Origin of the sequence: Peptoniphilus mikwangii (genome assembly GCF_000468535.1) — a bacterium.
In the GTDB taxonomy this organism is placed as follows: domain Bacteria; phylum Bacillota; class Clostridia; order Tissierellales; family Peptoniphilaceae; genus Anaerosphaera; species Anaerosphaera mikwangii.
This window is the reverse complement of the sequence record NZ_AUQY01000002.1, coordinates 57,672-115,342: the sequence shown is the minus strand read 5'-3', so window position 1 is coordinate 115,342 and position 57,671 is coordinate 57,672. Positions and strand designations below refer to the sequence as shown.

61 protein-coding genes and 1 other annotated feature (2 of these 62 cut by a window edge) are annotated in these 57,671 nt (G+C 31.2%); of the genes, 6 read left to right on the top strand and 55 right to left on the bottom strand.

Annotated features, from left to right (window positions below):
• On the top strand, window positions 1-1,141 hold the 3' portion of the coding sequence (locus M915_RS00945; RefSeq protein WP_036728511.1) for a bifunctional dihydroorotate dehydrogenase B NAD binding subunit/NADPH-dependent glutamate synthase. Its footprint begins 1,142 nt before the window's first position; the window shows 1,141 of its 2,283 coding nt (coding positions 1,143-2,283); its start codon lies off the left edge, out of view; its stop codon occupies window positions 1,139-1,141.
• A gap of 8 nt (window positions 1,142-1,149) precedes the next feature.
• Here the strand turns inward: M915_RS00945 and M915_RS00940 are convergent, their stop codons facing one another.
• Window positions 1,150-1,986, bottom strand: coding sequence for a DsbA family protein (locus tag M915_RS00940; RefSeq protein ID WP_009222360.1), 837 nt, complete (start codon window positions 1,984-1,986; stop codon window positions 1,150-1,152).
• A 171-nt stretch (window positions 1,987-2,157) separates the two neighbouring features.
• Between M915_RS00940 and nrdD the strand changes: the two genes are divergently transcribed.
• Both nrdD and nrdG read left to right on the top strand, forming a co-directional pair.
• Window positions 2,158-4,281, top strand: coding sequence for an anaerobic ribonucleoside-triphosphate reductase (nrdD, locus tag M915_RS00935; protein WP_036728508.1), 2,124 nt, complete (start codon window positions 2,158-2,160; stop codon window positions 4,279-4,281).
• On the top strand, window positions 4,281-4,775 hold the full coding sequence (gene nrdG / locus M915_RS00930) for an anaerobic ribonucleoside-triphosphate reductase activating protein (RefSeq protein ID WP_036728506.1): 495 nt from the start codon (window positions 4,281-4,283) through the stop codon (window positions 4,773-4,775). The genes nrdD and nrdG overlap by 1 nt, the downstream gene beginning before the upstream one ends.
• A gap of 234 nt (window positions 4,776-5,009) precedes the next feature.
• Here the strand turns inward: nrdG and M915_RS00925 are convergent, their stop codons facing one another.
• The 28 genes from M915_RS00925 to sufC form a co-directional block, all read right to left on the bottom strand.
• Window positions 5,010-5,390, bottom strand: coding sequence for a RidA family protein (locus tag M915_RS00925; protein ID WP_036728503.1), 381 nt, complete (start codon window positions 5,388-5,390; stop codon window positions 5,010-5,012).
• A complete protein-coding gene (gene rsfS / locus M915_RS00920) occupies window positions 5,390-5,740 on the bottom strand; it encodes a ribosome silencing factor (protein ID WP_009222364.1) in 351 nt (116 codons plus the stop codon). The genes M915_RS00925 and rsfS overlap by 1 nt, the downstream gene beginning before the upstream one ends.
• Window positions 5,741-5,749: 9 nt before the next feature.
• The gene (locus M915_RS00915; protein WP_036728500.1) at window positions 5,750-6,640 is read right to left on the bottom strand and encodes an LCP family protein; all 891 of its coding nucleotides are present in this window, start codon (window positions 6,638-6,640) and stop codon (window positions 5,750-5,752) included.
• Window positions 6,624-7,196: a bis(5'-nucleosyl)-tetraphosphatase (symmetrical) YqeK gene (gene yqeK, locus M915_RS00910; RefSeq protein ID WP_036728497.1), complete on the bottom strand. Its 573-nt coding sequence runs from the start codon at window positions 7,194-7,196 to the stop codon at window positions 6,624-6,626. The genes M915_RS00915 and yqeK overlap by 17 nt, the downstream gene beginning before the upstream one ends.
• Before the next feature lies 1 nt (window position 7,197).
• Entirely contained in the window at window positions 7,198-7,791 is a 594-nt protein-coding gene (gene nadD / locus M915_RS00905) for a nicotinate-nucleotide adenylyltransferase (RefSeq protein ID WP_036728494.1), read from the bottom strand.
• Entirely contained in the window at window positions 7,791-8,078 is a 288-nt protein-coding gene (yhbY, locus tag M915_RS00900; protein ID WP_009222367.1) for a ribosome assembly RNA-binding protein YhbY, read from the bottom strand. The genes nadD and yhbY overlap by 1 nt, the downstream gene beginning before the upstream one ends.
• An 8-nt stretch (window positions 8,079-8,086) precedes the next feature.
• Window positions 8,087-9,352: a GTPase ObgE gene (gene obgE, locus M915_RS00895; RefSeq protein WP_036728492.1), complete on the bottom strand. Its 1,266-nt coding sequence runs from the start codon at window positions 9,350-9,352 to the stop codon at window positions 8,087-8,089.
• 126 nt (window positions 9,353-9,478) lie between these two features.
• A complete protein-coding gene (rpmA, locus tag M915_RS00890; protein WP_009222370.1) occupies window positions 9,479-9,769 on the bottom strand; it encodes a 50S ribosomal protein L27 in 291 nt (96 codons plus the stop codon).
• Window positions 9,769-10,098: a ribosomal-processing cysteine protease Prp gene (locus M915_RS00885; RefSeq protein ID WP_009222371.1), complete on the bottom strand. Its 330-nt coding sequence runs from the start codon at window positions 10,096-10,098 to the stop codon at window positions 9,769-9,771. Before M915_RS00885 ends, rpmA begins: the two co-directional genes overlap by 1 nt.
• Window positions 10,098-10,403, bottom strand: coding sequence for a 50S ribosomal protein L21 (gene rplU, locus M915_RS00880; protein ID WP_009222372.1), 306 nt, complete (start codon window positions 10,401-10,403; stop codon window positions 10,098-10,100). Before rplU ends, M915_RS00885 begins: the two co-directional genes overlap by 1 nt.
• A 14-nt stretch (window positions 10,404-10,417) precedes the next feature.
• Window positions 10,418-10,484: a sequence feature (ribosomal protein L21 leader region), on the bottom strand.
• Between the two features lie 50 nt (window positions 10,485-10,534).
• Complete coding sequence (locus M915_RS00875) at window positions 10,535-11,785, bottom strand: uracil-xanthine permease family protein (protein ID WP_036728488.1); 1,251 nt, start codon at window positions 11,783-11,785, stop codon at window positions 10,535-10,537.
• Between the two features lie 140 nt (window positions 11,786-11,925).
• Window positions 11,926-12,549: a uridine kinase gene (gene udk, locus M915_RS00870; protein WP_009222374.1), complete on the bottom strand. Its 624-nt coding sequence runs from the start codon at window positions 12,547-12,549 to the stop codon at window positions 11,926-11,928.
• The gene (locus M915_RS00865) at window positions 12,546-13,775 is read right to left on the bottom strand and encodes a peptidase U32 family protein (RefSeq protein WP_036728485.1); all 1,230 of its coding nucleotides are present in this window, start codon (window positions 13,773-13,775) and stop codon (window positions 12,546-12,548) included. The genes udk and M915_RS00865 overlap by 4 nt, the downstream gene beginning before the upstream one ends.
• 1 nt (window position 13,776) lies before the next feature.
• Window positions 13,777-14,421, bottom strand: a complete 645-nt coding sequence (locus M915_RS00860; RefSeq protein WP_036728483.1) for an O-methyltransferase — start codon at window positions 14,419-14,421, stop codon at window positions 13,777-13,779.
• A gap of 36 nt (window positions 14,422-14,457) precedes the next feature.
• A complete protein-coding gene (locus M915_RS00855; protein WP_036728480.1) occupies window positions 14,458-16,122 on the bottom strand; it encodes a ribonuclease J in 1,665 nt (554 codons plus the stop codon).
• Complete coding sequence (locus tag M915_RS00850; RefSeq protein ID WP_036728477.1) at window positions 16,112-16,573, bottom strand: Fur family transcriptional regulator; 462 nt, start codon at window positions 16,571-16,573, stop codon at window positions 16,112-16,114. The genes M915_RS00855 and M915_RS00850 overlap by 11 nt, the downstream gene beginning before the upstream one ends.
• Window positions 16,574-16,581: 8 nt before the next feature.
• On the bottom strand, window positions 16,582-16,827 hold the full coding sequence (locus M915_RS00845) for a DUF1292 domain-containing protein (protein ID WP_009222379.1): 246 nt from the start codon (window positions 16,825-16,827) through the stop codon (window positions 16,582-16,584).
• A gap of 10 nt (window positions 16,828-16,837) precedes the next feature.
• Window positions 16,838-17,248 (bottom strand): Holliday junction resolvase RuvX, encoded by a 411-nt coding sequence (ruvX, locus tag M915_RS00840; RefSeq protein ID WP_036728475.1) that lies wholly within the window; start codon window positions 17,246-17,248, stop codon window positions 16,838-16,840.
• 90 nt (window positions 17,249-17,338) lie between these two features.
• Window positions 17,339-17,593 (bottom strand): IreB family regulatory phosphoprotein, encoded by a 255-nt coding sequence (locus tag M915_RS00835; protein ID WP_009222381.1) that lies wholly within the window; start codon window positions 17,591-17,593, stop codon window positions 17,339-17,341.
• 52 nt (window positions 17,594-17,645) lie between these two features.
• On the bottom strand, window positions 17,646-20,270 hold the full coding sequence (alaS, locus tag M915_RS00830) for an alanine--tRNA ligase (protein WP_036728472.1): 2,625 nt from the start codon (window positions 20,268-20,270) through the stop codon (window positions 17,646-17,648).
• A gap of 88 nt (window positions 20,271-20,358) precedes the next feature.
• Window positions 20,359-21,585 carry an AI-2E family transporter gene (locus tag M915_RS00825; RefSeq protein ID WP_036728469.1) on the bottom strand — a complete coding sequence of 409 codons (1,227 nt, stop codon included), beginning with the start codon at window positions 21,583-21,585 and terminating at the stop codon, window positions 20,359-20,361.
• Window positions 21,586-21,594: 9 nt separating this feature from the next.
• Window positions 21,595-22,722, bottom strand: a complete 1,128-nt coding sequence (locus tag M915_RS00820; RefSeq protein WP_036728467.1) for a cysteine desulfurase family protein — start codon at window positions 22,720-22,722, stop codon at window positions 21,595-21,597.
• A gap of 2 nt (window positions 22,723-22,724) precedes the next feature.
• A complete protein-coding gene (locus M915_RS00815; RefSeq protein WP_009222385.1) occupies window positions 22,725-23,123 on the bottom strand; it encodes an RrF2 family transcriptional regulator in 399 nt (132 codons plus the stop codon).
• Window positions 23,124-23,134: 11 nt separating this feature from the next.
• Window positions 23,135-23,584 carry a Fe-S cluster assembly sulfur transfer protein SufU gene (gene sufU / locus M915_RS00810; RefSeq protein WP_036728464.1) on the bottom strand — a complete coding sequence of 150 codons (450 nt, stop codon included), beginning with the start codon at window positions 23,582-23,584 and terminating at the stop codon, window positions 23,135-23,137.
• The gene (locus M915_RS00805; RefSeq protein WP_036728461.1) at window positions 23,574-24,809 is read right to left on the bottom strand and encodes an aminotransferase class V-fold PLP-dependent enzyme; all 1,236 of its coding nucleotides are present in this window, start codon (window positions 24,807-24,809) and stop codon (window positions 23,574-23,576) included. Before M915_RS00805 ends, sufU begins: the two co-directional genes overlap by 11 nt.
• Window positions 24,810-25,856 (bottom strand): SufD family Fe-S cluster assembly protein, encoded by a 1,047-nt coding sequence (locus M915_RS00800; RefSeq protein ID WP_036728459.1) that lies wholly within the window; start codon window positions 25,854-25,856, stop codon window positions 24,810-24,812.
• 9 nt (window positions 25,857-25,865) lie between these two features.
• Window positions 25,866-27,245 (bottom strand): Fe-S cluster assembly protein SufB, encoded by a 1,380-nt coding sequence (gene sufB / locus M915_RS00795; protein ID WP_036729710.1) that lies wholly within the window; start codon window positions 27,243-27,245, stop codon window positions 25,866-25,868.
• A gap of 40 nt (window positions 27,246-27,285) precedes the next feature.
• Complete coding sequence (gene sufC, locus M915_RS00790; protein WP_036728456.1) at window positions 27,286-28,035, bottom strand: Fe-S cluster assembly ATPase SufC; 750 nt, start codon at window positions 28,033-28,035, stop codon at window positions 27,286-27,288.
• A 213-nt stretch (window positions 28,036-28,248) separates the two neighbouring features.
• On the opposite strand from sufC, the gene M915_RS00785 reads away from it, so the two are divergent.
• The gene (locus M915_RS00785) at window positions 28,249-29,493 is read left to right on the top strand and encodes a CNNM domain-containing protein (RefSeq protein WP_036728453.1); all 1,245 of its coding nucleotides are present in this window, start codon (window positions 28,249-28,251) and stop codon (window positions 29,491-29,493) included.
• Window positions 29,494-29,513: 20 nt separating this feature from the next.
• Here M915_RS00785 and M915_RS00780 read toward each other — a convergent pair whose 3' ends face one another.
• From M915_RS00780 to M915_RS00730, 11 genes are all read right to left on the bottom strand, one after another.
• Window positions 29,514-29,879 carry a hypothetical protein gene (locus M915_RS00780; RefSeq protein ID WP_009222393.1) on the bottom strand — a complete coding sequence of 122 codons (366 nt, stop codon included), beginning with the start codon at window positions 29,877-29,879 and terminating at the stop codon, window positions 29,514-29,516.
• Between the two features lie 175 nt (window positions 29,880-30,054).
• Window positions 30,055-31,143, bottom strand: a complete 1,089-nt coding sequence (gene dprA, locus M915_RS00775) for a DNA-processing protein DprA (RefSeq protein ID WP_036728449.1) — start codon at window positions 31,141-31,143, stop codon at window positions 30,055-30,057.
• A gap of 2 nt (window positions 31,144-31,145) precedes the next feature.
• Window positions 31,146-32,663 (bottom strand): YifB family Mg chelatase-like AAA ATPase, encoded by a 1,518-nt coding sequence (locus M915_RS00770; RefSeq protein WP_036728447.1) that lies wholly within the window; start codon window positions 32,661-32,663, stop codon window positions 31,146-31,148.
• Window positions 32,664-32,674: 11 nt separating this feature from the next.
• The gene (locus tag M915_RS00765) at window positions 32,675-33,028 is read right to left on the bottom strand and encodes a YraN family protein (protein WP_115737007.1); all 354 of its coding nucleotides are present in this window, start codon (window positions 33,026-33,028) and stop codon (window positions 32,675-32,677) included.
• Window positions 33,028-33,642: a ribonuclease HII gene (locus tag M915_RS00760; protein ID WP_036728441.1), complete on the bottom strand. Its 615-nt coding sequence runs from the start codon at window positions 33,640-33,642 to the stop codon at window positions 33,028-33,030. The genes M915_RS00765 and M915_RS00760 overlap by 1 nt, the downstream gene beginning before the upstream one ends.
• 1 nt (window position 33,643) lies before the next feature.
• Window positions 33,644-34,483: a ribosome biogenesis GTPase YlqF gene (gene ylqF / locus M915_RS00755; protein WP_036728438.1), complete on the bottom strand. Its 840-nt coding sequence runs from the start codon at window positions 34,481-34,483 to the stop codon at window positions 33,644-33,646.
• A 96-nt stretch (window positions 34,484-34,579) separates the two neighbouring features.
• Window positions 34,580-35,530 carry an ABC transporter permease gene (locus M915_RS00750; protein WP_009222397.1) on the bottom strand — a complete coding sequence of 317 codons (951 nt, stop codon included), beginning with the start codon at window positions 35,528-35,530 and terminating at the stop codon, window positions 34,580-34,582.
• Entirely contained in the window at window positions 35,523-36,629 is a 1,107-nt protein-coding gene (locus M915_RS00745; protein ID WP_009222398.1) for an ABC transporter permease, read from the bottom strand. The genes M915_RS00750 and M915_RS00745 overlap by 8 nt, the downstream gene beginning before the upstream one ends.
• Window positions 36,619-38,145, bottom strand: a complete 1,527-nt coding sequence (locus M915_RS00740; protein WP_036729706.1) for an ABC transporter ATP-binding protein — start codon at window positions 38,143-38,145, stop codon at window positions 36,619-36,621. The genes M915_RS00745 and M915_RS00740 overlap by 11 nt, the downstream gene beginning before the upstream one ends.
• Window positions 38,146-38,259: 114 nt before the next feature.
• The gene (locus M915_RS00735; protein WP_036728434.1) at window positions 38,260-39,381 is read right to left on the bottom strand and encodes a BMP family lipoprotein; all 1,122 of its coding nucleotides are present in this window, start codon (window positions 39,379-39,381) and stop codon (window positions 38,260-38,262) included.
• Window positions 39,382-39,493: 112 nt separating this feature from the next.
• Window positions 39,494-40,153: a Crp/Fnr family transcriptional regulator gene (locus M915_RS00730; RefSeq protein ID WP_036728432.1), complete on the bottom strand. Its 660-nt coding sequence runs from the start codon at window positions 40,151-40,153 to the stop codon at window positions 39,494-39,496.
• 116 nt (window positions 40,154-40,269) lie between these two features.
• Between M915_RS00730 and M915_RS00725 the strand changes: the two genes are divergently transcribed.
• On the top strand, window positions 40,270-42,735 hold the full coding sequence (locus M915_RS00725) for a transglycosylase domain-containing protein (protein ID WP_036728429.1): 2,466 nt from the start codon (window positions 40,270-40,272) through the stop codon (window positions 42,733-42,735).
• A 62-nt stretch (window positions 42,736-42,797) separates the two neighbouring features.
• Here M915_RS00725 and fusA read toward each other — a convergent pair whose 3' ends face one another.
• From fusA to ftsH, 14 genes are all read right to left on the bottom strand, one after another.
• A complete protein-coding gene (gene fusA / locus M915_RS00720; protein WP_036728426.1) occupies window positions 42,798-44,855 on the bottom strand; it encodes an elongation factor G in 2,058 nt (685 codons plus the stop codon).
• A gap of 119 nt (window positions 44,856-44,974) precedes the next feature.
• On the bottom strand, window positions 44,975-45,433 hold the full coding sequence (locus M915_RS00715; RefSeq protein ID WP_009222404.1) for a MarR family transcriptional regulator: 459 nt from the start codon (window positions 45,431-45,433) through the stop codon (window positions 44,975-44,977).
• 49 nt (window positions 45,434-45,482) lie between these two features.
• Window positions 45,483-45,908: a 3-hydroxyacyl-ACP dehydratase FabZ gene (gene fabZ / locus M915_RS00710; protein ID WP_009222405.1), complete on the bottom strand. Its 426-nt coding sequence runs from the start codon at window positions 45,906-45,908 to the stop codon at window positions 45,483-45,485.
• Window positions 45,909-47,144: a beta-ketoacyl-ACP synthase II gene (gene fabF, locus M915_RS00705; RefSeq protein WP_036728423.1), complete on the bottom strand. Its 1,236-nt coding sequence runs from the start codon at window positions 47,142-47,144 to the stop codon at window positions 45,909-45,911.
• Window positions 47,141-47,872 (bottom strand): 3-oxoacyl-[acyl-carrier-protein] reductase, encoded by a 732-nt coding sequence (gene fabG, locus M915_RS00700; RefSeq protein WP_036728421.1) that lies wholly within the window; start codon window positions 47,870-47,872, stop codon window positions 47,141-47,143. Before fabG ends, fabF begins: the two co-directional genes overlap by 4 nt.
• Window positions 47,862-48,845 carry an ACP S-malonyltransferase gene (locus M915_RS00695; RefSeq protein ID WP_051259762.1) on the bottom strand — a complete coding sequence of 328 codons (984 nt, stop codon included), beginning with the start codon at window positions 48,843-48,845 and terminating at the stop codon, window positions 47,862-47,864. The genes fabG and M915_RS00695 overlap by 11 nt, the downstream gene beginning before the upstream one ends.
• A complete protein-coding gene (locus M915_RS00690; protein WP_036728418.1) occupies window positions 48,833-49,762 on the bottom strand; it encodes a nitronate monooxygenase in 930 nt (309 codons plus the stop codon). Before M915_RS00690 ends, M915_RS00695 begins: the two co-directional genes overlap by 13 nt.
• Window positions 49,759-50,667 carry a ketoacyl-ACP synthase III gene (locus M915_RS00685; RefSeq protein WP_036728416.1) on the bottom strand — a complete coding sequence of 303 codons (909 nt, stop codon included), beginning with the start codon at window positions 50,665-50,667 and terminating at the stop codon, window positions 49,759-49,761. The genes M915_RS00690 and M915_RS00685 overlap by 4 nt, the downstream gene beginning before the upstream one ends.
• Window positions 50,652-51,563 carry a carboxyltransferase subunit alpha gene (accA, locus tag M915_RS00680; RefSeq protein WP_081689715.1) on the bottom strand — a complete coding sequence of 304 codons (912 nt, stop codon included), beginning with the start codon at window positions 51,561-51,563 and terminating at the stop codon, window positions 50,652-50,654. The genes M915_RS00685 and accA overlap by 16 nt, the downstream gene beginning before the upstream one ends.
• On the bottom strand, window positions 51,541-52,422 hold the full coding sequence (locus tag M915_RS00675) for an acetyl-CoA carboxylase carboxyltransferase subunit beta (protein ID WP_036728413.1): 882 nt from the start codon (window positions 52,420-52,422) through the stop codon (window positions 51,541-51,543). Before M915_RS00675 ends, accA begins: the two co-directional genes overlap by 23 nt.
• Window positions 52,422-53,792: an acetyl-CoA carboxylase biotin carboxylase subunit gene (locus M915_RS00670; protein WP_036728411.1), complete on the bottom strand. Its 1,371-nt coding sequence runs from the start codon at window positions 53,790-53,792 to the stop codon at window positions 52,422-52,424. Before M915_RS00670 ends, M915_RS00675 begins: the two co-directional genes overlap by 1 nt.
• On the bottom strand, window positions 53,786-54,247 hold the full coding sequence (locus tag M915_RS00665) for an acetyl-CoA carboxylase biotin carboxyl carrier protein (RefSeq protein ID WP_036728409.1): 462 nt from the start codon (window positions 54,245-54,247) through the stop codon (window positions 53,786-53,788). Before M915_RS00665 ends, M915_RS00670 begins: the two co-directional genes overlap by 7 nt.
• The gene (gene acpP, locus M915_RS00660) at window positions 54,244-54,468 is read right to left on the bottom strand and encodes an acyl carrier protein (protein WP_036728408.1); all 225 of its coding nucleotides are present in this window, start codon (window positions 54,466-54,468) and stop codon (window positions 54,244-54,246) included. Before acpP ends, M915_RS00665 begins: the two co-directional genes overlap by 4 nt.
• A 155-nt stretch (window positions 54,469-54,623) precedes the next feature.
• Complete coding sequence (gene ftsH / locus M915_RS00655; RefSeq protein WP_115737014.1) at window positions 54,624-56,429, bottom strand: ATP-dependent zinc metalloprotease FtsH; 1,806 nt, start codon at window positions 56,427-56,429, stop codon at window positions 54,624-54,626.
• 181 nt (window positions 56,430-56,610) lie between these two features.
• Between ftsH and M915_RS00650 the strand changes: the two genes are divergently transcribed.
• The gene (locus M915_RS00650; protein WP_036728403.1) at window positions 56,611-57,165 is read left to right on the top strand and encodes a GerMN domain-containing protein; all 555 of its coding nucleotides are present in this window, start codon (window positions 56,611-56,613) and stop codon (window positions 57,163-57,165) included.
• Window positions 57,166-57,201: 36 nt separating this feature from the next.
• Here the strand turns inward: M915_RS00650 and M915_RS00645 are convergent, their stop codons facing one another.
• Window positions 57,202-57,671: the end of an ABC transporter ATP-binding protein gene (locus M915_RS00645; RefSeq protein ID WP_009222416.1), read on the bottom strand. The gene runs 1,261 nt beyond the window's last position; 470 of the gene's 1,731 nt are visible here — the last part of the coding sequence; its start codon lies off the right edge, out of view; its stop codon occupies window positions 57,202-57,204.

The following is a 57,671-nucleotide window of genomic DNA, read 5'->3' as shown; positions in this document are numbered from 1 at the left end:
TACTGCTCTGCCTGCAGTTTGCGGAAGAGTTTGTCCACAAGAAACTCAATGTGAGCAAAGATGTATTCTCACAAAAAGAGGCGACGCCGTTGCAATTGGAAAATTAGAAAGATTTGCAGCGGATTATGCAAGAAAAAATAACATAAAACTAAATGAAAAACCTGAACCGAACGGACATAAAGTAGCTATAGTCGGAGCAGGACCGGCCGGTCTTACATGTGCGGGAGAACTTGCAAAATTAGGATATGATGTAACTGTCTTTGAAGCTCTACATCAAGCAGGCGGTGTTTTAGTATATGGAATACCGGAATTCCGTCTACCGGATGAAGTTGTAAATCACGAGGTTAAAAATCTATTAAACCTTGGTGTTAAAATTGAAAATGATATAATTATAGGAAGAACAATAACTATAGATCAAATTCTAGACCAAGGTTTTGAAGCGGTATTTATAGGCTCAGGTGCAGGATTACCAAGTTTTATGAATATACCGGGTGAAAACTTAAATGGCGTATATTCTGCAAATGAATTTTTAACAAGAAATAATCTTATGAGATCATTTGAAAAAGAATATGACACCCCAATAAATGTAGGTAATAAGGTTGCGGTTATTGGTGGCGGAAATGTTGCAATGGATGCTGCAAGAGTTGCAAAAAGACTTGGAGCCGATGTATCAATCTTATACCGTAGAACGGAAGCAGAACTTCCTGCAAGAGTTGAGGAAGTTCATCACGCAAAAGAAGAAGGAATCAAATTTGAAATGCTCACTGCTCCTATAGAAATTATAGGCAGCGATGATGGTTGGGTAAAATCACTTAAATGTGTTAAAAATGAACTTGGAGAACCTGATGATTCAGGAAGAAGGCGTCCTATTCAAATACCGGACTCAGAATACGAAGAAGAATTCCAAACAATTATAATGGCACTTGGAACTTCCCCTAATCCGTTAATTTCTCAAACTACAAAAAATTTGGACACAAACAGGAAAGGATGTATAGTAGCAGATGATTTCGGACAAACATCAAGACCTGAAATTTTTGCAGGTGGAGATGCTGTAACAGGAGCTGCAACAGTAATTTTAGCAATGGGTGCCGGAAAGACGGCAGCTGAAAAAATTGATGAATATATAAAAAATAAGCAGTAATAAACTGCTTATTTTTCTTTATATTCAATTCCATTTCCCACTTCACTTTTAATTATAGCTTCTTGTCTTTCAAGCTTTTCCAAAATTTCATCTAAATCAATATCGGATATATCAAAAGTTTCCTTCAATTCAACCCTAAAAACCCGTTTATATTGCTTTATGAAATCCAAAATATGTTTTTCATCAGCTATAATGTCTCTCTTTTTTAAATTTGAAAACTTATCTATAAATTCAATCAACTGATTTTTAGTTTTATATCCTCTGATTACATGCTCTCTCTTCTTTTCATCCACATACATAAAATTTGGAAATGTAACCATTCTTCTGTCAAATGTTGCAATTCTGTCATTTAAAAATTCTTCCTTTGAAAAATCTCTAAAATTTTCTATAAATTTTACCCTATCAATACCAATCTCTTGTGCAATATCTGCACATATATTTTCATCCATAGTATTTAGTCCATCTAACATGGTTGCTTCTCTTAATTTCCTAAGAAATTTATTTGAAAGCGAAAATTCCGTTATTCTTGCAGCAATAAAAGCACAATCTATTATATTTGTACTTGGATTTTTTCTTGATAAAAGATTCGGTGCTTTTATCATTATAGGCATACCATGAATATTAGAGCCTGTTTGCCAGATTTGAAGTAAAATTTTATTAGCCATTTCATCAGAATCATTATCTTTCATATTCATAGGAAGTATATCGTGATAATCGGAGATCATTCCCGCCATTATATTATCCATTTCAATTTTTCCGCAATATATATAATCTATCGCCCTAAGTACTTTTTCTTCACCATATGACCAAGTACATACTGCATCTGAAAATATTGTAAGTTTCATAAAATACCTCCTTTTTATTTCTACCCTTTTATTTTATTTTAAATAATTTATTTTATTAAACTTATTTAAGTAATTATTTTTTCAATATATTGTATATATCTTCAATATTCGCTTGAAATAAAACACTACATATTGTATAATATTTTCATAAAATAATTAGGGGTGTTTAAAATGACAGAAGTAATTAAAAGAAATGGTGTAAAAGTACCTTTCGATGCTAATAAAATTGAAATAGCAATAGAAAAAGCAATGCATTCAAGCAATGGAATTTTTATTGAAGATCAAGCAAAAACTATTGCTAAAGAAATCGAAAATTATGCAAATACGTTAGAAGATGCAATATCAATTTATGACATAGAAGAACAAGTATATTATAAGCTAATACAATACAATAATCCTGCAACGGCAAGGTCATACGAATCATATAAATCAGTTCAATCATTTAAAAGAGAACAAAATACCACTGACAAAGAAATTTTAGGTCTTCTTAACCAAACAAACTTTAATGTAATGGATGAAAACTCAAATAAGAATGCAATCATTGCATCTACACAAAGAGATTTGATTGCAGGAGAAGTTTCAAAAGACATAGCTAAAAGAAAAATGATTCCTGCTGATTTAGTTGAGGCACATGACAGCGGAGCTATTCATATACATGATATGGATTATATTATTCAACCTATTTTTAATTGTTGTCTTGTAAACATGAAAGATATGCTCGATAAAGGCACAGTTGTAAATGGAAAAATGATTGAAACTCCCAAATCATTTCAAGTTGCCTGCAATGTAATGACTCAAATCATAGCTCAAATAGCATCAAACCAATATGGCGGTCAATCTATAAACATCTCTTGTTTAGGTAAATACTTAAGAAAATCTTATGAGAAAAATCTAAATCTTGCAATTGAAACTCTCGGTGATGTAGAACTTGCTGAAAAAATGGCAAATAAAATGACCCAAAAAGATTTAGAAAGTGGAATTCAAACAATTCAATACCAAATAAATACTCTAATGACTTCAAATGGTCAAGCACCTTTTGTAACGCTATTCATGCACTTGGAAGATAATGATCCTTATATTGACGAAGTTGCACAAATAATTGAAGAAATATTAAAACAAAGAATTAAAGGAATTAAAAATGATGCAGGAGTATATGTAACTCCGGCTTTCCCAAAATTAATATATGTACTTGATGAAAACAATATAAGACGAGATTCTAAGTACTACTATCTAACAAGTCTATCAATAAGATGTACTGCAAAGAGAATGTATCCTGATTATATAAGTGCAAAAAAAATGAAAAATAATTACGAAGGTAATGTATTTAGCCCGATGGGTTGTAGAGCTTTTTTACCTGCGTGGAAAAATGAAAAGGGTCAATATCAATTTGAAGGCAGATTTAATATGGGTGCTTGCTCTATAAATCTTCCCCAGGTTGCAATACTTGCAAATGGAGATGAAAAAAAATTCTTCGAAATCTTAGAAAAAAGATTAGAACTTGTAAAAAGAATAGGCGTTATAAGATATGAACATCTTAAAAATGTAACAAGTGATTCTTCTCCAATACACTGGCAACACGGTGCAATAGCAAGACTTGGAAAACATGAATCAATAGCACCTCTGCTATTAAATGGATATTCAACTGTTTCTCTTGGTTATATCGGCATATATGAAGCTACAATATTAACCAAAGGTGTTTCTCATACAGATCCTGTTGGATATGAATTTGCAATGAAAATAATGGATCATTTAAATGATGCCGTTAAGAGATGGACGGAAGAAATAGGAATAAAATTTACATTATACGCTACCCCGGCAGAAAGTCTAACTCACAGATTCTGCTCCATTGATAAAAATAGATTCGGGGTAATTGAAAATGTAACAGATAAGGGATATTACACCAACTCCTTCCATGTTGATGTAAGAGAAGATATTTCCGCATTTGAAAAATTTACCTTTGAATCAAAATTCCAAGACAGATCAACCGGAGGATGTATATCCTATGTAGAAATCCCTAATATGGGACATAACCTTGAGGCTCTTGAAACGTTAGTTAAATTTATATATGACAACATTCAATATGCAGAATTTAATACAAAGAGTGATTATTGTGCCGAGTGTGGTTTTGATGGAGAAATCAAGCTAAATGATGAAAATAAATGGGAATGCCCTCAATGTGGCAATAAAGATAAGGCCACACTTACAGTTGTAAGAAGAACTTGCGGATATCTTGGAGAAAACTTCTGGAATGAGGGAAGGACAAAAGAAATTAACAGTAGGGTGCTTCACATATAATGAAATATGGACAAATAAGACAATTCGATATAGCTAATGGTCCCGGAATCAGAACAACCTTTTTCGTAACGGGTTGTACTCATAATTGCCCCGATTGTTTTAACAAAAAATACCAGGATTTTTCTTTTGGAAATGTTTGGACGGAAAAAGAAACTCAAATAGTAATAGATTATTTAAAAAACGAATCTGTAAGCGGACTTACAATTCTCGGCGGTGAACCGTTCCAAAATACTAAAGATTTAATACCGATTGTAAAAAAAATTAAAGCCAATTCAGAAAAAAGTATTTGGATATATTCGGGATATACCTATGAACAATTGATATCCGATAAATTAAAAAAGGAACTTTTGTCCCTATGTGATGTATTGATTGACGGATTGTTTATAAAAGAATTAAAAGACTTAAACCTACATTTTCGCGGTTCTTCAAATCAAAGAATAATAGATATACAAAAATCACTTGAACTGAATCAAGTAAACTTAATAAACATATAAGGAGCGTTAAGCTCCTTATTTTTATATTGCGATATAATCGGTATATGCTCAAAATAATTTGTTACTATCCTACTTATAAGAATGTATACTTTCTCATCTCTTTTGGAAATTTCTAATTTAACTTAAATTCTTTTTACAAATATATTATAAGATATTGATATTTAAATAAAGCCTTTAATTTTTTCTTACATAAACAAAAAATCCTCCTAAATTAGGAGGACTTCTATAAACTTATTATAATTCTACTGTCGCTTCTATTTCTATTAGAGCATCTTTTGGTAATCTTGCTACCTCTACACAGCTTCTTGCCGGTTTATGGTCTGTAAAATATTCTGAATATACTTCATTTACAGCAGCAAAATTATTCATATCAGATAAAAATATATTTACTTTTATAGCCTTGTTAAAATTTGAACCTTCATTTTCAACTATAGCTTTAACATTTTCAAGACTTTGTCTTGCAGCTTTTTGAATATCATCTGATACCAATTCTCCAGTTTCAGGAATTAGTGGAATTTGACCTGAAGTAAAAAGTAAATTTCCAACTACTGCTCCTTGTGAATATGGACCTACTGCTGCCGGTGCTTTTTCTGTGTGTGTTAATCTAACGCTCATTAGTCTTCCTCCTCTTTAACTCTAAAATTTTCTTCATCTGACCACAATCTTTCAATATTATAATATTCTCTCTCATCTTTGTGGAATACATGTACTATTATATCATCATAATCAAGCAAAATCCATCTCATAGAATTTTTTCCCGACTTATTTGAAAGTTCATATCCTTCTTCACTCATCTTATCTTCTATTTCATCTGCAAGAGCATTAACCTGATTAGAAGAATTACCGCTAACTATTACAAAATAATCGGCTATTGAACTAAGACCTTTGATATCAAGAACCTTTATATCTGTTCCCTTCTTATCTTCACACGATTTTACAATTATATCCAACTTCTTATTTTCCATAACTCCTCCTTATTTTAATCCTAAATTTACCAAAATAGCATCCATTTCATTTTTATCTACAAAGAAATAAGAGATTTTATTCTTATATCCCGCATTTCCGGGTACTGTCATGGTCTCTATATTTTCTGCCGAATACTTTCTAACATTAAGTCCAATCTTAACTATTTTAGAAAAAGGAATATTACTCTTTGTATACTTATCATAACTTCTTAAAAATATAGGAAATTTTACAAATGTTGCAGGCGACTTTGCTTTTTGTATAAATGAAGAAACAAACTGTTGCTGCGCCTGTACTCTTCCTAAATCTTGATTTTTATATCCTTTCCTAAATCTCAAAAATTGAATTGCTTCATCACCTTTAAGCTTTTGCATTCCCTGTTTTAGATGTATTTTCAACGGAGGATCTGCCCACAAATCTTCATAATCCATATCCATCGGAACATCAACATTTACTCCACCTATTATATTTACAATATCTTTTACAAATTTATAATCAACTGCTATATAATTTTCTATATTAGTTCCAAGAAGATTATTTACCGTACTAAGTGTAAGATCAGCACCGCCATAATTATAAGAGTGATTAATTTTTTGCTTTCCATGTCCTTCTATATTCGCATAAGTATCCCTAGGTATAGAAATTAAATTTACTTTTCCGCTTTCCAAATTTACATTTACAAGCATAATTGTATCTGAACGTGTATTTTGAGCCTTATCAATATTTAAACTATCTACTCCTAACAGCAAAAATGTTATGTTATCATTAGAACTTATAATTTCTTTAAAAAAATCACCCGGCTTTTCTACATGATTCTTTAATATAAAGTATAATGTAGAACCTAAAAATAAAAATACTATTAAAATTAAAGTAAGTAAAAATGATTTAAAAAATCGTTTCATTTTCAATCTCCAATATATAATTTCTTGCAAGTAATGTATCTGTCGCTATATAACTATTAGAATTACAAAGATGTATTATAGTATTATTTAAACTGAAATATACAGCTTTATTAATATTTGTTCGTGCAAGAGTTCTTGCCAATTCAACTTCAGGAAAATTCCTTCCCGGTTCAATATAATCTGCAATAAACACTATCTTTTCTAAAAGACTCATCCCTATTCTTCCTGTTGTATGCCATCTTATCGAATTTAAAATATCTTCATCTTCAATACCGTAATCCGCTTTAGCAATTAATGCCCCAAGGTGCCCATGTATTATCTGAGGATTCATCTTCATATCATGTGTAAGTTTAAGACCATATTCTATGCATTTACTGTGCAATAAATCTACATTTTTAATCTTTGCACAGTCATGATAATATCCCGCAATGGCAGCTTTTCTTTTATCTTCTCCGTAAATTTTTGAAAGTTCTATAGCAACATCCATAACTCTTAGAGAATGTTCATATCTTTTTTGCCCTATAAGAGCTATTATCTTATCTTTATTTTCTTGCATATCAGCCTCTATAAAGTTTATTATCATTAATATATATTATAACATTATCAGGAACTAAATACTTAACACTTTTATTTAATTTAAATCTATTTCGCAAATCAGTAGATGAGATTTCATAAAGTGGAGTTTCTACAACATGAACTGTTGCATTATATTTTTCTAATTCTTTAAGTTCTTTTCTCAAATCTTCAGAAGCTGTATAATTCGGTCTTACAGCACATATAAACTCAACTTCTTCTGAAAGTTCATCAAATTTTTTCCATGTTCTTAATTGAAACAATGTATCTGAGCCTATTATAAAGTAAAATTTACCGTCAAGTTTATTTTTAAGCTGCTTAACAGTATCTATACTATAACTGTTACCAATTTTATTTGTTTCTATATCCGAAATCATAAAATTTTCATTATCTTCTATTGCTATAGAAGTCATCTCAAATCTAAATTTTGCATCAATAGTTTTTTTGTGTGGAGGATTGCCTGTAGGAATAAAAATTATTTTATCAAGCTCCATCTCAATTCTGATATATTCACTAATCATTAAATGACCAAAATGAATAGGATTAAATGTTCCTCCCATTATTCCATATTTTTTCATTATAATTCTATTTTTTTATTTTCCTTTGATTCCCTATAAATTGTAAGTTTGTTTCCTATTTGCTGAACAAACTCCGCTCCCGTTTGCTCAAGTATCTCTTCAACAATTTCTCTTGCATACACAGGAGAATTTTTTAGAACTGTTATTTTAACCAGTTCATGATACTCCAATAATTCATCTATTTGTTTAATTAAATTTTCAGTAACACCATTTTTACCAACTTGCAAAAGTGGATTTAATGTGTTAGCTAAAGATTTTAAATAAGATCTTTGTCTACCTGTAATCATCAATACCTCTATTCAAAAAATTCAAATTCATAACCTAAAATAAATACACTGTCTCCTTCAGATATTCCAAGAGATTTTAATTTATCAACAACATTATTCTTTCTCAAATTTTCTTGGAAATACTTCAAAGAATAAATATCCTCAAAATTAGTAGAGTGAAGAAGCTTTTCAATATAAGGTCCATCAACTATATACTTATTATCTTCAATATATACATTAATTCCCTCTTCTCTTTTTTCTTCCTCAACATACTGTATATCATAAGTTTCATATTCATCTTCACATTTTTGAAGTTCTGTAAAAGTATATTTCATAAGCTCGTCCACATTTTCCGTCGTAGCGGCACTACCGGAAAATATCATATACTTATCTCCAAACTCTTTTTTTATTTTTTCCAAGTTTTCTTCTGCAGGAAAAACATCCATTTTATTTGCAAATATTATTTGCATTTTATCTGAAAGCTTTTCATTGTAATTTTTTAACTCTTCATTTATTTTATAAAAATCCTCTATCGGATCTCTATCTTCAGAACCTGAAGCATCAAGAACATGAATTAATATTTTAGTTCTCTCTACATGTTTTAAAAATTCATCTCCAAGTCCAAGTCCCTCACTTGCTCCTTCTATTAATCCCGGAATATCCGCTATTACAAAACTCATTTCAGGGCCTAAGCTCACTACTCCAAGATTAGGTTTTATTGTAGTAAAATGGTAGTTTGCTATTTTAGGCTTTGCAGATGAAACTACTGAAAGTAATGTAGATTTACCAACATTTGGAAATCCGACCAATCCAACATCTGCAAGTAATTTAAGTTCAAGAGTTATTGCTTTTTCTTCTCCTTTAGAACCTGCTTGAGCAAATGCAGGAGCTTGTCTTGTAGAAGTAGTAAACTTTGCATTTCCTCTTCCTCCACGTCCTCCTTTTGCAATAACATACTCTTGATTTACCTCTTTTAAATCTACTATTACTCCACCCGTCTTTTTATCTTTTACAAGAGTACCTACAGGAACTTTTAAAATGATATCTTCTCCATTTTTCCCAAACTTCTTTTTACTCATTCCGTTTTCCCCATTAGGCGCCTTATATTCTCTCTTGTATCTAAAATCCATTAATGTATGCAATCCGGAGTCAGTTTTTAATATAATATTTCCACCGTTTCCGCCATCGCCACCTGCAGGTCCTCCTGCCGGTTCATATTTTTCTCTACGCCAAGCAACTGCTCCATCACCGCCATTGCCAGCTTTCAATTTTATATCTGCTATATCTATAAACATATCTATTCAACTCATTTTTCTTTTATTATATCATTAAATCTAAATATAAACCTTTAAATTATATTTAAAATTTCAAAAAATTGTCTAAAATATAAATAAAGCCGTAGCAAGAAGCTACGACTTTCCTTATGCTAATTCTTCTGTATAAACACTAACTATCTTCTTATTGCCTCTACCTTTTGTCTCAAACTTAACACGTCCATCAGCAGTTGCAAAAAGCGTATCATCTCCACCGCGCATTACATTTTCGCCCGGATGAATTCTAGTTCCTCTTTGTCTTACAAGAATATTTCCGGCAATTACATATTGTCCATCACTTCTCTTAACTCCAAGTCTTTTAGCTTGAGAATCACGACCATTCTTTGAAGAACCTGCTCCCTTTTTAGAAGAAAATAACTGTAAATTAAATCTAATCATCATTGCACCTCCATCATCTCTAATTTTATATGTTTAGAGTATTGTGCCTCTAAAATTTCAAGTCCTTTAATCATATACATAAAAGATACTTGAATATTTGTGTCTTTATCATTATTCTTTAAAATAAGCTTTAAATATCCATCTCTCTGCTCTACATCAAAAAACTTTTCATCTAAGTTCAAATTTTCAACTAAATGAAAATACATTGTCTGAGTTAGAGTGGAAACTCCTGCACAAACTATATCATCACCATCAGAATATTCAGCATGTCCGAATGATTCAAATCCGATATAATTTGCATTTCTTTTAAAAATTTTTATATTTATCATTAGATAATATTTTCGATTTCAACTAATGTATAAGGTTGTCTGTGTCCTCTTTTTTTTCTTTCATTCTTCTTAGATTTGTATTTATATACAATAATCTTCTTATCTTTTGCTTGTACAAGAACTTTTGCCTCAACCTTAGAACCTTCTACATAAGGCTTTCCAACTTTAAGATCTTCTCCACCAACTAAAAGAACTTTATCAAAAGTTACTTTATCTCCTTCGTTAGCATTCAACTTTTCAATCTTAACCTTGTCTCCTGCCTTAACAGTGTATTGTTTTCCACCTGTTTCAATTACTGCGTACATTTTGTAGCACCTCCTTAATTATTAAGACTCGCCATTGTAGGTAATATTTTTCGACCTTACTCTGTGCGGTTACAGTTAATTATAATACCATAATAACAGCATTTTTGCAATACTTTATTAATTTTTTATTACTATTTATCTCTATTTATCTTGTCTTCAAACCTACTTAAAATAATATTTAAAATTACTCCTACAAGTGCTGCCAATGATAATCCTGAAAGAGATACTTCTTCCGTTATTTTTATAGCTATATTTATACCTACATGACTTCCAAGTCCGATAATAATTATGCTTAACATTATTATTATATTCTTTAAATTAAAATTAATCTTTGAATTTTTTATTGTCTTGATACCAATTAATGCTATCATAGAAAATAATACAACCGAAATTCCTCCCATAACTGCTTGAGGAATAGTTTGAAGTAATCCCCCAACCTTCCCTACACATCCAAGCATTATTGCAAAAATTGCCGTAATTCTCAATATTGACGGATCGTAGTTTTTTGTTATTGCAAGTACACCTGTATTTTCTCCATAAGTTGTATTTGCAGGACCTCCTAAAAATCCGGCAACCATTGTTGCAAGTCCATCTCCAAGTAAAGTTCTATTCAGTCCGGGATCTTCAAGAAAATTCTCTCCTACAACAGCCGAATTTGTAGTTATATCTCCTATATGCTCCATAAATACCGCAAGTACAACAGGAGCTATTACTATTATTGCCGGAATATCAAATTTCGGAGCGGAAAATTGTGGCAATGACAATATCGCAGCATCTCTAACCGCACTCATATCAACCAAACCGATGTTTAGCGACAAAATATATCCTATTATTACAGAAATTATTATAGATAGCTGTTTTAAAAATCCTTCTGTAAAAAATGAAAGAGTCAAACAAAATACAAGCGTTACTCCTGATACAAGATAATTACTGCTTGCCATTGATATTGCAGTAGGAATTAAATTAAATCCTATTACAATTATCATAGGTCCTACTACTTGCGCCGGAAAATATTTTATTATTTTATTAGCTCCAACTTTTCCAATTACAAATGATAAAATTACATATAAAAAGCCTGCAACCGCTATACCACCTTGAGCATATGACAGACTTCCATAATTATTATATACACTTTGAATTACTGGAATAAAAGCAAATGATGAGCCTAAAAAAACAGGTACCTTCTTTTTCGTACAAAAATGAAAAATCAAAGTACCTATACCCGCACAAAATAAAGTAGTATTTACATTAAATCCTGTTAAAAGAGGAACTAATACAGTAGCCCCGAACATTGCTATTAAATGTTGAAGAGCTAAAATAATTTTCTTTAGATTTATTAAAAACTTATTTGTAGAACCATTACCAAAGAAAAACTTTTCCAAATTTATTGCTCCTTTCAATTATAAAAAAATTCCTTGCAAAAGATAGCAAGGAATCAAAACTCTAAGCAATGCCATCTAATTGCACTACCAACATATTATTCTTACTGATTATACTTTTATATAATTAAATTGTCAATGAATTATTTTTCATCTAAAAAGGATTTTATCTTTGAATAAATTAAATCAATAGCCACTTTATTATATCCGCCTTCAGGAATAATTATATCTGCATATTTTTTAGACGGTTCGACAAATTGCATATTAGCCGGTCTTACGGTAGACATATATTGAAGTATAACCGATTCCAAAGAACGTCCTCTTTCCTTTATATCTCTTAATATTCTCCTTATTATTCTTACATCACTATCTGTATCTACAAAAATCTTTATATCCAATAAATCTCTTATTTCTTTTTCACTAAGAATTAAAATTCCTTCCAATATTATTACTTCTTTAGGTTCAATTATTTTTGTTTCTTCTTTTCTGTTATGAACCTCAAAATCATATATCGGTTTCTCAATACTTTCATTATTTTTAAACTTTTTTAAATGTTCTATCAACAAATCGTTATCAAAGGCAAATGGATGGTCATAATTAGTTTTTACTCTTTGCTCAAACGGAAGTGCGCTTTGATCTTTATAATAACTATCCTGCTCAATAATTACAACTTTGTTATCATCAAGCATAGCTTTTAATTCATTAGTTACTGTGCTCTTACCTGAACCTGAACCGCCTGCAATTCCTATTATTATTGGTGTTCTCATATCTCATTCTTCCTCCTAAGCATAAAATCTTTTTTCACATCTCTGTCCACTTTTATCTTAAATATTTGTTTTGCCTTATTTGCAACTTCTATTGGAATATCATTTTCATCAGTCATATAATCAATTTTTTGCTTAAAAAACTTTACGGATGGCCCGAATATTTCAATCTCTTCGCCTTTAAATATTCTATTTCTCTGCTCTATTGTAGCTATTTTGCTATTCTTGTCATAATCAAGCACAATTCCAACAAAATCGTATCCTCTTATATATGAATTTGTCTTATATACCTGCGAATCTTCATTAGCTTTTCCATAAAAAAATCCGGTAGTAAAATCCCTGTGACTTACTTTCTTAATTTCATCAAGTAAACTTTTATCAAAGACATATTTTTCAGGATTTTCATAATAGCTGTCTATTGCCATTCTATATGATCTTATTACCGTTGCAAGATAGTATTCGCTTTTTACTCTTCCTTCTATCTTTAAACTCACAACTCCTGATTCTATTAAATCATCAATATGCTCTATCATACATAAATCTTTTGAATTCATTATAAATGATCCTTCATCGTGCTCTTCTATCGGAAAATATTCACCCGGACGTTTTTCTTCAACTAAATAATATTTATATCTACATGCTTGTGAACAATCTCCCATATTCGCATCTCTTCCTGTCATATAATTGGATAATAGGCATCTTCCGGAATATGACATACACATTGCTCCATGAGCGAAGGTCTCGATTTCAATTTCTCCATTAGACTCTTTTACTATATTTTTTATTTCATCAATAGATAGTTCTCTTGCAAGAACAACTCTTTTTGCACCCATTTGTTTCCAAAATGCAACCGTAGATGAATTTGTTACAGAACCTTGCGTAGAAATGTGTATATCCATATCTGAAACCGCATTTCTTACTTTTAAAAACATACCCGGATCTGCAACTATCAGTGCATCTACCCCCATATTATAAAGTTGTTTTACATATTCTTCTACACCGTCTATATCTTTATCGTGTGGAATTATATTCAAAGTAACATGAACTTTTTTTCCTCTTTCATGAGCATAAATAACGCCTTCTCTTATATCTTCCATAGAGAAATTTTTAGACGCCTTTCTAAGTCCAAAACTTTCTCCTCCAAGATATACCGTATCCGCACCATAATCAATAGCTGTCTTTAGTTTATTTAAATCACCGGCCGGAGCAAGTAATTCAATTTTATTCATTCTATTTCCTCCCAATCAATAGTACCCCATCTCCAATTGGAACTATCGAAGATATAAATTCCTCATTTTCTTCTATTTCTTTCAAAAATTTTCTAAGCCTTTTAACGATAGTTATTTTTCTTCTCTTAACCAATTCTTGATTTGCAATCATTCCTCTAAAAAGTACATTATCACAAATTATTATTCCATCTTCAGATAAATTTTTTAATGACATATTAAAATAATTTTCATATTGTCCTTTTGCAGCATCTATAAAAATCATATCATATTTTTCGTCTATTTTTTCAAGAACCTCTGCCGCATCTCCATGTACAACTTCTATGACAGAGCTCAATTTCATAATTTCAATATTATTTCTTGCAATGTCAACCATTTCATCTTTTATCTCAACAGTTTTTATATGCTCAATAGAAGAAGAGCTCATTGCAAAAATTATTGAAGAATATCCTATTGCAGTTCCGAGTTCTAATATTTTATTAGGCTTTTTTAAATTTATCAAAAACTTTAAAAACTCTTCACTTTCTTCTTCAACTATTGGAATATGATTTTCTTCAGCATATTTTCTCATCTCCAATAAATGTCCCGATTTACTTGGTATCAAGCTTCTTATATATTCTTCAATGTATTCATAATTTATATTACTCATTTCATCCTCACAAAAAGGGAATCTTTCGATTCCCCTTTAAATTTCCATTATAATTGGAAGTATCATAGGGTTTCTCTTTGTCTGTGCAAATAAAAATCCCTTTAAATCTTCTCTAATGCTTGTCTTTAACGAAGTCCAATCTGTTATAGATTTTCTATCACATCTATCTAAAGTGCCCTTAACCACATTTCTGACATCTTCTATTAATCCTTCAGACTCTCTTACATATACAAAACCTCTTGAAATTATGTCAGGTCCCGAAACAAGTTTTCCTTCAGACTTTGACATAGTAATAACTACTACAATAAGTCCATCCTCTGAAAGATGTTTTCTGTCTCTAAGGACTATATTTCCTACATCGCCTATTCCAAGTCCGTCCACCAAAATATTTCCTGATGGAACATCTCCTACAAATTTAGCATCTTTCTGAGAAATTTCCAAACAATTTCCATTAGACATAATAAATATATTTTCTTTAGAAACTCCAAGTGAATTTGCTACCTCTGCATGTTTTAAAAGGTGTCTTATTTCTCCATGTGCCGGTATAAAATATTTCGGTCTTATTAGACTTAATATTAATTTTAACTCTTCCTGACATGCGTGTCCGGAAACATGAATCTCAGTTAAACTTTCATATATTACGTTTACACCTAATTCAAGTAATTTATTGATTACCTTAAATACTGACGTTTCATTCCCCGGTATCGGTGTAGCCGACAAAATTACTATATCATTTGGTGTAACAGCTATTTTCCTATGTTCACCATAAGCTATTCTCGTAAGAGCACTCATTGGTTCTCCTTGCGAACCGGTTGTTATTACTACAAGTTCGTCATCATTGTACTTATGCATATCTTTAATATCTATTAAAGTACCTTTTTTTAGCTTTAAATATCCAAGCCTTTGTGCAGTTTCCATTACATTAATCATGGAACGACCTGATAAAACTACTCTTCTTCCATATTTTTCAGCAGAATTTATAATTTGTTGAATTCTATGAACATTAGATGCAAATGTAGCAATTATAATTCTATTTGTTCCTGCTTGAGAAAAAATTCTATTAAATGTTTCTCCTACTTTTCTCTCACTCATTGTATACCCTTCACGAAGAACATTTGTAGATTCTCCAATCATGGCAAGCACACCTTTTTCTCCTATTTGTGCTATTCTTTGTAAATCAATAACATCCCCTGAAATCGGTGTAAAATCAACTTTAAAATCTCCTGAATGATACACATATCCCAAAGGAGTTTTTATAGCAAGGGCACAACTGTCCGGTATTGAATGATTTACTGATATCCATTCAACCTCCATTTTCCCAAGTTTTACCTTATCTCCTGCACGAACAACATTTAATTCAACTTTTCCAAGATTATGCTCTTTAAGTTTATTTTCAAGTAATCCAATTGTCAGTGGTGTACCATATATTGGCATTTTCAATTTTTTTAATATATAAGGTATTGCTCCTATATGATCTTCATGGCCATGTGTTAGTACTAAGGCTTTTATTTTTTCCTGATTTTTAATCAGATAAGTTACATCAGGTATTACAACATCTATACCGAGCATCTCATCTTCAGGAAATGTCATACCGCAGTCAACTATTATTATTTCATCTCTATATTCTATTAGTGTTAAATTTTTTCCGACTTCTCGCATTCCGCCAAGAGGAATAATCTTTAACTTATTGCTATTTCTCATTCAATCTCTCCTTTTTTTCATAGCAGTCTTTGCAATAACCATAGAATTTAAGATTGTGGTCAACTATTTTAAATTTTTCGTCATTTTCTATTTCTTCTTCTAAGCTATCTAATAAATCAAGCTTTACTTCCGTAATACCTCCACAATCAAGGCATACTAAATGATGATGTCTATGTCCCTCACCTACGGTCTTAATTTCATACCTTGCAACACCATCGTCAAAACTTATTTTATACAAAACACCAAGTTCCTCAAACAACATAAGTGTTCTATAAACTGTTGCTATACCTATTTCAGGATCTTCTTTAGAAACATAGGCAAATACATCTTCAGTTGATAAATGTTCATCTCTATGATTTAAAAAAACATTATATACTTCAGCTCTCTGATTTGTATATTTGTAACCATTATTCTTCAAAACATTTTTTACATATTCAACATTTAATTCCATAATTCACCTCATTGCAATTTGTCTTTCATAAGTTCTTCATAAACTGCAGTTGCTTCTTCCAATTCTTCATCTTCAATACCAACCAAGAATTCATTTCCTGCATCATCAACTTCAATTTTTAAAATATAAATAAGCGGCTCAAGGTCATCTGCTGGTAGCATAGCAACATAATCAGTATCATCTACAGTAAATTTAGCCTTCACTATAAATTCAACCGGCTCATTATTTTCATCATAAAAAAGGTGCCTTTCCATTGTTCCTCCTCTACTTACTATCCAAATATGTCTGTAAAATATATGTCGCTGCTATTTTATCAACATACTGTTTTCTATTTTCTCTTCTTACTTCGCCTTCAATTAAAATTCTATTAGCAGATATAGTAGTCATTCTTTCATCTATATATATAATTTCAACACCATATTTATTTTTTAATTTTTCCGAAAATTTTAAAACTTTTTCGCTTTGAGGCCCTAACGTATTATTCATATTTTTCGGTAGTCCTACAACAACTTTAGCTATGTTGTTTTCCTTAATTAAATTATATATATCTTCGTATGCTTGTTTATTAGATTCTCTTTTTATTGTCACTAACGGCTGTGCAGTAATGCCTAATAAATCACTCACTGCAACACCTATCCATTTATCCCCTATATCTAATCCTAATATTTTTTCCATTAAATAAACCACAACCTTATTCTAAGGTACATATTTCTAAATATACAATATGTAAAGATGAGATGGAGCATACGTCCATCTCATAATATATTATTTCTTTAAGTAGAACTTTAACAATTCTCCTAATAATTCATCACGCTCAACACCCTGTATTATGGATCTTGCATTATTATAACTTGTAATATATGTCGGATCTCCTGAAAGTATATATCCTATTATTTGATCCACAGGATTATATCCCTTTTCGCTAAGTGATTCATATACTGATTTTAATATACTTCTATATTTTTCAGTTTCAATACTTTGCTTTTCAAAAACTTGAGTTTCATAATTTTTATCATCCATAATATCCCTCCTATATGATTATACCATATAATGTGTTTTAAAAAAACTTAAACTATAAAATATTCTTTATCTCTTCTAAAGCCAAGTCAATTTTAGAAGCATCCTTTCCTCCGGCTGTAGCCATATCCGGTCTACCGCCTCCACCGCCTCCTGTTACTTTTGCAACTTCTTTAACTATGTTACCGGCAGAAATTTTTTGTTTTACAAGGTCTTGTGAAACTGCACATACAAAATTAACTTTGTCCTCTATTTCTGTTGCAAATAATACTACAACACTTCCGACTTTTTCTCTAACTTCATCAGCTAAGTTTCGAAGTGTATTTACATCCACTTCATTAAATCTGTATGTTACATAATTTATTGAATTAATTTTTTTAACGTTTTTAATGATTTCACTAACTTCATCTTTTGCTGTCTTTAACTTGAGTTCTTCTATTTGCTTTTCATAAGCTTTAACATTCTCTGTCAAAAGTTTTATCTTTTGAATTATATCAGACTTATTTGATTTTAATGCTGAAGCACTTTCATCTCTTAAGTTTTCAAGATTATTTAAATAAGAATATACTGCAGGTCCTGTTATTGATTCAATTCTTCTAACTCCGGATGAAATTCCGTTTTCAGAAATAATTTTAAACATCGAAATTTCTGATGTATTGCTCACATGAGTTCCACCACATAATTCCATTGAATAATCTCCCATAGTAACTACTCTTACAACAGAACTGTATTTTTCTTCAAATAATCCGACTGCTCCAAGCTTATAAGCATCTTCAGGATTTGTAATTGTAGTTTTAACAGGTAATGCTTCAAATATTTTTTGATTTACTCTATCTTCTATCTTTTGTAAATCTTCTTTGTCTATAGCCTCAAAATGAGTGAAATCAAACCTCATTCTATTGTCTAATACTTCTGAACCTGCTTGGTTTACATGATTTCCTAACACTTCTTTAAGTGCTTTGTGCAATAAGTGCGTTACAGAGTGATTTCTTCTTATGTTAAATCTTCTGATTACATCTATTTTAGCTGATACTTCTGACTTTTCTACTATACCTTCCTCAACTTCCACCATATGGAGATGTAATCCTTTTACATTTTTCTTAGTATCAATTACTTTTATTTTAAATTTATCAGATTCTATAATACCTGTATCGCCCGCTTGACCACCCGATTCTGCATAGAAAGGTGTTTTATCAAGTATAATGATTCCCTTTTCACCTTTTGTTAATTTATCAACAAGTTCATTCGATTTAACTAATTCGATTATATTAGCTTTGCATTCATCTTTTTCATAACCTACAAACTCATTCTTTAATCCTTCATAGATTTTTTCATTGTCATGGCTTCCCCATCCTATATTATCTGAATCATCTCTTGCAGCTCTGGCTCTTTTTCTTTGAGCATCCATATTTTTATCAAATCCATCTCTATCAAGCTTTATTGAATTTTCATCTAATATTTCTGCTGTCAAATCAACCGGAAATCCATAAGTGTCATATAACTTAAATGCATATTCTCCATCTAATATATCCAACTTTTTCTCTTTTAAATCTAATATATGAGATTCAAGCATGCTCATGCCTTGCTCTATTGTTTCAAGGAATTTTTCCTCTTCAGCTTTTATTACTGATTTAATATTATCTCTATTTTCTATTAATTCAGGATAATAATCTGCACCCCATGAATTTATTATTAAATCTGAAAGTTCTGACAAGAAACTCTTTTTAATTCCAAGTATCCTTCCATGTCTTGCAGCTCTTCTTATAAAACGTCTGAGAACATATCCTCTTCCTTCATTTGAAGGTCTTATTGTATCAGATATCATAAATGTCATAGCTCTTATATGATCAGTTATAACTCTAACAGACTCATCTAATTTTTTGTCCGTTTCATATTTATACCCTGAAATTTTTTCAATCTCTCTTATAATATCTTGAATTGCATCAATCTCAAAAATATTATTTGTATGTTGAACTACTGTTGCAAGCCTTTCAAGTCCCATTCCCGTATCTATATTGGGATTCTTTAATGGATGGTATACTCCACTTTCATCTTTATCAAATTGAGTGAATACCAAATTCCAAACTTCAATAAATCTATCACAATCACATCCGGGCTTACAATTTTTATCTCCACATCCATAAGCCTCGCCTCTATCTACATAGATTTCAGAACAAGGACCTGACGGACCTACTTCAAGTTCCCAGAAATTATCATCTTTACCAAGTCTTACTATTCTCTCTTCAGGAACTTTTATTTCTTCATTCCAAATTCTAAAAGCTTCATCATCTTCATGATATACAGTTACCCATAAATCATCTTTTGAAATTTCAATTTGCTCTGTTAAAAATTCCCATGCCCAAGTTATTGCTTCCCTTTTAAAATAATCTCCAAAAGAAAAATTACCAAGCATTTCAAAAAAAGTTGCGTGTCTATCAGTTTTCCCTACGTTTTCAATATCTCCTGTTCTTACACATTTTTGGCAAGTTGTAACTCTTCTTGATGGAGGAGTCAATTCTCCTGTAAAATATTTTTTCATAGGAGCCATTCCCGCTCCAATCAATAAAAGTGATTTGTCATTTTTTGGTATAAGCGAAAAACTCGGAAGCATTAAGTGCTGCTTAGACTCAAAAAAATTTAAATATAACGATCTAATCTCATGTAATTTAAGATTCTTCATACTACACCTCTCTACCTTAAAAATCCTCCCGTCAAAGGGAGGACACTTTGTCATTAAAATTATAAATTGTATATCTAATTTTGTCAATTTAGACTATATTTCTATTTCTCTCATTATATTTCATTTTTGCAAAATCTATCAATATTAAAGCAACAGATACTATAGGAACTGCAAATATCATACCCCATATTCCAAACACTCCACCGCCGATAATAATTGCAATAAGTATAACCATAGGATTTAAGCCTGTCTTATCCGCCAATAATTTCGGGGCTATAATATTATTTTCCGCCCATTGCAATAATAAAAATAATATCGCAACCCATAGCGCTTTAATTGGAGATTCAATAAACGCAAACAGCACCGCCGGAACAAATCCAAGAAACGGTCCAATATATGGAATTATATCCGCAATACAAGTTATAATACCTATTACAACTGCAAAATCAACTCCAAGTATTAACAAATACACCATAGTGGCAAATCCAACAAACACCGCCATCAACAATCTTCCCTTTACAAAATCATGAAGTGCACTATTTATTCTACTTGCGATATATAATATATCATTTCTATGTTTTACAGGAATATGTGAATCCAAAATATTTTTAAACTTATTCTTATCTACTGTAAAATAGAAAGAAAATATAAATATAAGCACAAATCTAAGTAACTTTGAAAATACAGTTTGCATACCCATAGTTAAATTTTTTAATTTTGAAAGTATTGCCTCAGGAACTAAAACTATATACTTATTTATGCTATTTTGAATTTCTTCAATAATTGTCCTTCCCTGTTCATTTTTTGGTAAGTCATAATTAAAAGACTTATTTAATTTTTCAGACAAATCATTTAATATTTTACCGCTTTGATCTATAAGAGATGGTATACTCTTTAATAGGTTCGTTATTTCTTGAATTGTTTTAGGTATTACTATTATAAGTAATATTGCCAATACTAAAATGACACTTACATATACAATTATAACGCCATATTTTCTATTGATCTTTTTAGTTTCAAAATAAGTTACAACCGGATTTATCAAAAACGAAACTATAATAGCTGCAATTAATGCCCATATCGTATCAGATACTATTGGATATTTATTAAATATCAATTTTAAAGAATACAATACTACAACTCCAAATAAAATTCTAATTGCAAGTTTCAAGTCTATATTTATTCTTTTATTTCTGTCAATATATCTATTCCCAATATTTATTAAATAATAAATTATTAAAAATAAAAGAAATATGGATAACGTAGCTACTGCAGTTGTTATAAATCCCGGTGTTACCGCCTTTATAGAGCTCATATCTCACCTCTATCTTCTTAAAGTTTCTATTACTTCTCTTATTATAACAGATGCTTCATTTATTTCATAAATATTATTATCAATACCGAGTGATAATCTCAAACAATTTCTTGCAAGCTCATCACTTCTTCCTATTGATTTTAGAACGTGTGAAGGTGCCATGCTTCCTGCCGTACATGCACTTCCGCTTGAAGCATATACTCCTCTCATATCAAGCATCATTAATAATGCTTGAGCATCCACTTTTTCTATTGATATATTTATATTATTTGAAAGTCTGTTTTTTGAAGAACCGTTCAAATAAACTCCATCAATTTCAAGCAAACTGTTCATTAAAATATTTCTTAAATTCTCTATATATTTTACATCATTTTTTATATTTTTTCTACTTATATCAACAGCTTTTGCAAATCCTACTATACTTGCAACATTTTCCGTTCCTGCTCTTCTCCCACGTTCTTGGCTTCCACCATGTATAATTGGATTTATTTTCGTTCCTTCTTTTATATAAAGTGCTCCTATCCCCTTAGGACCTCTTATCTTATGAGCAGAGAAACTCATTAAATCCATCGGAAGATCTTTAAGTTTAAAATCTATACTTGAAAGCGCCTGGACACCGTCCACATGAAACAATATATTTCTTTCTTTTAATATATTCCCTATTTTTTCAATTGGTTCTATAGTTCCTATCTCATTATTTGCATACATTACAGATACCAAAGCCGTATTTTCATTTAAAATATTCTCTAAATATTCTAAATCTACAATTCCATCAGAATCTACCTTTAAATATGATACATCATATCCTTTTTTTTCTAAATATTCAAATGTATTTAAAACAGCGTGATGTTCAATCGGCGTCGTAATTATATGTTTTCCTATATTTGCATCAACAGTTCCTTTTATTGCCCAATTATCAGATTCCGAGCCTCCTGATGTAAAAAATATCTCTTTAGATTTAGCCCCCAATTTATCGGCTATCAAATCTCTACTTTTTTCTATAGCCTGTTTTGTAGTCCTTGCTATTGTATATATACTGGAAGGATTTGCAAACTCTCCTGTAAGGTATGGCAGCATTTCTTCTAAAACTTCTTTATCTAACCTTGTTGTAGCAGAATTATCTAAATATATTTCCATAATCACCTCATATCTGCAAGTGTCATTGAATCAAGTACTTCCTCAAGTTTAATTTGGAGTTTTTCCAATATTTCCCTTGTAGGACAAGTTTCTACATTCCTGCACTCCGGCTTTATATTCATACTGCTACAAGACAACGCAATATCTCCCTCAAGTGCATTTAGAATTTCTCCTATTTTAATTTCACTTGGAGATTTTGCAAGTTCATATCCGCCGGCTGCACCTCTTATACTCTTTACCAAATTTTTCTTTTTAAGTAAAGTAAATAATTGCTCTAAATAGGCCTCCGATAATTTTTCTTCCTTAGCTATATCATTTATAGGAGTTGGTCCGTTTCCATAATTTAAACTAAGTCTGTACATTGCCATAAGACCATATCTACCCTTTGTTGATAACTTCATATAATCCCCTCTCAAGGAGTAAAACTGCCTTCGGTTTTATTATTTTCAAGAATATCTTTTAATGTGTGCCATGCAAGAACTGCACATTTAACTCTTGCAGGCAAATTCTGAATATTTTCAAAGGCAATTGCATCTCCCAATTCATCAAGTTCATTCTCTCCAATTTCACCTTTAACCATAGAAATAAATTTCTCACAAAGCTCAAGTGCTTTTTCTACAGTAACTCCCTTTACTATATCAATCATTATTGAAGTAGATGCCTGAGATATAGCACATCCGTGTCCTACATAGGATATATCTTCAATAACATCATTCTCAATCTTAAGTTGTAATGTTATCTCATCTCCACAGCTGGGATTGTGCCCAAGTTCAATGTGAGTCGGCTCTTCTAAATTTCTCTTGTTTCTTTTATTTTTACTATGCTCTAATATAAGCTCAGTATAAATTTCATTAAGATTCAATTCCCATCATCCTCCTTACACTCTCAAGGTGTTCTATAAAATAATCTATTTCTTCAAATGTATTATAGAAAGAAAATGATGCTCTACAAGAAAAATTTATTCCGAGAAATCTGTGTAATGGCTGTGCACAGTGATGCCCGCTTCTAATTCCTATATTATAACTATCTAAAATCGATGCAACATCATGTGGATGCGCCTGCTTAAAATTAAATGACAATACAGGACTTCTATTCTCAGTTCTCGTTGTATATACATCAATGTATGGAATATCAAGCATCTTATCATATGCATACTTCATAATAGAATTTTCATATTCAGCTATATTTTCCATACCTATATTTTCTATATAGTCAATTGCCGCATGGAGAGACTTTGCCCCTTCAACATTTGCAGTACCCGCTTCAAATCTCTGTGGCGATTTTAAAAATGTAGAATGATCTTCATAAACATACTCTATCATATCTCCGCCATACATAAACGGATTCATAGAATTTAGTATATCTTCTTTTCCATACAGTACTCCGATTCCCATAGCAGAAAACATTTTATGACCGGAAAATGCCAAAAAATCACAATCAATATTTTGTACGTCTATTTTTTGATGCGGAGCAAATTGTGCCGCATCTATAATTGTCTTTATATTTTTGGACTTTTCCTTAGCAAGTTTTATATATCGTTTTATATCAGGCATAGTTCCAACTACATTTGATGCCGCTGTTATAGTAAAAAGCTTTGTCTTTTCACTTATTTTAGATTTAAATTCCTCATCAGTTATCTGTTTATTATCATCAATATATAAATATACAAGATTAGCCTTAGTTTTATTCGCAACATATTGCCAAGTTACACAATTTGAATGATGCTCCATTATTGAAAGCAGAATCTCATCACCCTCTTTTAAATTTTCAAGAGCCCATGAATATGCAACCAGATTAAGAGCCTCTGTTGTATTTCGTAAAAATATCACTTCGTTAGATGACTTTGCATTCAAAAATTTTGCAACTCTTTCTCTTGCGCTTTCATATATTTCTGTGGCCTTTATTGCAAAATAATGTGCTCCTCTATGAGGATTTCCATTTTCAAATTTATAATAATCTTCAATAGACTTTATTATACTATTCGGTTTCTGTACTGTTGCTCCGTTGTCAAAGTAAACAAAATTTTTTTCTAACTTCAAATAATTAAAGTCTTTTCTTATATCCAAAATTTCATTTTTACTTAACATTTATCTCCTCCTCGCAATGCCAAATATATTCTTCCATAGCTTTTCTTTTAATTCCTCATTTTCAAGTTTATCTATCGCTCTTGAAAATTTAGATTCTATTATTAGTGATTCAGCTTCAACTTGATTGAATCCTCTACTCATTATATAAAATAAAAGTTGTTGATCTATCTTACCTGCACTTGCAGCGTGGTTTCCCTCTACATTATCTTCATGTGCCAACAGTATAGGAACTGATAAAGCTGTAACACTATCATCCATTAGAACAACATATTCCTCTTCTGAACCGACCGCAAAGCTTGAACCTTCTTTAAAATCGAGAGTAGATTTAAAATTCTTATAACTGTTATCTTTTAATGCCCCATTTACTACAACTTCCGACTTAGTTTCTTCTCCATAGTGCAAAATATCATATAGCATATTAATCTTATTATCATCATATCCGAAATAAATACTGTCTATATTAAGGTTCGACTCATTTCCGATTAAATTGCCTTGAAAATTTGTATATAATTCCTTTGAACCTAATTCAAACTGACATAAATTGACACTCGAATTTTTTTCTGCCTTCACAAGAATTGATTCTAAGGAAAAAGATTTTTCATCTCCATTTTGAATTACATATAAATTAACCTGTGAATTCTCTTTAGCTAAAATTCTTATAATTGAATTCCTATATTTATCAGAATTGCTTATCGAATTATAATTTAATATTAAATTTAATTTTGAATTTTCTTCTGCTATCAAATCGTGTGTATCAAATAAAATATTATTTTTACTGTCTTGTTTTAAATCTACTATTTCATTTATTTCTGCATCCTTACTTGAAACATATGACCTGTACAAATTTCCAAATTTATCATTTAATTCTATACATTCTTCAGAAACACCGTATTTAACATTTTTAAATTCTTCTACATCCAATTTCTTATCTGATTTTAAATAGTATTCCTGTTTTATCCCTTCAGGCATAAAAATTTCAGTGTTATTTACTTTAAGCCAGCCAAATGTTTTAAAGGTTAGGCTATTACCCAAAATTTTTGTATTCATAATTACCTCCTAACCAATTGAACCTTCAAGCTCAAGGCTTATAAGATTATTCATTTCAACAGCATATTCCATGGGAAGTTCTTTAGCTATCGGTTCTGCAAATCCTCTTACTACCATAGCTTTAGCATCATTTTCAGAAATCCCTCTACTCATTAAATAAAAAATAACCTGATCTGAAATCCTACCTATTTTAGCCTCATGTCCCAAATCAACACTCTTATTTTTTATATCTATTACAGGTATTGTATCTGATCTTGAAAGGCTATCAAGCATTAAAGATTCACAACTAACCGAGCTCTTGCAATCATGTGCGCCTTCCGCTACTTTAACTAATCCTCTATATACAGCTATTCCGCCTGATTTTGATATTGACTTGGAATTAACTGTAGATGTTGTATATGAAGCAGCATGAATTACCTGTGCGCCTGTATCAATATTTTGTCCTACTCCGGCAAAAGATATTCCTGTAAATTCACTTGTAGCATAATCTCCGACAAGAACCGATGCAGGATATAGCATTGATACTTTTGAACCGAATGAGCCTGAAACCCATTCTATTTTTCCGTTTTTTTCAACTATTGCTCTTTTAGTATTTAAATTATACATATTTCTTGACCAGTTCTCTATTGTAGAATATCTGAGAGTTGAATTTTCTCCTATAAAAAGTTCTACAGCTCCCGCGTGAAGATTTACCACATTGTACTTAGGTGCTGAACAACCTTCTATAAAATGACAATATGCATCATCCTCCACAATTATAAGTGTATGTTCAAACTGACCTGCGCCGGGGGCATTAAGTCTGAAATAAGATTGAAGAGGAACATCAACCCTTACTCCCTTAGGAACATATACAAAACTTCCTCCGCTCCATACAGCATAGTGAAGTGCGGCATATTTATGCAAGTTAGGAGATATACACTTTCCAAAATATTTTTTAACTATCTCGGGATATTCTCTAAGTCCCGATTCAAAGTCCGTATATACAACGCCTTGATCAAGGAGATATTTTTGTATATTATGATAAACTACCTCACTGTCATATTGAGCTCCAACTCCTGAAAGTAAAGCCTCTTTTTCCGCTTCAGGTATTCCAAGTTTATCAAATGTATCTCTTATTTCATCAGGCACTAAATTCCAATCATCTGTTAGATCTGCATCAGGTCTTATATATGTTGTTATTTTTTCAATATCTACTTCTGAAATGTCAGGTCCCCAGACCGGATTTTCTTTTTCATTAAATATTTCAAGTGCCTTTAACCTATATTCAAGCATCCACTCAGGTTCATCTTTTTCTTTTGAAATTTGTCTTACTATTTCTTCTGTAAGACCTTTTTCCGTTTTAGATCTATATACAACCTCATTCTTTATGTCATATATACCTCTATCCATTTCTTCTATTTGAGTTTTTTTTCTAACCTCTCTTGGCAAATCACTTCACCTCTTCTCTAATCCAGCTAAAACCTTCATTTTCAATTTTATCAACAAAACTTATATCACCTGTTTTTACCAATTCACCATTTAACATAATATGAACATAGTCAGGTTTTATACTCTTAATCAATTGTCTATGATGTGTGATTATTAAAACTGAATTATTTTCATTTAAAAATCTTGAAATGCTTTCAGAAACTGTTCTTATTGCATCTACATCAAGTCCTGAATCCGTTTCATCAAGTATTGCAAGCTTGGGATTTAGCATAATCATTTGAAGTATTTCATTTTTTTTCATTTCTCCGCCTGAAAATCCTTGATTTAAATATCTATCTGCATAAGAATGATCCATAGAAAGTTTATCCATCTCATCCTGCAGTTCCTTTTTAAATTTAAGTATTGAAATATTTTTATCTTCTATTGTAGATTTTGCAGTTCTGATAAAATTTTCAACACTAACTCCCGATACTTCCATAGGCGTTTGAAAACTCATAAAAAGCCCCTTTCTTGCTCTCTTATCGGTTGAAAGTTCAGATATATTTTCTCCTTCTAAAAATATATCTCCACTATTTACTACATACTCCGGATTATTCATTATTACATTTGCAAGAGTAGACTTTCCTGAACCGTTAGGTCCCATTATCACATGAACTTCTCCGTAATTAATATTCAAATTTATATTGTGAAGAATCTCTTTCTCTTCTATTCCTGCAGAAAGATTTTCTATTCTAAGTAATTCCCTATACATTATTTTCCTCCTAATATTTATATACTTTACTTAATTTATTATACCCTATTAATTCCTACAAAATCACTATGATTTAATATAGTTAGATTATAACACAAATACCTAACTCATATAAATATTTTTTTTATTATTCAGTGCAATTTTTAAATATAATATTTCATATTATTTTGACAAAGCTAAGCAGTACATATATAATTTGAATTGAGGTGAATTATGAACTTTTTTCATTACTTATATTTAGCGTTATTTATAATATTTTTATTTTTATCATTTGAATTTACATTAATAGAAAATGCATATCAAAATCTTTCAAACATAAAAATAAAAAAACTTGAAGAAAAAAAACTTAAAAATATTGAATTGATAAAAAAATTATATGATGACAATAATATATTTTCGGCAATATTAATCGGAGATTATTCTTCAAATAGTATGGTGGCAATATCATTATGCTTGTTTTTATATTCTTTATATGAAATTAAAGGACTTATAATAGCTTGTATAATCTCCCCCTTAATAATAATTATTATAGGAGAAAATGTTCCTAAGTCTCTTGGAATACAAAAATATGAAAAAGTAGTTCAAAAAAAGGCATACTTTTTATTTATAGCAACATCTGTCTTAAAACCGTTAAGTTATCTTATAGAAATAAAATCTAAAATATTAATTAAATTAAGCGGTGGAGACATAAATTATAAAGAACCACTTATCACGGAAGATGATCTGATAGATGCAGTTTCACTCGGAATGGAAGAAGGGCTTTTAAATAAAAGTGAATCTATTATAATAGAAAATGTAATGGATTTCAGAGACAGCTATGCAAAAGATATTATGACCCCAAGAACAGATATAATTGCTGTTAATGTAAATGATAGCTATGAAGATATAGTAAAAATTGTAAATGAAGAATCATTTTCAAGAATGCCTGTATATAATGAAGATTTAGACGACATAATAGGAATTTTACATGTCAAAGATTTATTACTGTTACCGAATGATATGATTTTAAAAGATCATTTAGATATTCTAAAACCGCCGTTTTATACTTATGAGTATAAACCTGTCGGTCCTTTATTTAATGAAATGCGCCATAAAAAAGTTTCCGTTGCCATCATAAATGATGAATACGGTGGAACGGAAGGCATGATTACACTTGAAGATTTAGTTGAAAAAATAGTAGGTTCAATATCAGACGAATATGATGAGGACGAAGATGAAGATATAATAAAAATTTCTCCTAAAGAATATTTAATAGATGGTGCAATGAATATTGATGAATTAAACCACATCCTTGAACTTAATTTAGAATCTGATGAAATAGACTCTATTGCAGGATATATAATAGAAAAAATAGATAGATTCCCTAAAAAAGGAGAAACTATAACAATAGATAATTTAAAATTTACAGTTAAAGAAAGTTCAAAAAATAGAATAGAAAAGCTGATTTTGAAACTATAATCAAAATCAGCTTTTTTAAATTAAAATTCATCTTCCACTTCAATAAGTCTAAGCTCAGAATTTTTCCAACTGGCTTTATCTCCAAGTCTTTCAACTATTCTTTTTAATATATCATCATCTTCAAAACTTTCATCAATCGGTGGAACTCGTATATCATCATTAAACGGTATCTCACAAACTCTTTGTCCTAAATCTTTAAAAGTTATAATCCTGTTTTTAAGCTCCTCCTCATTTTCAAGTTCATCAACCCTCAAATATGTTCCGTCATCGCATCTTGTATAGAAAAAAATCTTTCTGCTGAATTTCTCATTGTAATATGTATAATATGCTTTGCAAGATGGAGAAAAATTTCCTAAAGGACTCATATCAAAAATTATTTTTTTCATTGCGACCTCCTTTGAAAATAATTATAACATATTTTAAATTAATATATCTTATTTATTTGTAAAAACATCAAAAATAACTCCAATAATATGTTACAAATAAATAAAAATACCTATAAATATCTAATTTTAACATTTATAGGTATTTTTATTTATTACATTGTGTTAGATTTAATTCTCACTTAATATTTAATAAAATATTATTTCCACTTATTATTATGATATCTTTAAGTTCAAGTACAGTAAGAATACTGCTTACATATGAAATATCTTCTCCAATATTTATACTGATTAAATTTATATCTGTTATTCCGTTTTTTATTTCATTCAAAACTCTATTTTCATCTTCTCCCAAATCCAAATCTACATTTTTTATGCCTGTATTTTTTGATTTTATTTGTGGAATTAAATCTAATAAGTCATCTATTGAAGTAAATATTTTTGCCCCGTCTCTTATTAAAAGATTTGTTCCTTCACTATACTGTGAATTTATATTTCCCGGAACTGCAAAAACTTCTCTCCCCTGTTCCGCCGCAAGTCTTGCTGTGATTAATGAACCGCTCTTTGCTTTTGCCTCAACAACTATAACTCCAAGCGAAAGTCCTGATATTATTCTATTTCTGAGCGGAAACCTATAGGCTATAGGAGAAGATGTAGGCGGATATTCACTGACTACCGCACCATTTTCGACAATGTCATAATATAGCTTTTTATTTTTTATAGGATATATAACATCAACACCGCTTCCAAGTACAGCAATGGTCTTCATGTTATTTTTTAATGCCCTTTTGTGTGCAAGTCCATCTATTCCATAGGCAAGTCCGCTTACTATTGATATTTCATAGTCGGAAAGCAAGTCTACTATATAATCTACAACACATCTTCCATAATCAGAATTGTTTCTTGCTCCTACTATAGAAATTGAATTATTATCGCCATCCGTTAAATTTCCCTTCACGTATAAAACCCTTGGATAATCAATTATATTTAATAAATTTTTAGGATAAAAAATATCTTCTGATGTAAATATAGATATGTCATTTTTAATAGTATAGTCATATAATTTTTCAAGTAATTCAGGTTTATAATTTATAAGCTTTCCAATGAGCTGCTTACTAAAATTTTTAGATACACTTTTCACAAAATTTGCATCCAAAAAATTCCTATAATCTATTTTTTCTGAAATTATAAACTCTTCTATCTTTATTATCTGACTGTTATCCAGTCCAATAGCATTTAAATATATTAAAAATTCTCTATAATTCATAATTAACTCCAATATTTTGAGTCTAAGCTTCTGTATCTTATAGCTTCAAGTAAATTTTCAACACATATTTCAGTGTTCCCCTCAAGATCTGCAATAGTTCTTGCAACTTTTAAAATTTTATTATATGTCCTTGCTGAAAATTTATATTTCTTAAATGCAATATCCATTACATTCCTACACTTATCAGAAAGTTTACAATATTTTGATATTTGATTTTCTCTTATATCCGAATTAGATAAAATATTTGAATCTTTAAATCTTTCAATCTGAATATTTCTCGCAAGTTCAACTCTCTTCCTAATTTCAGATGAACTTTCCTCCTTTATGTCTTTTGAAAGATCCGAATATTTTACTGCACTAACCTCAACATGAATATCTATTCTATCCAAAAGCGGATGTGAAATTTTAGATAAATACCTGTTTATTTCAGATACACTGCAAGTACACTCATGATCATTTGAACCGTTAAATCCACAAGGACATGGATTCATGGCTGCTATTAAAATAAATTTTGCGGGATACGACAAACTTGCGTTTACTCTTGCAATGTTTATTGTCTTATCCTCTAAAGGCTGTCTTAAAACTTCAAGTACATACTTTGGAAATTCCGGCAACTCATCTAAAAATAGTACACCATTATGTGCCAGGGATATTTCTCCCGGTTTCGGTATTCTTCCTCCGCCTATTAATGATATTGCAGATGATGTATGATGTGGAGCTCTAAATGGAGGATTTGCTATTAATTTATTTTCTTTCAACAATCCTGATATACTATAAATTTTTGTAACTTCTATCGCTTCATCAAAGCTAAGTTTAGGTAATATTGTAGGAAATCGTTTTGCAGCCATCGATTTTCCACTCCCCGGAACTCCTACCAATAATATATTGTGTCTTCCTGCTGCCGATACCTCAAGAGCTCTCTTTAAAAATCCCTGTCCCTTCATATCAGAAAAATCTATCTCATATTCTGAATCTTTAATGTAAAATTCTTCACTGTATCTTTGAATCTCAATTTCTCCGTTTAAAAAATCAACAGCTTCTCTTAAATTCTTAACAGGAAAAATATTTACATCCGTTATAAGTGAACACTCTTTTTTATTTGAATTCGGTATTATAAAATTTTTATAGCCTTTTTCTCTCAAGGAAATTATCATTGGAAGAGCTCCTGTTATTTCATTCAATTGCCCGTCTAATGAAAGCTCTCCCAAAAACACAAATTCATTCTTTATTTCTCTTACTTGTGATGTTGCTACAAGTACTGCCATTGCTATAGCAAAATCCATCTGTGAACCATCTTTTTTCAAATTTGCGGGAGCAAGATTTATTGTAATTCTCTTAAGCGGAAATTCAAATCCGCTATTTTTTATTCCGCTTCTAACTCTTTCACCCGATTCTTTTATTGCAGTATTCGGCAATCCAACTATTGTAAATTTAGGTAATCCATTAGTTATATCAGCTTGAGCCTCTATGACATCTCCACTAAGCCCCTGCAAAGAGCAAGTTTTTACACATGAATACATATGACACCTCTCTATACTACCTCAAAAGCATTTTCTATGTGGTTAATATAATTTTCATTTATGTAATATTCCACAACATCATATCTAACTTGAAATGAATCTAATTGCTTAGAAACTATATAACTCATAGAAGTTCTTATAATATTTTGAATTTTAAATCCATTTACAGCCTCAAAAGCATTCCCGAATTTTTTAGAACTTCTACTTTTAACTTCTATAAAAACTAAAATGTCTCCGTCTAAAGCTATAATATCTATTTCTGTTCCTAAAGCTCTGTAATTTTTATCTAATATTTTATAGCCCTTATCTTCCAAAAATTTAGTAGCTATACTTTCACCGATAGCGCCTAAATTTCTATTATTCATTACCATTCTCCCCTATTCTTAATAAATGAAAGTCTATGCATAGGAGAAGGTCCATGTTCTTTTATCGCCTCTCTATGTTGCTTAGTTCCATATCCTTTGTGTTTTTCTAATCCGTATTCTGGATAAGATAGCGCCCACTCCTTACATAATCTATCTCTATATACTTTAGCTATAATAGATGCACATGAAATTGTATAGCACTTTTCATCTCCCTTTATTATGGAAACTTGTTCAATATCTGTGTCTATCTTTTCTGCATCTATAAGCAATAAATCCGGTTTTATATAATTTCCGTCCTTGTCTTTTAAATTTTCAATTGCATTTAACATCGCATAGTGAGTTGCGTTTTTTATATTTACCTCATCAATAGTCTTACAGTCCATTCTGCCTATTCCAACTGCAACCGCCTCTTCTAAAATTTCATCAAAATATTTTTCCCTTTTCTTTTCAGATAGCTTTTTAGAATCTGTAATCCCTTCAATTCTGCTGTCAAGCGGCATTATTATTGCACATGTAACTACATCTCCAAATAGCGCTCCTCTTCCAACTTCATCTATGCCTACTATATACTTATATCCTCTAGAGGAATATTCTCCTTCAAAATTTTCTACCATGTTATGCTCTCTCCAATGTTATTCTTCCTAATACACCTTTTCTAAATTCATCTAATATCAAATTGGATACTTTAGTATAATCTATTTCATTACCTCTTAATTTTGCTCCTCTAATCATACCTATAGCTTCCATTATCTCAACAGGTGTTTTTTCAGCTGTAGTTACTTTATATCTGTCTTCCAAAATGGAGCTATCCAAACTTAAAAGTCTTTCAATAAGCTTTAAACAAAGTGTTTCCGTATCCATTATTTCATCTTTAATTGCTCCTGTAAATGCAAGATTAAGCGCAATATTTTGATCCTCAAATTTCGGCCATAATACACCTGGAGTATCTAACAAATGTATTTTTGGATTTAATTTTATCCATTGATTAGTTTTTGTAACTCCGGGTCTATTTCCTGTTTTTGCAGATTTTCTCTTTGAAATTCCATTTATAAATGTAGACTTGCCTGAATTTGGAATACCAACTATCATAGCGCGAAGCGGTCCCATATTTATTCCCTTTTCTTTACTTTTTTCTATTTCAGCAGCCATCAAATTCATTGATTCATTTATTATTTTATTAACATTGGGTTTTGCGGCACTATATAATATCGCTTTTTTGTTATCCGTACTTAATTTCTCAGCCCATTTTCTATTTTGAGATTCTTCTGAAAGATCAGATTTATTTAAAACTAAAAGTCCCTTTTTATTTGAAAGGACTTTATTTAAAAGAGGATTTCTACTGGATATAGGAATTCTCGAATCTATTATTTCTATATAAAAATCTACAAGTTTTGTTTTAGCCTCAATATCCTCTATGGTTTTTTTCATATGCCCCGGATACCAATTTATATTCATCTATATCACCATCTTTTAATTATTTATCTTACAAATTATCTTACCATATATATTTAATTTTGCACAAATAAAAAATGTATCCGAAGATACATTTTATTATTTATCTCTTTCAAATGGTTTACCATCAGCTGATGGTGCATTTGATCCCTTAACAAATATAATTAAAACTAAAAGTGTAATTATATACGGCAACATTGAAAGTAAATTAGAATCTATTTTTATACCTATATTTCCAAGAGTTACAGAAAGGCCTTGCGCTGCTCCAAATAATAAACATGCGGCAAATGCTCCTTGAGGCTTCCATCCTCCAAATATAACTGCTGCAAGAGCAATAAATCCCTGTCCTGAAATAAGTGTTTGTCTGTAATTTGATACAACTGCAAGACTCATACTTGCTCCTCCAAGTCCTGCTAAAAATCCTGATGCAAGAACACATATATATTTTATTTTATATGCATCTACACCCAAAGTTTCTGCAGCTTGAGGATGCTCTCCAACAGCTCTTATTCTAAGTCCGAGTTTAGTCTTATACAATAAATACCAAACAACAAACACCAATGCAAACGCAATATATACTACAATATATTGTTGAAATACCATTTTCATATATCTCATCCAAGGATATGCTTCTATCAATTCCTTAGTAAAAACTCCATTAAATACTTGTGGTAATTGATTTTCAAAAGGAATTGATTTTGTCATTGCTGCACCTTCAAAGAAAATTCTCGATAAGAATAACGCAAGTCCCGGACCTATTAAATTAATTGCAATACCTGATACAACATGATCTGCTGCAAAATTAACCGTTGCTATTGCATGAAGTAAAGCAAGTGCCATCCCGGCAAGTCCTCCGCATAAAAATGCAAGCCATGGATTTCCGCTAAAATAACCTACAGTAGCACCTATCAACGCTCCTATTGTCATCATACCTTCAATCCCTATATTTACAACCCCACCATTTTCGCTTATTATACCACCTAATGCAGCATATATAAGAGGAGCAGAATATAATAAAGTAGTACTTATAATACCAAAAATACTATTCATGTTTTTTGCCCTCCTTCTTTGGAATTATTAAACTAATTAAATCTAACAGTTTAGGCATAGCTATAAAGAATGTTATTATACCTATTACTATACTTATGACTTCCGAGTGAGTATTTAATGCTGCATTCAGCTTACCGCCGCCATAGTTAAGTCCTGCAAATAATAAGCCCGCCGGAATACAAGCAAGCGGATTATTCCCCGCTATTAATGCAACAGCCATACCATTAAAGCCATAACCTTGCTGAGCTGCCATCATACTTATATTTTGAGAAACTCCAAGAACTGTTATTGCTCCTGCAAGTCCTGAAATCATACCGGAAATCGTCATTGATATAACCTGATTTCTCTTGATATTAATTCCTCCATATTCTGCAGCGTATTTATTAAATCCTACCGCCCTTAATTGATATCCTAAGGTTGTCTTCTTTAAAATATACCAAATTACAAATGCAACAATTATTGCAACAACCATTCCCCAATTGATTGGAGGACGTAAAAATTGTTTTAACATTTTATGATTTTGCAAAAATGCAATTCCCGCTTCTGAAGTTTTCCAGCTTTTTAAAAATTCAATGTTTGCGGTTGGAAGAATTGAAAATGTAGTATCTGATGAAGGTTTTCTCAAAATAGAAATTCCCAACATATAATTGCTTAAATAAAAACCTATCCAATTCATCATTATCGATGAAATAACCTCATTAACTGAAAATCTACTCTTTAAATATCCGACTACCGATCCCCATAGTCCTCCGAAAAGTGCTCCTCCCATAAGTGCAAAAATCGGATGAATAACCGGCGGCAATTTAAAGAAATACCCTACCAATAAAGCTCCTATTGAACCCACGATATACTGTCCTTCAGCACCTATATTAAATAATCCTGTTTTAAATGCAAATGCTACTGAAACTCCTGTAAGAATTATAGGAACAGCATTTATTATAGTCCATGAAATATAACTCGGTTTTCCTACAGCTCCCAATATTATAACCTTATATGCTGCAAGCGGATTAATTTTGTTAATCATCAATATTATAGAACCGAATATCAATCCAAGAATAATTGAAACTACTGTATAAAAAAATCTACTCTTATTCTTCAACTATTCCACCTCCCGCCATTAAAAGACCTACTTCTCTCTCGTCAGTTTCAGTTCTTTTAAGTGTTTTAGAAATTTTTCCATCATAAATTACAGATATTCTATCTGATAATGCAAATACTTCATCAAGTTCAAATGATATTAAAAGTACGGCCTTGCCTTTATTTCTCTGTTCAACCAAATACTTGTGAACATATTCAATAGCACCGACATCAAGTCCTCTTGTAGGTTGGGCCGCTATTAAAACATCCGGATCATTTGTAATTTCTCTTGCAATAATTACCTTTTGTTGATTTCCGCCTGACAGTGATCCTGCAATATATTTTATATCTGTTGGTCTTACATCAAATTTTTCAACAAGTTCTTGTGCAAAAGCTTCTATTTCTTTTTCTTTTAAGATTCCTTTTTTAGAAAATTTTTCTTTATAATAATTTTCAAGTATTAAATTTTCCGCAATGTTAAAGTCTAATACTAATCCTCTTTTTTGTCTGTCTTCCGGAATATTATGCATTCCGCTATTTTGTATTTCCTTAGGCGTTTTATTTGTAATGTCTTTCCCATTTAAAAATATTTTTCCGGATTCAATGGTCTTAAGTCCTGTAAGAGCCTCTAAAAGTTCACTTTGTCCATTACCGTCTACACCTGCTATTCCAAGTATTTCTCCGGATTTCAATTCAAGGTTTAAACCATCTACCTTGTTTATATTTCTAATATCTTTTACAACTAAATTTTCCACTTTTAGAATTACATCGCCCGGCTCTTGCTCTTTTTTATCAACTTTTAGCTCAACCTGACGTCCAACCATCATATCTGCAAGTTCAGATTCACTTACATTGCATACATCTACTGTATCAATTTTCTTTCCTCTTCTTATGATAGTACATCTATCTGCCATAGCTTTTATTTCTTTAAGTTTATGAGTAATTATTATAATGGTTTTATTTTTCTTTGCTAAATTTTTTATAATATTTATAAGTTCATCAATTTCTTGCGGCGTTAACACTGCCGTAGGTTCATCAAAAATAAGTATGTCTGCACCACGATATAATGCCTTAAGTATCTCTACTCTCTGTTGCATTCCAACAGATATGTTTTCTATTTTTTCATCAGGATTAATTTTCAATCCATATTTTTCTGATATTTCCACTACATTTTTTCTGGCAGTCTTTAAATCCAAGCTTATACCTTTAACCGGTTCCATCCCAAGTATAATATTTTCCACAACAGTAAAAGGTTCAACAAGCATAAAATGTTGATGGACCATCCCAAGTCCATTTTTTATTGCAGCATTAGGATCACTTATTATTGTCTTTTTTCCATTAATGTAAATATCTCCTTCAGTTTGAGCATACAATCCGTATAGAATATTCATCAACGTACTCTTACCTGCTCCGTTTTCACCAAGTAGAGCGTGGATTTCTCCCCTTCTAATATCAAGGTTAATATTATCATTTGCAACGAAATCACCAAATTTTTTAGTTATATTCCGCATTTCAACTGCAAGATTTTCCTTTTGCATATTATCCACTTACATTACCCTCCTTTATTATTACTATTATACTATAAATTTTAGGATAAATACATACAAAAAAAGAGCCTACAAGAGTAACTTGTAAGCTCTTTTAATCAATAATTATAGTGCTTTAACAAAAGCATCGTAAGTTTCAGCATCATGTGGAACTACAATTTCTTCTGCTACAATCTTGTTCTTAATTTCTTCAACTTTGTCAAGAACTTCTTTAGCTACATGTTTATCTGAAGTTGGAGCAATACCTACAGCACCTGCATCTTTAAGACCTAATTCTATAGTTCTTCCACCTTCAAATTTTCCTTCTTCAACTAATTCTTTAATAACATTATAAACTGCTACATTAGCATTTTTCATAGCTGATGTTAATACATTATTAGGAGCAACTTCTAATTGGTCTCTATCTACACCGATAGCCCATTTTCCGTGTTCTTCAGCTGATTTAATAACTCCATCGCCTACTCCGCCTGCTGCATGGAATATTACATCTGCACCTTGTTCAAACATTTGGTTAGCTATTGCCTTACCTTTTTGAGCATCTGTAAAGTTTCCTGCATATTGGCTCTTAACTTCAATTTCTTTTCCAAGTTCATTAGCTGCATATTTAACACCTGCTGTAAAACCGTATTCAAAAGCACCGATTAAAACAGATTCTTGTCCGCCAACGAAACCTACGACATTAGATTCAGTAGTATGTCCTGCAATATATCCAACTAAGAAAGATGGTTCTTGCGCCTTGAACATAATTCCTAATAAATTTGCAGGAGCTTCAACTTCTACCATGTTACCGTCTTTATCATATCCTACAGTTGGATCCACATCAACAATTGCAAATTTTACATCAGGATTGTTCTTTGCTGTTTCAATAACAACATCTCCCATTTTAAAACCTGCACCAACGATTAGGTTTGCACCTTCATCAAGTAAAGTTTCAAAGTTAGGCATATATTCATTTGAATCTTTTGATTCTTTAAACTTACTAGCGATTCCAAAATCTTCTTTTGCTTTTTCAACACCTTCCCAAACTCCTTGGTTAAATGATTGGTCGTTGATTCCGCCTTCGTCTGTTACAAATCCTACTACAATGTCACTTTTAGCTTCTGAAGTTTCTTCAGCCTTGTTGTTTTCTGCCTTATTGTTAGCAGGTGCGTTGCTTTTTTGTCCACATCCGACAAGTGCAAGTGCAAATACTAAAATAAGTGCAATTAATGAATTTCTTTTCTTCATAAATATCCTCCTATTTCTTTTTATACTCAAATTATACAATACCGGTCAAACATTTTCAAATATTTTTATAATATTATCCAATAAAACTAAAAAACCTATTCCTCTACATTTATCATAAAAATTTTTCAAGTTCTTTTCTATCAAATTTTATAATATCTCTATCTATTTCAATTAATCCATCTTTTTGCATATTCATAAGCTCTCTTGATATAGATGGTCTTGTTGCTCCCAAAAAATGTGCCAATTCTTCTCTTTTAAGTACCATTTTAAAAAATTTATCCTTATTTGAATTTTGCAGAAGGTATTTTGAAATTTTCTGTCTAAGTGAAATTGAATTAAATATTAAAAGTTTTTGATTCAGATAATATGCTTTATTTGAAAGTATAATAAGCATATTATTTAAAATTTTTTTACTTATATCGTCTGAATTTTCAGATAAGAAAAAAGCTTCTCTGGGTATTTTTATTATCTCAGTGCTTTCATTGGCAAAACAATTATAGTCATAGCTATTTTTGTCAATGTATAAATATACCTCACCAAAAACAGTGCCTTCTTTGTTAAAAATATTTACTATTGAGCGTCTACCGTTCACATCAATATTTTCTACAACGACTGAACCTTTTTTTAATATAAACAAATATTTTACTTCTTGCTCTTGCCTGAAAATTTCATCTCCTTTATTCAATTTTTCTATGACAGCTTTACTTTTATCCAAAAAGTACTTTATTTCTTCATTTTTAAGTTTTGAAAACAACTCGCTTACATTTGGCATATTATCACCTCAATAGACATTATATCAATTTTAATAAATTTTTATTATTAATTTTTATAAATATGTAATTTTCCGTAAAATCTGTTATAATTAAATTTAATTAAGGAGGTTACTTGATGAAAAAGACACAAAAACGAAAAAGAAAGTCCTCCGGATTTTCAAGTTTCGTTAAAATACTTTTTATTTTAATTTTGATGGCATTAGTTACTGCCGCTACATTTACCGGAAGTTATGTCCTTTCTGTAATTAAAAGGGCTCCAAAAATTGATCCTGAAAATTATAGAACAGTAATTAATGAAACCTCAAGAGTATATGATGATAAAGAACAGTTAATACAGACATTAGTATTAAATGAATTTTCAGAATATGTAAATATAGACAAAATTCCGATTAACTTACAAAAAGCGGTACTTGCTATTGAAGATGAAAGGTTTTATAGTCATGGTGCAGTTGACTTTAAGAGAGTTATCGGTGCAACTGTAGCAAATCTAAAAGCACACAAAATTGTTCAGGGCGGTTCTACAATCACAATGCAGCTTGCCAAAAACCTATACACTGATTATCAAAAGAGTTTTGAAAGAAAATTAACTGATATATTCTATGCTTATGAACTTGAAAGCGTACTTACTAAAGATCAGATATTAGAAGCTTATTTAAACTCTGCAGGATTCTCAAAAGGTACAGTCGGAGTTCAAGCTGCCGCAAAAACTTTTTTTAACAAAGATGTATCAGAACTCAATCTTGCAGAATGTGCTCTTGTTGCGGGAATTACAAACAGACCGGAAAAATATTCGCCGTATAATAGAATTGATGTAACACTTGAAGATGATTTAGAAAATTTAGAAATAGTATTAATTCCCACACCAAAAGATACGATAAATTCTGAAGAAACAATTCAAATAGGAAAAAGATTAGCCGAACTTGGTAAAATAGACAGCTTTGATTTGAATCAAATTGAAAGAAGTATTATGCGACCGATGAAAGCAATATTTAATCCTGTATCAAAAGAACGTCAGGAGCTTATTTTAAAACTTATGTTAAAACAAGGTTATATTGATCAAGCGCAACATGATGAAGCTATAAATGCTCCTATAAATATTGACATCGGTAACAGAGAAGAAAAAGGTGTCTCTTCATTCTATGTAGACGAAGTGAAAAAAGAAACAGTTTCAATTTTAAAATCTCTTGGATATTCAGAAGAAGATGCAAATAAAAAATTATATGCAGGTGGACTTAAAATATATAGTTCTATGAACTTAGATTTGCAAAAAAGTATGGAAGAAACAGTTTCCAATAATTCATATTTCCCTAATGCCTGGATTGATGATAACGGAATACCTCAACCACAGGTTGCTGCAGTTTTAACTGACCCGCATACAGGACAGGTTAAAGCTCTGATAGGCGGAAGAAATATTTCAGGCGGTTCAAATTTAAACAGAGCTACTACACCAAGATCGCCGGGTTCAAGTATAAAACCTATTTCCGTTTATATGACAGCATTTAAATATGGTGCTACTGCAGGAGATGTATATCTTGACGAAACATTGCCGAGTAGTCAGTTTAAGGGATGGCGTCCAAGAAATAACGGAAATTCTTATATTGGTTGGACTACTATAAGAACACTTTTGAAACGTTCATCAAATGTCGGCGCATACTTGGTAGCAAGAGATATCGGATGTGATTATGAATCCAATGCAAATAAAAATTCTGTTTATTCAAAGGCTGTCAATGAACCGAAAGCCGTAGAATTAATTAAAGAAAATTTAGAGAGTATTGGAGTAACAAGTTTAGTATGGCCTAAAAATTTTGGAAATACAAAAACTACAGATGAAAATCTTCCTGATGAAAATAAAGATGCACCCGTTATGCCTGATGATGCAAACTTTTCTGCACTTGCACTCGGAGGTATGACTCACGGAATATCTCCTCTTGAAATGGCAGGAGCATACTCCACTCTTGCAAATGAAGGTGTATATCAAAAGCCGACATTCGTAGATAAAATTTTATCTACAAACGGCGAAATTATTTATGAAAATAAGCATGAAGGTGAACAGGTTTTATCCGAAGGAAATGCCTTTATAATTACAAATATCTTAGAAGATGTAGTAAAATCCGGTACAGGTACCAGTGCAAACTTTTCAAGAATGCATATAGCCGGAAAAACAGGTACTACTAATCAACAAAAAGAAGTTTGGTTTGTCGGATACACTCCATACTATTTATGTAGTGTATTCATCGGAAACGACAGACATGAAAGTTTACGTTTTTCATCTAATGTAGCTGCTGCTCTTTGGAGAGGGATTATGAAACCGATACATGCCGATTTGGAAAATAAAGAATTTGTTCAACCGGATAGTGTAATAAGAAAATATGTCCCGGGAGCGGATAGATCAGAATATTTTGTAGAAAATACAAAACCCCATTATACAAATAAATTATTTTGGTATGAAGAAGATGAAGATGAAGATAATGACAATAATACCAATAGTGACAACAATGGTAAAAAGTCAAAATCTACTAAAAAGAAAAAATCTTCAAAATCTACAAATTCAAATTATAGAACTGAAAATCTAAAAAATTAAAGGCTTGAATATTCAAGCCTTTAATTTTTTACTTGTTAATTAAAACATTTATTATTTTATTTTTATTTGTTCTTAGCTTCCTCAACTATCTTTTGAGCAATATTTGCAGGAACTTCTTCATATCTTACAAATTCCATAGCAAATGTTCCTCTACCTTGAGTCATAGCTCTTAAATCTATTGAATACTCAAACATTTCAGCTTGAGGAGCTTCAGCAATTAATAATTGAGTTCCGTCATTTTGTTGATCCATTCCAAGTATTCTACCACGACGCTTATTCATATCTCCCATTACATCTCCAAGATATGAATCTGGGATTGATACTTCAACTTTCATTATAGGCTCAAGAAGTGTAGGTTTAGCTTCTTCCATTCCCTTTTTGAATGCAAGTGATGCCGCAATCTTAAATGACATTTCATTTGAGTCTACATCATGGTACGAACCATCATATAAAACTGCTTTAAAGTTTGTCACAGGATATCCCGCCAACACACCGTGTTCTTTTGATTCTATTATTCCCTTTTCTACTGCAGGGAAGTAATTTTTAGGAACTGAACCTCCAAATACTTCTTCATCAAATACAAAATCTTCTTCACAAGGTTCAAATCTTACCCATACATCACCATATTGTCCTGCTCCTCCGGATTGCTTTTTATGCTTGCCTTGAACAGATGCAATACCTTTAATAGTTTCTCTATAAGGAATTATAAACGGAATTATATTAACTTCCACCCCAAACATATTCTTAAGCTTTTCAAGGATTACATCAAGTTGTACTTTACCTTGTCCACCTATTGTAAGTTGCTTCGTCTCGGTATTTCTTTCTATTGTAAAACTTGGATCTTCTTCTCTGAGTCTTTTTAAAGAAGTACCTAATTTTTCTTCATCGCCCTTTGTTTTAGGTTCAATTGCATAATACAATACAGGAGCCGGATATTGAAGTTTTTTAAATTTTACTCCATGTGCTTTATCACATAAAGTATCTCCTGTTTCTGTTGCCCCAAGTTTTGTTGTAGCACCTATATCTCCTGCTTCTATTTCCGTAACTTCAAATTGAGTCTTACCTCTTATTACAAAAAGTCCGCCTAATTTTTCAGTTTCTTCTTTGTTCATATTATAAATCGGAGTATCTTTTGTAAGCTTTCCTGAAATAACTTTAAATATGGAAATTTTTCCTACAAACGGGTCAGTTATTGTCTTAAATACTACTGCCGCAAAAGGTTCTTTTGCATCTACAGTTCTTTCTTCGCCTTCATCATATCTAAATCCAAGATGTGCTCTTTCATCATCCGGAGCCGGCATATAGTTTACAATTGTATTAAGTAATATGTCTATTCCTATTCCCTTTTCTCCTGATCCTACAAGTAGCGGAACCGCATCTCCTGATAATAAAGCTGATGTAACTCCTCTAAGTAAATCTTCACGAGTAAATTTTTCTCCTGAAAAATATTTTTCCATTAAAACTTCATCAGAACCTGCAACTACCTCTGCAATTTCTTCATACATTCTCTCTGTTGCCTTAACTTGATCGTGAGTAAGTTCTGTTTCTTCAGGTGCTCCATTCTTATACTTAAAGCCCTTTTGATATATTACATCTGTAACCCCTACAAAGCTTTCTCCTTCACCTATAGGAACTGAAAATGGAATTACTTTTTTACCAAATGAATTTTCAAGTTCTTCCATAAGCTTTCTAAAGTTTACATTTTCTCCGTCAATTTTATTTACAAATATAATTCTTGGAAGACCAATTTTTTCAGTGTACTTCCACATTCTTTCTGTTCCGACTTCAACGCCTGCAGTTGCATCTATGACCATTAAAACTGCTTCAGAAGCACGAAGAGCGCCATAAGCTTCTCCTATAAAATCAAGATATCCCGGAGTATCTATAATATTAACCTTATAGTTTCTCCATTCTACAGGTATAATACTTGTTCCTATGGAAGTTCCCCTTTCCATTTCTTCTTTTGAAAAGTCGCTTATAGTATTTTTTTCCGATACATGACCTATTTTTTTAGTTGCTCCACTTTGAAATAGCATAGCTTCAGTAAGATTTGTCTTTCCACTTCCGCTATGACCAACTAAGGCCAAGTTTCTCACCTGCTCTGTCTTATAAACTTTCATAATGTAATCCTCCTATATATAATGTTTTTGAAATCGTTTTTACTTTACTATTATAACATATTAATTCTCAATTTAATAGCTACTGTTTTACAGCAAAATAAATTTATTTAACACCTATATCAAGTTTTTAATCTTATCATTCCTTCGGTTATTTCAGGCATTAAATCTTCTGATATTACACTTAACATATATTCAAATTTTTCTAAATCCTCTTCGGAAAACCTATTTCTCGCTCTCTTTAAAACAAGATTCATATATTCATTTTTTACATTATAATAGTTATAAAACTTATCTGTAACTTCTAAAAACACTTCTCTTTTATCATTTTCAGACTGTATTTTTTTTACATAACCTTTTTTTACAAGATTATTTACCTTATAAGTTATGTTAGGTTGAGAGATGTTTAAAAATTTACCCATTTCATTTATGGTAGGTTTATCCAATGCATAAATTACTTCTGTACAAAAAGTTTCCGTAGCTGTAAGAGATGATTCTCTTTCCGCAAAACCGCCAAAAATATTTCTGTAAAAATTCAATTTAAATTTGTCATATAACTCTTTAAAAACATGCTCGAACACAAAATTCACCTCAAATAAATAATAACAGATAACTAAAATAAGTACAATATTATAAACTCAGTGCAAAGGCTATTTCTCCTCTACATACCACCTCACCGTTTACGCATGCAATACAATTTGCAAATCCGACATTTAATCTTCTGCTGATGAGAGTAGTTGTGATTTCTAATGTATCTCCCGGGACTACAGTCTTTAAAAATTTGACTTCCTTTATTTTTGTAAAATATGCTTTTTTCCCAATATTCTTTTCTTCTGAAAGTATTGCAAAAGCACCAACTTGTGCCATTGCCTCTACTATTAACACTCCCGGATATACATGTTCATCCGGAAAATGTCCTTGAAATACAGGATCAGTCACTGTTATGTTTTTTATTCCTTTAGCATATTTTCCTTCTTCCATTTCTATTATTCTGTCTATCAATAGAAATGGAAATTTATGTGGTAATATTTTTGATATTTCATTTGAATTATACATCTATTCACATCCTTTAAATGCAATTGACACATTATGTCCTCCAAATCCAAGTGAATTTGAAATTGCAAGTTTTATTTTTTTATTAACTGCTATATTCGGTGTTATATTAAGGTCACATTCAGGATCCGGCTCTAAAAAATTTATCGTTGGAGGTATGAATGAATTTTTTATTGCAATAAGAGTAATAATTGCCTCAAGTGAGCCGCTTGCTCCAAGTAAATGACCTGTCATAGATTTCGTACTTGATACATTCAAAGAATAAGCATTATCGCCAAAAACTCGTTTAATCGCCTTTGTTTCATACTTATCATTTAACGGTGTGGAAGTTCCGTGTGCATTTATATAATCTACATCTTCCAATTTATTTCCATTTTCCAATACCGTATTTTTCATTGCAAGAGCTGCAAATTTTCCATTTTCATTCGGAGAAGTTATATGACCTGCATCACATGTCATTGATGAACCTACAATTTCTCCATAAATCTTTGCTCCTCTTTTTTTTGCGCTTTTTAATTCTTCCAACACTAAAATTGCAGCACCTTCTCCCATGACAAATCCGCTTCTGCATCTATCAAACGGTATGCTGGCTCTATTTATATCTTCACCTGCATACAGTGCTTTCATAGAATTAAAGCCCCCTATTCCAAGTCCGTTAATACTTGCTTCACTTCCTCCTGCAATAACAACATCATTATAGCCGTCTTTAATGCTTCTATATGCGTCTAATATAGCTGTACTTGAAGATGCACAAGCTGTCACGGGACATGATACATATCCATGTACATTCAAGTCAATTGCTATTTGTGCACTTGTCATATTTGCGATTATCATCGGAATAAAAAACGGACTTACTCTTGAATATCCTTTTTCAAATGCCTTAAAAGACTCTCTTTCAATTGTTGAAAGTCCTCCCACTCCGGATGCTACCATAATGGAAACTCTATCTATATCACAATCGTCAAGCTTTATCCCGCTATCTTCTACGGCTTTTCTTGCTGCAACTATTCCCAAGATATTAACTCTGTCCATTCTTTTTAAATCTTTTTTGCTGAAATGATCTTCAGAATTAAAATCTTTACATTCACATGCAATTTTTACATCTAAATTCTCTGTGTTGCATAATGTTATGCGATCTACTGCACACTTACCTTTTCGTAAATTTTCAGTTAATGTCTTTTCATCATTGCCTATCGGAGAAATAAATCCTATTCCCGTTACTGCTACGCGACGTCTCATATATTCATACCTCCATCAACAGATAGTACTTGTCCGGTAATATATCTCGCATCATCTGATGCTAAAAATATTACAGCTTTTGCAACATCTTCAGTAGTTCCTATTCTGTTAAGAGGAACTTTATCAAGTATTAATTTTCTTGAATTGTCACTTAATTTATCTGTCATTTCAGTTTCAATAAATCCCGGCGCTACTGCATTTACGGTTATATTTCTACTTGCAAGCTCTAATGCCAAAGTTTTTGTCATTCCTATTAAGCCGGCTTTACTTGCAGCATAATTTATTTGTCCGGCATTTCCATGTAATCCTACAACTGAAGATATGGATATAATTCTGCCGTTTCTATTCTTAAGCATATGTTTTGCAGCCAATTTCATAAAATAAAAACAACCTTTCAAATTAACATCTATTACTTTATCAAATTCTTCATTACTCATTCTAATTGCAAGATTATCTGAAGTAATTCCGGCATTATTTACAAGCACATCAATTGTTCCAAATCTTTTAATTCCTTCATCAAAAATTTTACTTACATCCTCAAAATTTGAAACATCTCCTCTAACCCCTAAAAGTTGGCAATTATCTGAGATTTCTTTTTCAAGTAATTCAAAGCTTTCTTTATCTCTATAATTTATTATTAAATTATAACCTCTATCGGCAAATTCAATAGCTATTCTCTTTCCTATACCTCTTGTAGCTCCTGTTATCAAAGCTGTTCTATTTTTCATAAAATTTCTCCACCAAATCTTTAAAATCTTCGTAACTTGAAACAGAAATTACTTGTACATTGCTATTTATTTTTCTTACAATTTTTTTTATGACATTGTTAAATCCTATTTCAATAAATAAGTCTATACCATCCTCAATCATATTTTTTATATCATCTTCAAACCTGACAGTAGACTTAACTTGTTTTACCATTAGATTCTTTATATTACCTTCGTCTTCCTTACTTCCTGTTACATTATAATAGACAGGTATTTTAGGTTCACTAAATTCAATCGTCTTAAAATACTCTTCAAGACTTTCAGCCGCCCTATACATATATGCTGTATGAAATGCTCCCGAAACTTTTAGTTTAATATACCTGACACCGTCTTTTTTTAAATGTAATTTAACTTTTTCTAATACATCTTTATCTCCTGAAATTACTATCTGCTCTTTAGAATTTATATTAGATATTTGAACAAATTTTTCGGTACTGTTATATATTTCTAATACTGCATTTATATATTGCTCAGATGAATTAATTATCGCATACATTTCTGTATTGATTCCCTCAGAACATTTACTCATTTCCGTTCCTCTAAACTTGGATATTTTTAAAACATCTTCTTCATTTAGAACTCCCGAGCAATACAATGCTCCGTATTCTCCAATACTAAGTCCACAAACAGCATTGGGAACTATATTATTTTCATTAAATAATTTTGTAAGCATTACTTGAAAACCTATTAATACAACTTGTGTGTTTTCAGTTTTTACAAGTTCATCTTCATCAGCTTCAAATGACAATCTTTTTAAATCTAAACTTTTATCTACACTATCATAAAACTTTTTTGCTGAAATACTGCTATTATAAAAATCTAATCCCATATGCGGAACCTGACTTCCTTGTCCTGCATATATATATCCTATTTTCCTTCCTCTTATGTTCTCATTATCAAATTTATGTTTTTCACTTAATTTTATTTCGCACATAATTTCTCCTTGGCATTTAAGTATTCACTGTAGATTCCATCTAAGATGTCTACTAATTTTCTCCTTAAATTTACTTCTCCGACTACTTGTCCGCACATTATAGAACCATTTATCATATCTCCATCTTTGACAGCACGTCTTAATGCTCCTAAAGTCATTTGTTCAAGCTCTTGTAGTTCAGCTCCGTTTTTTTCGCATTCTATATATTTTCTTGTCATTTCATTTTTTAGAAGTCTCACCGGCAGTCCATTTATTCTCCCAATTACTGTCACTTGAGATGATTTTGCATTTATAATTTTTTCTTTATAGTCATCATGTATCGGACATTCTATTGCAGGTAACAGACAAGTCCCTATTTGCGCTCCTACCGCCCCTAAAACTTCTACCGCTAAAAGTTGTTTTCCACTTGCAATTCCTCCTGCAGCAATCACAGGTATAGATAATGAATTTGCAACCTCATTTACCAAAACTATAGTCCCAAGTTCACCTATATGTCCTCCTGCCTCTTGTCCTTCTGCAATCACTCCATCTACTCCGAGCTTTTCCATTCTAATAGCAAGTGCTTTAGAAGATATTACCGGAAATATTTTTATATTATGAGCTTTCCATTTATCTATATACTTTCCCGGATTACCTGCTCCCGTTGTAAGAATTTTAATTCCATATTCACAAACTATATCAGAAATTTCTTCTATCTCTCTGTGCAATAGCAATATATTTATCCCAAATGGTTTATCTGTAAGTTTCAAACACGTTTCTATTTCATCTCTAAGCTCCTTAGCAGTAAAACCTCCCGATCCTATAACTCCAAGTCCTCCTGAATTACTTACAGCTGCTGCAAATTTTCCTGTTGCTATATGTGCCATTCCTCCCTGAATTAGAGGATACTTTATGTTAAGCATTTCTTGTAATTTCATATTCCACACTCCACTATTACCCCTGCATATGTTAATCCTCCGCCAAATCCGAATAATAAGGCTCTATCTCCATTTTTTAATATATTTTTATTCTTCATTTCAGCCAAACAAAGTCCAATACTTGCCGATGAAGTATTTCCCATATTTTGAATATTAGTAAAAAATTTTTCTTTATATCCCGTCTTCTTTACAATAGACTCTATAATTCTTAAATTAGCTTGATGTAACACAAAATGCTCTATATCACATACATTTATATTATTCATACCTAAAAGCTTATCTATTCCGGATGGAATAACTGATGTTGCAAATTTATATACATTTCTTCCCTCCATAGTTACTTTAGATTTTCCATCGTTTATAAACTTTAAATCAAAACTTGGAACTGTACCCGATACTTTAGAAAACTTCTCATTTGTCTTTTCTACAATTGTAACGGCGGCTCCATCTCCAAATAACATGGCAGTAGCTCTATCATCAAAATTTATTATATTACTTAATTTCTCTGCACCTATTATTACGGCTTGTTCCCCAACTTTCAGCATACTCTCCGCAACTATAAGTCCTCCTATAAATCCTGTACAAGCCATGTTAATATCAAAAGATAATACTTCTTCAAGTAAATCGAGCTCTTTATGCACTAAAGCGGATAAAGACGGAACTACATAATCTGAAGTAACCGTTGCGGAAATTACCAATTTAATACTTTCTCTATTAAAAATTTGCAATTTTTTTGATGCGTTTAATACCATTTCAGATACCTGTAAATCACTAAAATGTCTCTTTTCAATTCCGGTTCTTTGAACTATCCACTCATTAGTTGTATCAAGATAACTTTCAAAATAACTATTATCTACTGTTCTATCAGGAACATAGCTAACTGCATCTACTATTTTAAGCCCCATTCTAAACTCCTATATTTTTCTCTTCTATTTTTTAATAACTCATCTTTTGGAATATTTTTTAGTTTTTTCAACGCATCAACAATTGAATTTTTAAGCCTGCTGTAATTTTCAAAAAAATCTTCCTGTGTAGGCGCAAGGTCCTCTTCAATAACTTCATCACATATTTTAAATTTATATAAATCTTTTGAAGTAAGTTTCATAATCTCTATAGCCTTATCAACTTTACCGGAATCTCTCCACAATATAGATGCGAATCCTTCCGGTGAAAGTATTGAATATATGGCATTTTCCATCATAATTAAATGATCACAAACGCAAAGTGCTATCGCTCCGCCACTTGCTCCTTCACCTGTAATAACAGAAACTGTATTTGTATTTATCCCTGCCATTGTGTATATGGACTTCGCTATAGCTTCTGCTTGGCCTCTTTCTTCCGCCCCAACCCCGGGATAAGCTCCCGGTGTGTCTACAAAACATATTATCGGTCTTTTAAATTTTTCTGCCTGTTTCATAATCCTTACGGCTTTTCTATATCCCTCAGGATTTACCATTCCAAAATTACATTTTATGCTCTCTTCAAAATCTCTTCCCTTATTTATCCCTATAAATGTTACAACCTCATCATACAACTTTCCAATTCCGCATATTATAGAACTGTCTTCTTTAAAACATCTATCTCCCTTAAAATAAATAGGATCATCTATAATATTTTCTATAAAATCTTTTGCTTTAGGCCTGTTTTTATACCTTGATAAAAAAACTCTATCACTTGGTGTCAAAAATTCTTTTGCATCATTTAAAATAGATTCTTTATATTTCTTAAATTCATAACTATTTTTAAACTTAGATAGTTTTTCTTCATCAAGTATTTCTTTAAAAATCTCTTCTATCCTCATCTTTTCTCCTATGATAGCTCAAAATTTTTCCTATATAATTTTTTTGTTCTCTCCTATCAACTATCTCATCTAAAAATCCATGTTCAATCAAAAACTCCGCACTTTGAAAATCTTTAGGTAATTCTTGTTTTATCGTTTCCTCTATAACTCTTCTGCCTGTAAAACATATTCTTGCTCCAGGCTCCGCTATTATTATATCTGCAAGACTTGCAAAACTTGCAGATACTCCTCCGGTAGTCGGGTCTGTCAAAACCGAAATATATAAATTTCCCATTTCAGAATGTTTTCTAAGTGCAAATGTAGTATTAGCCATTTGCATGAGTGAAAAAATTCCCTCCTGCATTCTTGCCCCGCCACTTGCACAAAAACCAACTACCGGCAGTTGTTCTCTTGCTGCAAGCTCAAAACAATAAGCTATCCTCTCTCCTACTTCGACTCCCATACTTCCCATAAAAAAATCAGAATCCATTAAAAATACATAACACTTATTTCCGCTTATAGCCCCTTTTACCACTATTACAGCTTCACTTAAAGATGTCTTGTCTCTCATAATCTTCTTCTTTTCTTCATAACCTTCAAATTCTAACGGATCCGATTCATATTTTTTAAATTCAATAAATGCATAATTATCCATTAAATATTTAAGTCTGTCCTTTGAAGATATTTTTAAATGATATCCACAATTTGGACAGACTCTCATATTTTTTGTCAATTCATCTTCAAAAATCATAGATTCACAGTTTTTACACTGCGAAAAAACTATACTTTTTTCTAAAATTTTTTTCTCTGAATTTTGTCTTTTATCTCTTATTTCTTTTATTTTTTTAAAAATATCTTTTTTTCTTTTAAAATAATCCACTATCTATAATTCTCCATCAACTTAAGTAAACCATCAAGTTCTCTTTCAATAAAAGAAGTGTTGTATTTACCTTTTATAAAATCAAAATTATAAAGTATTGCATATAAAAGATATAGATTTGTATCAATACCGACTACAATTGTCTCTTCTATGGCCCTTCTCATTTTTCTTATAGCCCCAATTCTGGTTTTATCGTGAACTATTATTTTTCCAATCATTGAATCATAAAACGGACTTATTTTCGCTCCTGTGTATAAATGTGAATCAAATCTCGTATTAACTCCACCCGGACCATATAAAAATTTCACTTCGCCACTTTGAGACAAAAATTTATTAAAAGGGCTTTCTGCGTTAACTCTACATTCTATGGCATACCCGTTTCTTTTTATATCACTTTGGTTAAAATTCAGTTTCATCTCCGAAGCAATTTTAAGCTGTTCTTTTACTATATCAATATCGGTAATCATTTCTGTAACAGGATGCTCGACTTGTATTCTCGTATTCATCTCAATGAAATAAAAATTATTTTCATCATCCATTACAAATTCAATAGTGCCTGCATTTTCATAATTACATGCTTTTGCCGCCTTAATTGATTCTTTATATAACTTTTCTCTTATAGTATTATCAATTCCAAAACATGGTGCCTCTTCAATCATTTTTTGATTTTTTCTTTGTATAGAACAATTTCTTTCAAATAATGAAACCACATTACCAAAGCTGTCCGCAAGAATTTGTACTTCTACATGCCTCGGATTTTCAATAAGCTTTTCTATATACATTGACCCGTTATTAAATGCAGCTATGCTTTCAGACTTAGCAGACTCAAAAGCCACTTTAATATCCGATTCGCTATATACCTTCCTCATTCCCTTTCCACCGCCACCACCGGCAGCTTTTATAAGAATTGGATATCCTATTTTCTTTGCAATCTCAATAGCATCTGAAACTCCGTCAACCTCTCCATCAAAACCGGGCACTACACTTATTCCGTTTTTCAACATCAATTTTCTTGCTCTTATCTTATCTCCCATAATTTCTATAACTTCAGATGACGGACCTATAAATTTCAATCCCTCTTCTTCAAGTTTTGCAACAAAATTAGGATTTTCCGATAAGAAGCCGTATCCCGGATGAACTCCGTCACAATTAGTGGCCTTCGCAGCCATTATGATGTTATCAATATTAAGATAACTGTCCTTACTTCTTGCAGGACCTATACAAACAGCTTCATCCGCAAATTTGACATGAAGAGATTCTCTATCTTCAACTGAATAAATTGCAACAGTTTTTATTTGCAATTCTTGTGCCGCTCTTATTATTCTAAGGGCAATTTCTCCTCTATTTGCAACTAAAATTTTTTTTAACATTTTTCCTCTATCTCAAAAATAATATCATCAAATGCAATCAGCTGTTCATCTTCAAAATTAATTTTCCTAATAACTCCATCTATAGGAGATTTTATTTCGTTGAACATTTTCATCGCTTCAATGATACACAATACATCTCCCTTTTTTACCTCTGCACCTACATCTACAAACGCTTTACTGTCAGGCGATGCTTTAGAATAAAAAATTCCTACAATGGGAGATTTTAGCTTATATAAATAATCCTCTTTAATTTTTTCTGTTTCACTATTTTCCTGAATGATTTTATTTTCTATACACTCATTAATTAATTTTTCTTTACTGTATTCTGAATTCTCTATTGAATCACAACTATTACTTTTTTTAAGCTCTAAATTGAATTCTTTATTAGAATATTTCATTGAATCTATGTTTAAAGCTGAAAATTTTTCTAAAATTTTAATAATATCTGCACTCATTTTTCAACATACTCTAAGATATTTCCAATTGTATTTATCTTTTCAATATCCTCATCTTTGATTGAAATACCGAATTCTTCTTCAATTGCCATTGTTAATTCAACTATGTCAAGTGAATCCGCCTTTAAATCTTCAATAAGATTTGTATTTTTATCTAATTCCTCAACACTACATCCTAAATTTTCCGCTACTATGTTTTTAATTTTATCTAAGTTATTCATAATTTCCTCCTAAAAGTATAATATATAAATATTTTTATATAAATATTTATATAAGTATTATATTCAGGTGATAATTATATGTCAATATTTTTATATAAATTTTTTTATGAATTGAACGTAAAAAAACCTTCTATATTAATATAGAAGGTTTTTTATTATAAATATTTATTTAGTATTTCCATAAATTCTTCTCCTGTAATTGTTTCTCTCTGAAGAAGAAAATGTGCTATTTCATGCAGTGCATCAATATTTTCTTTAAGTATATTGATTGCCTTTTCATGAGCTTTTTCTATTAACTGTTGAACTGCTAAATCTATCTTACTCTCAGTATCCGGTGAACAACTTAGACTGGTATCGCCACCCAAGTATTTATTACTTACACTTTCCATGGCAACAAATCCAAATTCATCACTCATTCCAAATCTTGTAATCATAGCCTTTGCAATTTTAGTCGCTTGTTCAATATCATTTGATGCGCCGCTTGTCCTCAATGAAAAAATTAATTCTTCTGCTGAACGCCCGCCGGTTAATGTAACTATCTTATTAAATAATTCTTCCCTGCTCATTAAGAATTTTTCTTCTTCATCTACTTGCATAGTATATCCTAATGCCCCACTTGTCCTTGGCACTATTGTAATTTTATGAACAGGTGCCGAATTAGTTTGCATTGCGGCAACAAGTGCATGTCCAACTTCATGATATGCAATAATTTCTTTTTCTCTAGGAGAAATAACTGCATTCTTCCTTTCATATCCTGCAAGAACAACTTCAACAGATTCCTCAATATCTCTTTGAGTCATCTTGTCTCTGCCCTCTCTTACAGCTCTAAGAGCTGCTTCATTAATCATATTTGCAAGATCGGCTCCACTTGCTCCGGCAGTAGCTTTTGCAACTTGTGTATAATCTATATTATCATCTTTGATAATTTTTGTTGAATGGACTTTTAAAATAGCTTCTCTACCTGCAAGATCCGGAAGCTCAACCGGAATTCTTCTGTCAAAACGACCTGGTCTTAAAAGTGCCGGATCTAATGATTCCGGTCTATTAGTAGCTGCAAGAATTACAACTCCGTCATTTCCTTCAAAACCGTCCATTTCTGAAAGAAGTTGATTTAAAGTTTGTTCTCTTTCATCATTGCCCGAAATTCCGGCTCCATCACGTCTTTTACCAATAGTATCTATCTCATCAATAAATACAATACATGGTGCTTTCTCATGAGCCTGTTTAAACAAATCTCTTACCTTAGCAGCTCCAAGTCCGACAAACATTTCTACAAATTCAGATCCTGAAATTGAAAAAAACGGTACATCAGCCTCGCCCGCTACAGCCTTTGCAAGAAGAGTTTTACCTGTGCCGGGAGGCCCTACAAGTAGTGCTCCTTTAGGAAGTTTGGCTCCTATTTTTGTATACTTCTTAGGATTGTGTAAAAAATCAACTATTTCTGTCAACGCCTCTTTGGCTTCATCCTGTCCTGCAACATTATTAAATCTGATTCCATCAGTAGATTGGACATAAATTTTAGCATTAGATTTACCAAAACTCATCGGTCCTACTCCACCTTCTCCACCAAATCTCTTAAGTATAAATCTTGAAAAAATATACCAAACTAATAATAATGTTATAAATGTACTTCCCATTTGAATTAGAACCATCAATATAGGATTTAATTCATTAGGATATTCCTTATCAAACTTAACATTATTTTCATTAAGCCTATCTACTAATTTTAAATCATTAAATGTTGATGTTTCAAACTTTTGAATTTCTTTTCCGGGTTCTTTAACATCAAATCTTATTTTCTTATCTAAAACATGTGCTTCAGTAACTTTACCACTTTCAACATAATTTAAAAATGTACTGTAATCTGTAGTCGTTACTTTAACATTTTTTTGTAATCTTTGCCTTGTAACATACGGAACAGTAAAAATTAACACTATAGCCAGTATGTAATAAATTAACATAGGTCTTTTTATAAATTTGTTATCTTTATTTTTTTTGCCATTATTATTTTCATCGTCAAAAAACAAATTATCACCCCTCCTTAATAAATAAGAATTATACTATAAATTTTCTCATTATAATAGTATAATCTAATAATACCCACTTTAGTTATAAAAAAACTACATTTTAAGGAGGAATAAAATGAAAAAATTTACACAAAACTTAATATTTATTGCAATAATACTACTATTACTTACATCTTGCGGCAAAAGCTCTATAAATAATAGTGCATCCGAAAAAGAACCGGTTAATGAAACTGTTTATGAAATCAGCTTATACTATCCTACAAAAGAATTTGTAGTAAATGGAGATGAAAATTATAAATTTGCATCTATACGTACAACTGTTAACGACATTGACGAAATTAAAGATGAACTGGAAAAATTAAAAGTCTCTCCTAAAACTGCAACAAATTCTGACGGAAAAGAAACAGATGTATTTGCTGCAATACCTAAAAAAATAACTATCAATAATATCGAGCTACATGAATCTATATTTACAGTTGACCTGAATTCTAAAAACTTAGAAGGCGGAAGCTTAGATGAACAAATTCTAATCGGTTCTATAGTAAATACATTAAAATCAGTAAAGAAAAATAATACTCCGGTTTCTAATTCAGTAAAATTTACAGTTGACGGAAAAGATGTTCAAACACTTATGGGACATTTTGATGTAACTGAACCTATTGAAGAATAAAAAATATCCGTTTCTAACATTAGAAACGGATATTTTTTAAATTTTCCAACCCACAGCTTCTTTTCTTGAATTAATAAACTTGGAATATATTCCATCCTGTTTTATTAACTCTTCGTGAGTTCCTATTTCTTCTATTCTTCCATTATTAACAACTAATATTTGATTTGCATTTCTAACTGTCTTCAATCTGTGTGCTATCATTATTATCGTCTTGTTCTTCGTAAGCTCTTCTATAGCGCTTTGAAGTTTATGTTCATTTTCCGGATCAATATTGGCAGTTGCTTCATCAAATATAATAATCGGAGAATCTTTCAATATAGCCCTTGCAATTGAAATTCTTTGTTTTTCTCCTCCGGATAAACTTCCTCCTCCTTCTCCAATTATGGTATTATATCCATTCGGAAGACCCATTATAAAATCATGACAACAAGCTTTTTTTGCAGCCTCTATTACCTGTTCATGTGTAGCATCAGGTTTTCCAAATCTAATATTATTTTCTACTGTAT

Bases quoted from the DNA above. Each gene is read 5' to 3' on its own strand.
- M915_RS00940 (WP_009222360.1), bottom strand. From the start codon at position 1,986: ATGAAACTTACAATATTTTCAGATGCAGTATGTACTTGGTCATATGGT.
- nrdD (WP_036728508.1), top strand. From the start codon at position 2,158: ATGACAGAAGTAATTAAAAGAAATGGTGTAAAAGTACCTTTCGATGCT.
- nrdG (WP_036728506.1), top strand. From the start codon at position 4,281: ATGAAATATGGACAAATAAGACAATTCGATATAGCTAATGGTCCCGGA.
- M915_RS00925 (WP_036728503.1), bottom strand. From the start codon at position 5,390: ATGAGCGTTAGATTAACACACACAGAAAAAGCACCGGCAGCAGTAGGT.
- rsfS (WP_009222364.1), bottom strand. From the start codon at position 5,740: ATGGAAAATAAGAAGTTGGATATAATTGTAAAATCGTGTGAAGATAAG.
- M915_RS00915 (WP_036728500.1), bottom strand. From the start codon at position 6,640: ATGAAACGATTTTTTAAATCATTTTTACTTACTTTAATTTTAATAGTA.
- yqeK (WP_036728497.1), bottom strand. From the start codon at position 7,196: ATGCAAGAAAATAAAGATAAGATAATAGCTCTTATAGGGCAAAAAAGA.
- nadD (WP_036728494.1), bottom strand. From the start codon at position 7,791: ATGAAAAAATATGGAATAATGGGAGGAACATTTAATCCTATTCATTTT.
- yhbY (WP_009222367.1), bottom strand. From the start codon at position 8,078: ATGATTACAGGTAGACAAAGATCTTATTTAAAATCTTTAGCTAACACA.
- obgE (WP_036728492.1), bottom strand. From the start codon at position 9,352: ATGTTTATAGATATAGCAGATATAAAATTGAAAGCTGGCAATGGCGGT.
- rpmA (WP_009222370.1), bottom strand. From the start codon at position 9,769: ATGATTAGATTTAATTTACAGTTATTTTCTTCTAAAAAGGGAGCAGGT.
- M915_RS00885 (WP_009222371.1), bottom strand. From the start codon at position 10,098: ATGATAAATATAAAAATTTTTAAAAGAAATGCAAATTATATCGGATTT.
- rplU (WP_009222372.1), bottom strand. From the start codon at position 10,403: ATGTACGCAGTAATTGAAACAGGTGGAAAACAATACACTGTTAAGGCA.
- udk (WP_009222374.1), bottom strand. From the start codon at position 12,549: ATGAGAACACCAATAATAATAGGAATTGCAGGCGGTTCAGGTTCAGGT.
- M915_RS00865 (WP_036728485.1), bottom strand. From the start codon at position 13,775: ATGAATAAAATTGAATTACTTGCTCCGGCCGGTGATTTAAATAAACTA.
- M915_RS00860 (WP_036728483.1), bottom strand. From the start codon at position 14,421: ATGAGTAATATAAATTATGAATACATTGAAGAATATATAAGAAGCTTG.
- M915_RS00855 (WP_036728480.1), bottom strand. From the start codon at position 16,122: ATGAGAAATAGCAATAAGTTAAAGATTATTCCTCTTGGCGGAATGCGA.
- M915_RS00850 (WP_036728477.1), bottom strand. From the start codon at position 16,573: ATGGAATTAAATGTTGAATATGTAAAAAATGTTTTGAAGAATAATGGT.
- M915_RS00845 (WP_009222379.1), bottom strand. From the start codon at position 16,827: ATGGAAAGGCACCTTTTTTATGATGAAAATAATGAGCCGGTTGAATTT.
- ruvX (WP_036728475.1), bottom strand. From the start codon at position 17,248: ATGGAAAAAATATTAGGATTAGATATAGGGGATAAATGGATAGGTGTT.
- M915_RS00835 (WP_009222381.1), bottom strand. From the start codon at position 17,593: ATGGATGATAAAAATTATGAAACTCAAGTTTTTGAAAAGCAAAGTATT.
- alaS (WP_036728472.1), bottom strand. From the start codon at position 20,270: ATGAAGAATCTTAAATTACATGAGATTAGATCGTTATATTTAAATTTT.
- M915_RS00825 (WP_036728469.1), bottom strand. From the start codon at position 21,585: ATGAGCTCTATAAAGGCGGTAACACCGGGATTTATAACAACTGCAGTA.
- M915_RS00820 (WP_036728467.1), bottom strand. From the start codon at position 22,722: ATGGAAATATATTTAGATAATTCTGCTACAACAAGGTTAGATAAAGAA.
- M915_RS00815 (WP_009222385.1), bottom strand. From the start codon at position 23,123: ATGAAGTTATCAACAAAGGGTAGATATGGTCTTATGGCAATGTACAGA.
- M915_RS00805 (WP_036728461.1), bottom strand. From the start codon at position 24,809: ATGTTAAGTAAAAATGAAATTTTGGATATAAGAAAAGACTTTAATTAT.
- M915_RS00800 (WP_036728459.1), bottom strand. From the start codon at position 25,856: ATGAATACAAAAATTTTGGGTAATAGCCTAACCTTTAAAACATTTGGC.
- sufB (WP_036729710.1), bottom strand. From the start codon at position 27,245: ATGGATAGAGGTATATATGACATAAAGAATGAGGTTGTATATAGATCT.
- sufC (WP_036728456.1), bottom strand. From the start codon at position 28,035: ATGTATAGGGAATTACTTAGAATAGAAAATCTTTCTGCAGGAATAGAA.
- M915_RS00785 (WP_036728453.1), top strand. From the start codon at position 28,249: ATGAACTTTTTTCATTACTTATATTTAGCGTTATTTATAATATTTTTA.
- M915_RS00780 (WP_009222393.1), bottom strand. From the start codon at position 29,879: ATGAAAAAAATAATTTTTGATATGAGTCCTTTAGGAAATTTTTCTCCA.
- dprA (WP_036728449.1), bottom strand. From the start codon at position 31,143: ATGAATTATAGAGAATTTTTAATATATTTAAATGCTATTGGACTGGAT.
- M915_RS00770 (WP_036728447.1), bottom strand. From the start codon at position 32,663: ATGTATTCATGTGTAAAAACTTGCTCTTTGCAGGGGCTTAGTGGAGAT.
- M915_RS00765 (WP_115737007.1), bottom strand. From the start codon at position 33,028: ATGAATAATAGAAATTTAGGCGCTATCGGTGAAAGTATAGCTACTAAA.
- M915_RS00760 (WP_036728441.1), bottom strand. From the start codon at position 33,642: ATGGTAGAAAATTTTGAAGGAGAATATTCCTCTAGAGGATATAAGTAT.
- ylqF (WP_036728438.1), bottom strand. From the start codon at position 34,483: ATGAATATAAATTGGTATCCGGGGCATATGAAAAAAACCATAGAGGAT.
- M915_RS00750 (WP_009222397.1), bottom strand. From the start codon at position 35,530: ATGAATAGTATTTTTGGTATTATAAGTACTACTTTATTATATTCTGCT.
- M915_RS00740 (WP_036729706.1), bottom strand. From the start codon at position 38,145: ATGCAAAAGGAAAATCTTGCAGTTGAAATGCGGAATATAACTAAAAAA.
- M915_RS00735 (WP_036728434.1), bottom strand. From the start codon at position 39,381: ATGAAGAAAAGAAATTCATTAATTGCACTTATTTTAGTATTTGCACTT.
- M915_RS00730 (WP_036728432.1), bottom strand. From the start codon at position 40,153: ATGCCAAATGTAAGCGAGTTGTTTTCAAAACTTAAAAATGAAGAAATA.
- M915_RS00725 (WP_036728429.1), top strand. From the start codon at position 40,270: ATGAAAAAGACACAAAAACGAAAAAGAAAGTCCTCCGGATTTTCAAGT.
- fusA (WP_036728426.1), bottom strand. From the start codon at position 44,855: ATGAAAGTTTATAAGACAGAGCAGGTGAGAAACTTGGCCTTAGTTGGT.
- fabZ (WP_009222405.1), bottom strand. From the start codon at position 45,908: ATGTATAATTCAAATGAAATATCAAAAATATTACCACATAAATTTCCA.
- fabF (WP_036728423.1), bottom strand. From the start codon at position 47,144: ATGAGACGTCGCGTAGCAGTAACGGGAATAGGATTTATTTCTCCGATA.
- fabG (WP_036728421.1), bottom strand. From the start codon at position 47,872: ATGAAAAATAGAACAGCTTTGATAACAGGAGCTACAAGAGGTATAGGA.
- M915_RS00695 (WP_051259762.1), bottom strand. From the start codon at position 48,845: ATGTGCGAAATAAAATTAAGTGAAAAACATAAATTTGATAATGAGAAC.
- M915_RS00690 (WP_036728418.1), bottom strand. From the start codon at position 49,762: ATGAAATTACAAGAAATGCTTAACATAAAGTATCCTCTAATTCAGGGA.
- M915_RS00685 (WP_036728416.1), bottom strand. From the start codon at position 50,667: ATGGGGCTTAAAATAGTAGATGCAGTTAGCTATGTTCCTGATAGAACA.
- accA (WP_081689715.1), bottom strand. From the start codon at position 51,563: ATGAGGATAGAAGAGATTTTTAAAGAAATACTTGATGAAGAAAAACTA.
- M915_RS00670 (WP_036728411.1), bottom strand. From the start codon at position 53,792: ATGTTAAAAAAAATTTTAGTTGCAAATAGAGGAGAAATTGCCCTTAGA.
- M915_RS00665 (WP_036728409.1), bottom strand. From the start codon at position 54,247: ATGAGTGCAGATATTATTAAAATTTTAGAAAAATTTTCAGCTTTAAAC.
- acpP (WP_036728408.1), bottom strand. From the start codon at position 54,468: ATGAATAACTTAGATAAAATTAAAAACATAGTAGCGGAAAATTTAGGA.
- ftsH (WP_115737014.1), bottom strand. From the start codon at position 56,429: ATGTTAATTTATTACATACTGGCTATAGTGTTAATTTTTACTGTTCCG.
- M915_RS00650 (WP_036728403.1), top strand. From the start codon at position 56,611: ATGAAAAAATTTACACAAAACTTAATATTTATTGCAATAATACTACTA.